At 52.1% G+C, this 44,542-nt stretch carries 29 protein-coding genes and 1 pseudogene; 14 read left to right on the plus strand and 16 right to left on the minus strand.

Annotated features, from left to right (window positions below; all coding sequences use genetic code 11):
- A pseudogene (locus KTQ90_RS05205) lies at positions 1 to 254 on the minus strand (hypothetical protein); the annotation flags it as partial.
- Positions 247 to 540: a nucleotidyltransferase family protein gene (locus KTQ90_RS05210; protein ID WP_217317467.1), complete on the minus strand. Its 294-nt coding sequence runs from the start codon at positions 538 to 540 to the stop codon at positions 247 to 249. The gene KTQ90_RS05210 and the pseudogene KTQ90_RS05205, both read right to left, overlap by 8 nt.
- 121 nt (positions 541 to 661) lie before the next feature.
- Between KTQ90_RS05210 and KTQ90_RS05215 the strand changes: the two genes are divergently transcribed.
- On the plus strand, positions 662 to 2,986 hold the full coding sequence (locus tag KTQ90_RS05215; protein WP_217317468.1) for a TonB-dependent receptor domain-containing protein: 2,325 nt from the start codon (positions 662 to 664) through the stop codon (positions 2,984 to 2,986).
- Between the two features lie 187 nt (positions 2,987 to 3,173).
- Here the strand turns inward: KTQ90_RS05215 and KTQ90_RS05220 are convergent, their stop codons facing one another.
- The 4 genes from KTQ90_RS05220 to ruvA all read right to left on the minus strand — a co-directional run bounded on the left by KTQ90_RS05220 (position 3,174) and on the right by ruvA (position 13,830).
- Complete coding sequence (locus KTQ90_RS05220; RefSeq protein WP_217317469.1) at positions 3,174 to 3,815, minus strand: hypothetical protein; 642 nt, start codon at positions 3,813 to 3,815, stop codon at positions 3,174 to 3,176.
- Between the two features lie 183 nt (positions 3,816 to 3,998).
- A complete protein-coding gene (locus KTQ90_RS05225; protein WP_217317470.1) occupies positions 3,999 to 5,321 on the minus strand; it encodes a nucleotide sugar dehydrogenase in 1,323 nt (440 codons plus the stop codon).
- A gap of 165 nt (positions 5,322 to 5,486) precedes the next feature.
- A complete protein-coding gene (sov, locus tag KTQ90_RS05230; RefSeq protein WP_475583236.1) occupies positions 5,487 to 12,986 on the minus strand; it encodes a T9SS outer membrane translocon Sov/SprA in 7,500 nt (2,499 codons plus the stop codon).
- 229 nt (positions 12,987 to 13,215) lie between these two features.
- Positions 13,216 to 13,830: a Holliday junction branch migration protein RuvA gene (gene ruvA / locus KTQ90_RS05235; RefSeq protein WP_022158194.1), complete on the minus strand. Its 615-nt coding sequence runs from the start codon at positions 13,828 to 13,830 to the stop codon at positions 13,216 to 13,218.
- A gap of 395 nt (positions 13,831 to 14,225) precedes the next feature.
- Here ruvA and KTQ90_RS05240 point away from each other — a divergent pair, with 395 nt between their 5' ends.
- The 3 genes from KTQ90_RS05240 to KTQ90_RS05255 all read left to right on the plus strand — a co-directional run bounded on the left by KTQ90_RS05240 (position 14,226) and on the right by KTQ90_RS05255 (position 17,873).
- Positions 14,226 to 15,914, plus strand: coding sequence for an IS1182 family transposase (locus KTQ90_RS05240; RefSeq protein WP_254359418.1), 1,689 nt, complete (start codon positions 14,226 to 14,228; stop codon positions 15,912 to 15,914).
- Between the two features lie 220 nt (positions 15,915 to 16,134).
- Entirely contained in the window at positions 16,135 to 16,971 is an 837-nt protein-coding gene (locus tag KTQ90_RS05250; RefSeq protein WP_217317472.1) for an alpha/beta hydrolase-fold protein, read from the plus strand.
- A complete protein-coding gene (locus KTQ90_RS05255; RefSeq protein ID WP_217317473.1) occupies positions 16,968 to 17,873 on the plus strand; it encodes an AAA family ATPase in 906 nt (301 codons plus the stop codon). The genes KTQ90_RS05250 and KTQ90_RS05255 overlap by 4 nt, the downstream gene beginning before the upstream one ends.
- A gap of 268 nt (positions 17,874 to 18,141) precedes the next feature.
- Here KTQ90_RS05255 and KTQ90_RS05260 read toward each other — a convergent pair whose 3' ends face one another.
- The 4 genes from KTQ90_RS05260 to KTQ90_RS05275 form a co-directional block, all read right to left on the minus strand.
- Entirely contained in the window at positions 18,142 to 19,563 is a 1,422-nt protein-coding gene (locus tag KTQ90_RS05260) for an Ig-like domain-containing protein (protein WP_217317474.1), read from the minus strand.
- A 114-nt stretch (positions 19,564 to 19,677) separates the two neighbouring features.
- The gene (locus KTQ90_RS05265; RefSeq protein WP_217317475.1) at positions 19,678 to 21,057 is read right to left on the minus strand and encodes a hypothetical protein; all 1,380 of its coding nucleotides are present in this window, start codon (positions 21,055 to 21,057) and stop codon (positions 19,678 to 19,680) included.
- Between the two features lie 87 nt (positions 21,058 to 21,144).
- Positions 21,145 to 23,976, minus strand: a complete 2,832-nt coding sequence (locus KTQ90_RS05270; protein ID WP_217317476.1) for a TonB-dependent receptor — start codon at positions 23,974 to 23,976, stop codon at positions 21,145 to 21,147.
- Position 23,977: 1 nt separating this feature from the next.
- Positions 23,978 to 25,027, minus strand: coding sequence for a metallophosphoesterase (locus tag KTQ90_RS05275; protein WP_217317477.1), 1,050 nt, complete (start codon positions 25,025 to 25,027; stop codon positions 23,978 to 23,980).
- A 232-nt stretch (positions 25,028 to 25,259) separates the two neighbouring features.
- Between KTQ90_RS05275 and KTQ90_RS05280 the strand changes: the two genes are divergently transcribed.
- The 4 genes from KTQ90_RS05280 to KTQ90_RS05295 are packed head-to-tail and all read left to right on the plus strand — an operon-like array spanning position 25,260 to position 32,493.
- Positions 25,260 to 26,318 carry an efflux RND transporter periplasmic adaptor subunit gene (locus KTQ90_RS05280; protein WP_217317478.1) on the plus strand — a complete coding sequence of 353 codons (1,059 nt, stop codon included), beginning with the start codon at positions 25,260 to 25,262 and terminating at the stop codon, positions 26,316 to 26,318.
- An 18-nt stretch (positions 26,319 to 26,336) separates the two neighbouring features.
- Positions 26,337 to 29,489, plus strand: a complete 3,153-nt coding sequence (locus tag KTQ90_RS05285; protein ID WP_217317479.1) for an efflux RND transporter permease subunit — start codon at positions 26,337 to 26,339, stop codon at positions 29,487 to 29,489.
- A 19-nt stretch (positions 29,490 to 29,508) separates the two neighbouring features.
- A complete protein-coding gene (locus KTQ90_RS05290; protein ID WP_217317480.1) occupies positions 29,509 to 29,688 on the plus strand; it encodes a hypothetical protein in 180 nt (59 codons plus the stop codon).
- An 18-nt stretch (positions 29,689 to 29,706) separates the two neighbouring features.
- Positions 29,707 to 32,493, plus strand: a complete 2,787-nt coding sequence (locus KTQ90_RS05295) for an AAA domain-containing protein (RefSeq protein ID WP_217317481.1) — start codon at positions 29,707 to 29,709, stop codon at positions 32,491 to 32,493.
- A gap of 129 nt (positions 32,494 to 32,622) precedes the next feature.
- Here the strand turns inward: KTQ90_RS05295 and KTQ90_RS05300 are convergent, their stop codons facing one another.
- The 3 genes from KTQ90_RS05300 to KTQ90_RS05310 all read right to left on the minus strand — a co-directional run bounded on the left by KTQ90_RS05300 (position 32,623) and on the right by KTQ90_RS05310 (position 36,681).
- A complete protein-coding gene (locus KTQ90_RS05300) occupies positions 32,623 to 34,254 on the minus strand; it encodes a hypothetical protein (RefSeq protein ID WP_217317482.1) in 1,632 nt (543 codons plus the stop codon).
- A 63-nt stretch (positions 34,255 to 34,317) separates the two neighbouring features.
- Positions 34,318 to 35,352 (minus strand): HlyD family secretion protein, encoded by a 1,035-nt coding sequence (locus tag KTQ90_RS05305; RefSeq protein WP_217317483.1) that lies wholly within the window; start codon positions 35,350 to 35,352, stop codon positions 34,318 to 34,320.
- 18 nt (positions 35,353 to 35,370) lie between these two features.
- Entirely contained in the window at positions 35,371 to 36,681 is a 1,311-nt protein-coding gene (locus tag KTQ90_RS05310) for a TolC family protein (protein ID WP_217317484.1), read from the minus strand.
- 106 nt (positions 36,682 to 36,787) lie between these two features.
- On the opposite strand from KTQ90_RS05310, the gene KTQ90_RS05315 reads away from it, so the two are divergent.
- The 4 genes from KTQ90_RS05315 to KTQ90_RS05330 all read left to right on the plus strand — a co-directional run bounded on the left by KTQ90_RS05315 (position 36,788) and on the right by KTQ90_RS05330 (position 40,831).
- Complete coding sequence (locus tag KTQ90_RS05315) at positions 36,788 to 37,594, plus strand: helix-turn-helix domain-containing protein (protein ID WP_217317485.1); 807 nt, start codon at positions 36,788 to 36,790, stop codon at positions 37,592 to 37,594.
- Positions 37,595 to 37,806: 212 nt separating this feature from the next.
- On the plus strand, positions 37,807 to 39,159 hold the full coding sequence (locus tag KTQ90_RS05320; RefSeq protein ID WP_217317486.1) for an MATE family efflux transporter: 1,353 nt from the start codon (positions 37,807 to 37,809) through the stop codon (positions 39,157 to 39,159).
- A 371-nt stretch (positions 39,160 to 39,530) separates the two neighbouring features.
- A complete protein-coding gene (locus KTQ90_RS05325; RefSeq protein ID WP_254359420.1) occupies positions 39,531 to 40,217 on the plus strand; it encodes a hypothetical protein in 687 nt (228 codons plus the stop codon).
- A gap of 86 nt (positions 40,218 to 40,303) precedes the next feature.
- Positions 40,304 to 40,831 (plus strand): hypothetical protein, encoded by a 528-nt coding sequence (locus KTQ90_RS05330; protein WP_217317487.1) that lies wholly within the window; start codon positions 40,304 to 40,306, stop codon positions 40,829 to 40,831.
- A gap of 66 nt (positions 40,832 to 40,897) precedes the next feature.
- Here KTQ90_RS05330 and KTQ90_RS05335 read toward each other — a convergent pair whose 3' ends face one another.
- The 3 genes from KTQ90_RS05335 to KTQ90_RS05345 form a co-directional block, all read right to left on the minus strand.
- Positions 40,898 to 41,653, minus strand: a complete 756-nt coding sequence (locus KTQ90_RS05335; RefSeq protein WP_217317488.1) for a LytR/AlgR family response regulator transcription factor — start codon at positions 41,651 to 41,653, stop codon at positions 40,898 to 40,900.
- A gap of 7 nt (positions 41,654 to 41,660) precedes the next feature.
- On the minus strand, positions 41,661 to 42,686 hold the full coding sequence (locus tag KTQ90_RS05340; RefSeq protein ID WP_217317489.1) for a sensor histidine kinase: 1,026 nt from the start codon (positions 42,684 to 42,686) through the stop codon (positions 41,661 to 41,663).
- Positions 42,687 to 42,760: 74 nt separating this feature from the next.
- Entirely contained in the window at positions 42,761 to 43,525 is a 765-nt protein-coding gene (locus tag KTQ90_RS05345) for an arginase family protein (protein WP_217317490.1), read from the minus strand.
- A gap of 148 nt (positions 43,526 to 43,673) precedes the next feature.
- Between KTQ90_RS05345 and KTQ90_RS05350 the strand changes: the two genes are divergently transcribed.
- Complete coding sequence (locus tag KTQ90_RS05350) at positions 43,674 to 43,970, plus strand: nucleotidyltransferase family protein (RefSeq protein ID WP_217317491.1); 297 nt, start codon at positions 43,674 to 43,676, stop codon at positions 43,968 to 43,970.
- Positions 43,948 to 44,325 (plus strand): HepT-like ribonuclease domain-containing protein, encoded by a 378-nt coding sequence (locus tag KTQ90_RS05355; protein WP_217317492.1) that lies wholly within the window; start codon positions 43,948 to 43,950, stop codon positions 44,323 to 44,325. The genes KTQ90_RS05350 and KTQ90_RS05355 overlap by 23 nt, the downstream gene beginning before the upstream one ends.
- Positions 44,326 to 44,542: the final 217 nt, after the last annotated feature.

Consider the following 44,542-nt stretch of genomic DNA (forward strand, 5'->3'; position numbering starts at 1 on the left):
TGTGCTAGGGGTACTAGGTATACTGGGTGTGCTGGGTAATTGAAAAGAAGTTGCTTTTGTGTCATTTTATCAATCCCTTTAATACTTTCCCCTATTGCAAGAAGCAACATACATGTACTTTCAAGACGTTCCATGCCAGTTGGTGAAAGCAAATAATATTGTGAATCATCAATGGCTTTAGAGTTATCAATGATTCTTTCAATAGTAGAAGCTATTCGTTTGAGCGAATAATATAAGAGTTCTTCGTCATGCATATATTCCATCTCTTTTAATTTGCTTCAAAAGCATAGGATTCATATTATTGCGAAGTCGTACTATATCTACTGGCTTACCAAAGAGTTCTTGCAGTTCTTCTTTGATATGAACCATTGTAAATAAGTCTGGCTTTTTCATTTCAACACAAACATCGACATCGCTATCTTCGGTCTGTTCGTTTCTCGCTACAGATCCAAAGATTCCTATCTTTGTAATTCCATAAGCATCTGCTTTGGTACTTAGGTATTTGCGAAGAATGGTAATATAATCGTTTGTTGTTGTCATAATCTTTTCATTTTATTACAAATATACGATATTGTTTTTTACATTCCAAGTTTTTACAGCATTTTCTTTCGTTTTTATTATTTTTTATTACCTTTGCCCAGCTAAATAGAAAATAGAAACTATGAATAAGAGAACGCTTATAACGTTTCTATGCTTTTCGGCTATCACACCGATGATGGCACAGGATATAAAGGGAAAGATTGTTAATGAGAAGGGCGAACCTTTGGCATTTGCCAATGTAGTGCTTTTGAACAGACAGGATTCTGCTTTCGTGAAAGGTGTTGTAAGCGGTGAGGATGGACATTTTGCCATCGATTCGGCTTGCAACAATGGAATAATAAAGGTTACATCTGTAGGATACAAGACTGCATGGAAGGATTGTACAGGCGAGAATGCCGGTGTGATAAAGATGGTGGCAGACAGCAAGGTGCTTGGAGAAGTGGTGGTGAAGTCGTTGCTGCCTAAGACCATACTTAAGAATGGCGGTATGACAACAACCGTTGCTGGGTCTATACTTGAAAAGGCAGGAACAATGGAGCATCTGCTCGACCGCATACCTAACGTGTCTGCACAAAACGGCAATATCAAGGTGTTTGGTCGTGGCGAGCCTATCATCTATATCAACGGACGACAGATGAGAGACAGAAGTGAACTCGACCGTTTGAGTTCGGACAACATCAAGTCGGTGGAGGTAATCGCTAACCCTGGCGCTCGTTATGCTGCAAGCACGAAAGCTGTTATACGTATCACCACAAAGAAGATACTGGGCGACGGTTTCGGATTTGACGCTACGACGGAAGGATCGTACGACGAGAAAAAGAACGCGGGAGGATATGCCCGTCTGAATTTGTACTATCGCAGAAACGGATTGGAGCTTGGCGCTTACGCCTATGGCTCAAAACAATCGTCGCCAGACGAAAAGGACTTGCAACAAATGACTTATCTCGACAAGACATGGAACCAGCAGGATAGAACTCGTTGGAAGAACAAAACCGAGACTTTTAGTTCTCGCTTGAATGCCAGTTATCAGTTTGACAACAATAATTCGTTGGGAGCAAGCATTAGTTTCTTGCGCAATCCTAAACTGCAAACAGACGGAAAGACGGAAGGCTCTGTGCTGAGAGATGAAGTATTGACGGAGACCAACACTTCTATCAGATCGGAGTTTGGGCAGAATAGCAACTGGTCAAGTAATGTTTATTATGTAGGTAAAGTTGGTAAATTGGGTATTGACTTCAATACCGACTGGTTTTGGTCTAAAGGAAATAATAAAAACAATATAGATGAGCATTATCAGGAGGTAAACTCGGAAATACAAAACCAACTTGTAAACAGTACCACTTCAAAGTACAACCGATTGATTGCTTCCAAAATGGTGCTCTCTTATCCGCTTTTTGGTGGTGATTTGTCGGTAGGAGGCGAGTATTCGTTCACAAACCGCAATACCAACTACGCCATAATCCCGAACACTCTTGCCGACAATGTAATAGACCGCATAAAGGAAGGCATGGCTTCTGCGTTCGTCGCCTATAATCGCGACTTCGGCAAGCTGAATATGGAAGCGGGTTTGAGATACGAGAATGTGGACTTCAAATATTATGACAATGGTAAGTATATGGCGGAGCAAAGCAAGACTTATGGCGAGTGGTTTCCGTCTCTCAGCCTTTCGATGCCAATCGGCAATGTACAGATGCAGCTGAGCTATGCAGCCGACATCAACCGACCTAACTACTGGGTATTAAGAAGCGGCGTGCAGTATAGCAATCACTATACATACGAGACCGGTAACCCGTTTCTTGTCTCAGAGATTTCAAGAAATACAAGTTACGACCTTGCCTACAAATGGCTGACTTTCAACCTGACTTATGAGCATGTATCCGACCCCATTTATCAGACAGTAGAGATGTACAAGGACAATGCCACCATCGGATTGATGAGGATGATAAACGGCAAATCGTACAATAATGTGACTTCAACGCTCAACCTGCAGCCCACCTTCGGCATCTGGCATCCTATGCTGTCAGCAATGGTCGAGAAGCAATGGTTCGAGTTGGAGACAAGAGACGGACGCTATCTGAACAAGCCGGTGGCGATGTTCCGATTCAACAACACCTTCGATACGAAATGGGCGATGTTCTCCGTTATGATGACTTATATTACAAAGGGATATGAGGAGAACCATTATATCTACAAACCGATGTTCAATACCAACCTGTCTATATACAAAGGTTTCATGAAAGACTGCCTGACTCTGCAACTTTATGTCAACGATGTGTTCGGCACAAACGACAGTCATATCATTGGAAAATACGGAAAGCTGAAAGAAACTATCTTCGATGAGTTCTCGACAAGCAAAATATCATTGACAGTCCGCTACAAGTTCAATACTACGAGAAGCAAGTATAAGGGTACGGGTGCAGGAGACAGTCAGAAGAACAGAATGTAAAGAAGGATAAGAATAAGACGAATAAGGATAGAAGAAACCTTATTGCAGCTGGAAGATAGCTAATTGTGGCTGGAAGAAAGGCTGGGAGATTCGCCTCAAAAAGCGAAATCTCCCAGCCTTTATTATGCTTATAATGTGAGAGTTACGGCGAAACTGGAAGATATGGTTGATTTTTTCAACAACACGTTTATCTTCTGCGCAGCATCACCGGCACATCGCTGTCGGAGAGCTGCTTTCTCTCGCCCTTGCCGAAGCGTACTGTCTTTGCAGCTCCGTCTGCAGCCTTGGTCTTAAGCGGAGCGTTGTATCCGCTGACGCGGTTGAGACTGAAGAAGATGAACTCGTCGTTGTTCACACCCTCCATCACGCCGTCGAAGTAGTTGTTGTCGAGCGAGAAGCCAGAGTACTTGCTGTTGCCTTTGGAATCGAGCAGGAAGCGGTAGCCGCTGCTCACGTATTCGATGTTCACATTGCCCGTGCGATAGTCCACATACCACTTGAAGCGCAGCGTCTGCTGGTTGCCCTGACCGTCGTAGTCGGTCTCGTAGCCCGTGCCGTTGATGGCATCGGAGCGGTACTGTACGAAGGTGAAGTCGGCGTCGCACTTGGTCTGCTCGCGCTCGCCGTCCTCGTTGTAGTATTCGTTGATGATTGTTCCCTCCCATGTGCCGCTGAGCGTCTGCGCAAGGTCAAGAGCATAGTCGGAAGCGTCGTAGTAAGGCTTGTCGAACCAGTCGTAACCGTCGTACCAGTCTTCTTCGCAACTGGTGAAGGTGAACGGCAATGCTGCCATAACCAGGAGTGTGAGGTAAGTACTTAATCGTTTCATAATATTCGAGTTTTTATTGTTTCACTTTTTGTTTGTGAAGTAGGACGGCATTACGTCTAACTTTCACTTGCAAAATTATACAAAAAAATCCCTACCTGCAAGTGAAAAACCATATTCGCAGGTAGGGATTTTCCTATTTCGTTTATACATTCGTTCTACGCACGGCGTCGCAGAACAGAAGTGTTAGTCGCGGCGGAAGATGTCGCGTGTGTATACCTTCTCGGCAACGTCGTCGAGGCAAGCGTCGTAGCGGTTGGCGATGATGGCATGGCTCTGTGCCTTGAAGGCTTCGAGGTCGTTCACCACGCGGCTGCCGAAGAACGTTGTGCCGTCTTCGAGTGTCGGCTCGTAGATTATCACCTGTGCGCCCTTCGCCTTGATGCGCTTCATGATGCCCTGGATAGCCGACTGGCGGAAGTTGTCGGAGTTCGACTTCATGGTGAGTCGGTAAACGCCGATGACACATGCGTTCACCTCTGCGCCGTACTGGTTGTTCTCGCTGTAGCTGTACCAGCCAGCCTTACGCAGAACGGCGTCAGCGATGTAGTCCTTGCGTGTGCGGTTGCTCTCTACGATGGCCTCGATGAGGTTTTCGGGCACGTCAGCATAGTTGGCGAGCAGCTGCTTGGTGTCCTTCGGCAGGCAGTAGCCGCCGTAGCCGAACGACGGGTTGTTATAGTGGGTGCCGATGCGCGGGTCGAGACCTACGCCGTCGATGATTGCCTTTGTGTCGAGACCCTTCATCTCGGCGTATGTGTCGAGCTCGTTGAAGTAGCTCACGCGCAGCGCCAGATAAGTGTTGGCGAAGAGCTTCACCGCCTCAGCCTCCTTCATACCCATGAAGAGCGTGTCGATGTTCTCCTTCAGAGCGCCTTCCTGCAGCAATGCGGCGAAGGTCTTTGCAGCCTCCTTCATGCGCTCCACGTCGGTGACGGTACGGATTGCTTCGTTCTCCTCTTCGTAGCTCTCGCCGTCAATCAGCTTCGGGTAGCCCACGATGATGCGGCTCGGGTAGAGATTGTCGTAGAGAGCCTTACTCTCGCGCAGGAACTCGGGCGAGAAGAGCAGGTTGAACTGCTTTACGCCCTTCTTAGCGTATTTAAGGTAGAGGCTGCGTGTGTAGCCCACGGGGATGGTGCTCTTGATGACCATAACGGCGTCGGGGTTCACCTCAAGCACGAGGTCGATAACCTCCTCTACGTGCGTCGTGTCGAAGTAGTTCTTCACGGGGTCGTAGTTGGTAGGAGCGGCTATCACCACGAAGTCGGCATCCTTATACGCTGCCTTGCCGTCGAGAGTGGCTACAATGTTCAGCGGTTTCTCTGCCAGATACTTCTCTATATATTCGTCCTGTATAGGAGATATGCGGTTGTTCAGTTTCTCTACCTTCTCGGGTATCACGTCTACGGCTGTCACATGGTGGTGCTGCGAAAGGAGTGTTGCTATACTCAGTCCGACATAGCCTGTGCCGGCTACAGCAATCTTTATGTCCTTAAAATCTTTCATCGCTATATATTATAATGTAATATTCGTTATGATGTGGGCAAAGATAGTGCAAACCGAAGGCAGAACATCAAGCTTGCTTGAATGTTATGCTGAGGTGCAGCCTATCTTCTGCAAAGATATAAATTAAAATTGAGAGTTGAAAATTTTCAACTCTCAACTTTTACACTATCTTGTCAATGAGAACTTCATGCTCAGTCCGAAGTCCTGCGTTGTTGTCGGATACGAGCTCGACGAGAGCAGCGGAGTGTTGGTCTGTCGGTCGTAGTAGAAGCTCATGGTGAGCAGTCGCGACACGGTGTAGTCGGCAGAGAAGGCGAGCTTGAACGCCGTGTTGCCGCTGTTAGCCGACGAAGTCATCGTGGCTATGTCACGGCTTATCGACGCCTGCTTGCGCAGACTCAGGTCGAGACGTAGCTTCAGGTCGTTGTTTACACCGTTTGAGGAGCGTGTGCGGCTCGGCGACGAGTTGTTGCTTGCGCTGTTGCGCTTCGACTTCACCTTGCGGTGCTTGTTGCTGCCGCCGCCTCCGAAGAGGTTGAAGTTGTTAATGGTGTAGCCGGCGCCAATCACCCAGTCGTTAGACGACGACTCGTTCACCTGCACCGAAGTCATGCTCAGACTCAGCACGCGCGTCTTGCGATACTCCGCCTTAACGGTGAGGTTGTTATTCAGCGTGACGTCGATGCCAAGCAGCGGCGAGAACGACTCGTTGATGCTCACCGTCGACACGTTGTACATAGAGTTCGGCGTAGGCATGCCAGTGGTAGCGTCGGTGATGAAGCCGAGTCCGCCCATATACTCCATGAACGTGCTGTACGACGAGTAGGAGCCTACGGCGTATACGCTCTTGTATGCGTGGTTGATGTTGACGCTCTTGAACACGTCGCGGAACCACGGCAGTTTCGACAGTCCGCTGTACTTGATAGTCCAGTTGGGCAGCAGGTGAGCAAGCGTCGGGAATATCGACATCTGCGTGCCCATGTTGGTGTAGGCTGCAAGGAACGCAGGCACCATCACGTCTGAGCTGTACTTGTTGACGCCGCCGTTAGCCGCGTCGAATTTCTTGCCTGCAAGCTGCGATCCGGCAGGATATACCGCACCGGCATACTGTGCCTCGACGCGCTTGCGGAAGCCTTCGAGCGAGTTGCAGAAGCGCTCGAACGATGCCGACTTGTAGCCGTTCTTCGCGCTGCCCGAACCCTCGAACGCGCTGCGCAGCGAGAGCGTTGTCATGGTGAACGTTCCGCTCTGTGTGGTCGGGTTGCCAGCGTACATGTACTGCACCTGGCGTGCCGTTGTCTTGGCGCGCGACGCCGTAAGGTCTATCTTCAGATTGCGCACGGGCTCGAGCGTAGCCCTCAACTGCAAGTCTTCGGTCAGGTTAGTCGTAGCCGGCGTAGCGAGCGAGTCGGCCACCATCAGCCATCCGTTCTCGCGAGCCTTGTCTACATACGAGTCGCCCACGAAGCCGAACGCAAAGTCCAAGCCCGGCGACAGCGGTCCGTAGCCCGAACCCTGTCCGAACATGTTGCCTACCATCGGCTTGAAGCCCGGTATCGACATGGCGTACTGGTTGCGGTAGCTCAGACTCACGTTGCGCACCATCATCAGCACACGAGCCACGCTCTGCGCCGCACGGTACCACTTCTGGTTCTCAAGCGGTTCCTTTGCTATCACCGAAACCTTTATCTTTGTTGCCGAGTCCACCTTATTTAATATAAGGATGTTGTTGTCATCAACACGCTTGTACTTCAGTTCGAACACTCTGCCTGCCTCCGTACGTCCGCTTACTATGATGCGCTTCGTGCGCTTGCCGTGGTTCACCTTGATAGTGGTGTCGGGCATGAGCGTTATCTCTTTCTCGAAGCCCTTTTTCTTCTTTGCCAGCAAGTCGCGCGGGTTGGAGTCGTTTGCGAACGGCGGCTTCTTCTTCGTCTTCTGATTGCCGTCGGCTGCACCCTTCTCTTTGGCTTCAGCCTCGCGCTTCTTCTTCGCCTCCTCGCGTTTCTTCTTCCTTGCCTCCTCCGCCTTGCGGCGGTTTGCGGCAGAGTTGTCCTTCTTGAAACGGTCGTTGGTCTTCTTCAGGAACGGCACATGGTTGTAGAGTTTCTCCATGTTGAACTGTCCGTTGATGTTTATCTGGCGGTTGTTGGCGATTGTGTTGCCAAGCGAAGTGCCGTCTTCGAGGTCAGAACCGCGCATCCAGTTGTACGTAGCGTTGTACGATCCGTCTGCTGTTATCCAGTCGAACACCGGAATGAGATTAATAGGCAGCTTGTACGACGCCAGGAACGACTGGTTGTACTTCAACGGTCTGCCCAGATGCTTGATGGATGTCCACACAGAGTCCTTCCAAGCCGTGTAACTATCGGGATAGAGGTCCTTGTTTACGGGTGTGTAAGGCTCCTCAATCTCTGCGTTCGTGGCGCTCTGGAAGTTCATGTGCAGGTTCTTCGTGAGGTCCCAGCGCAGGTTGAACTCGCGGTTCCACAAGAACTGTGACGAGAACGTGAGCGGCAGCTTCTGGTTCTCGGTCGACTCCATGTCGCGCTCCTGCAACTCATAGTAGTTGCGCGTGATGTCGGTGTTGAACGCCACGTTCTGCGGCAGCCAGTTCAGTCCGAACTTCTTCGGGAAATCGAGCCACTTCGAACGGCTCTTCACCTTCTTGAACGGCTCCCAAGCCTTGTATATAGGCGACCACGAATAGCTGAACGCACCGCGCCAGTTGTCCTCGCGTTCGTAGATAGTAGTCTCGCCGGTGGTGTAGCTGTGGCTGTGACTGTACGAGAACGAGAAGTTGGCTGGGTCGTACGGCATCGGGTGGCGCTTGTTCTGTATGCCGACACGCACGTTCGACAGCGAGAAGTTGGTCTGCGTAACCTTTGTCACGGCGATGCTTTCTATCGAATCGCGCTCGTGCTTAGAGCCAGCAGCTTCGAGAGCGTCGTCGAGCTCCATATCCGTATCGAGCGGATTGTATTTGGGCGATGTCTTCTCCTTAGTAACCGAGTAGTAGAGCGGCGCCGTAACCTTCGCCTTGTCGTGGAAGAACTTGCCAAGCTCCACATTAGCCGTCACGGTGTAGTTGGAGTAGTTGTCGGTAGAACGCTGAGCCACGCCTTCCTCCAGTCCGCCGAAGCCGGCAGAGGTGTACTTGCCCTGCACGTTGACGGTGCCGAGGTCGGAGAGCTGCAGATTGAGCGTGCCCTGTGCAGCCCAACCGCCCGAGTTGTTGAACTCCTTCAGTCGAAGCTCATTCACCCAGACCTCACCACTCTTCACTTCACCCGAGTTGTTGCGCACACCGATGACCATAGTCTTCACCTCTCCGAGCGTAGGATTACCCATCACCGAGATGCGGTTCTTAGGTTGGTCGGGGTCGTACGCCGAATAGAGTCGGTTGTACGAAGCCTGTCCGTTCGCCTTGGCTTTGTTGCGCTCCTTCTTCAAGCCGGTGAGCTTGGAGAGGGCGATGTCGAGCATGTTCTCCTCGGGCCATACGGCGCGGGCGTCGGCAGCCGAGAAGCGTCCGTACTTGCCGGGCTCGGTGAGCTTCAGCGGAATCTCGTACTCGTAGAAGTTGCTCTTGTAGTCGGAGCCGAGACGTATGAACACCGACAGCTGTCCGTCCTCAAGATTCGTCTGGTTGGGCTGGAAAGCGTTGGCGTGAACGAACATCTGCAGACGCTTGTACTGTCTGAGGTCGAGCGTTGTGTTCTTGTACACCGCCTTCGCCTCGCCGGTGCCGAGCGTGGTGACGCTCATCGAGAGTGCCTGCTCGTTGTTCTCCACGAGCTGTGGCTGCGTGGGGTCTTGTCCGCGCTTGATGCCCGGCGGCAGGATATAGTTGACCGGCTGCTTGTCGTTATTCTCCTCGATGTTCACGGCACTCACCACGAGCTTGCCCGAAGTGGAAGCCGAGTTGTCGAGGTTCTGCTCGTAGACGCGCCACTCACCACGCACGAGGTCGAGCGTTCCGAAGCGCAGCACGATAGGATGCTTGAATCCGGTGAGGAACATACGCATGAAGCGCATGGAGGTGAAGTCGTTGATAGCGCCGAACTTCTTCTCGTAGTCGCGCAACGGGATGCGGAACTGGTACCAGTTGACCGTCTCTGTCTTGTTGTTGCGCAGCTGGTGGGTGTCCTCGCGCTTGTCTACGATGTAGTTCTTGCCTACCTCGAGGTCTTCGGGGCGGATAGACACGCGATACTGGAAGAACTTCTCGTACTCGTTGAGCGTGTAGTCCTGGTTGATGTCCTCCACGTCAGGTGTCGACTTGTACGATGTGTCGTAGCTCTCGGTGCGCGAGTCGTTGTCGGGCGAGTTGCCCTGCGGGTTGTTTATGTACTTGTAGCGGCGCAGGATAGGCGCCTTCATCTTGTCGTAGTCGGAACCGCGGAAGTAGTGGTAGTTGTCGCCTGCGGGGTCAGCCCAGATAGAATCCCACACGGCAGGATTCACCTTGCCCTGCACCTCTCTGAGGAAGTCCTGATAGCTCTCCCACTTCTGCTCCTCCTCGTCGTTGAGTCCGTTGAAGCCAACGTCCTGCAGCGCACGCGAACCCTTCGACGTAGCGAAGGCGTACACTACGGTAGCCTGATTGGGCACCTTACCCCACTGCGTAGTGGTGAAGTTCTGCGAGCCGTCTACGGGCATGCCGCTCTCGTAGAACTTCTTGCCGTCGCGCAGAATATCCTCGCTCATCTCGCCGAGGTTGATGTAGAAGTCGCCGCCGTAGTCGGCTGCCACGCCCTGCTCGCGTGTGTAGATGAATGGGTCGAGCATCCAGAACTCGATGTACTCGATGTTAGCCGCCTCGAAGTCGTTGGTGTCGAGCTTTCGCATCATGCCGCCCCAGCGTTTCTGCGGATTGTTGAGTGTGCCGTCGGGGTTGAGGTCGGGGTCGAAGTTGTACGGACCGCGCTCGTTCGGATAGTAAGCGAGGTTCAGGATGTTGAGCATCGACGAGTTGCCGTTGTATGCGCTCTGGTCGCGGTTGGGGAACAGCTCGCTCACGTAGAACTCGCGAACGTAATGGTTAGACAGCTGGTCGAGATCGCTCTTGATGTGGCTCGGAGTGAGCGACGAAGAGCGGCGTGTGAAGAGCGGGTCGATGGTGTACCACGCCAGGCGCGAGCGGTTGAAGCCCGAGCGCAGCGTAGACTTGTCGCCCGACTCGGGGAACATCGACGGCACCGACGAGATTATCCACGACGTAGGTGTAGACACGTCGATAGTGTTCTTGGTGTTCTCGAAGTCGTCGATGTACGAGGCGTTGTCCTGCGTGCCGCTGCTCTGTCCGGCTATGAGTTGCGCGAACTCGCCCGAGAACGAGATGCTCGACGGTTGTGTGAGATGCAGGAAGGGCAGCTTATCGAGCATGTTCGTGAGCCACTGGCTCTGCTTCTTCCAGTTGATGTTCAAGCCCCAGATAGTGTTGCTGAGCGGCTCCGATCCCATGTTCACCTTGTTGGTGAGCGCCTGTTCGGAGAGGTGCTGGAACGTACCCGAGAGCTGGAAGTCCTTCGAGAAGTCGTACTCCCAGTTCATACCGAACATCGTCTTGCGCTCCTGTCCGTAGTCGGTATTGCTTTCGAGCGACACGTTCACGGCGGTGCCGGCGTCGATGATGCTCTGGTTGAGGATGGTCACCTCGCCACCCGAGTAGTCGACCGAGTAGTCGGTGCCTTCGGCGAGCGTGACGCCGCCTGCCGTAACTACCACCGAGCCTTGCGGAATGTTGTATGCGCCGAGCGAGATTACGTTAGCCGATGTGCCGCGGAACTGTCCCATGAGCACATACTTGTCCTTCTCGGCTATCTGCTTCGCCACGGTCTTCGTAGAGTCGTACAGCTCGGTGAAGGCGTACTTCTCAGCCTTGTCTGCCGCCACGCCGTTCTTCAGAAGCGTCTCGTACATATAGCTGCCGAACGGTTCGGCAACGGGGAAGAACACTCGACCGTTCGTAACGGTGTAGCCCTCCACGTAGTCGAAGTAGCCGTTGGGATGCGCCTTGTTGTTATTGTCGAGTCGGTCGGCTCCGAGGAACTTTATAAGTGTCTGGTTCTTCACCTGCGGCTCGGGTATGTATGTGAGGTAGACACCGGCGGTGTCGCTCTGGAACTTCACATCCAAGCGGAACTTCTCCTTCTCCACCGACGAGGCGAGGTAGTAGACGTTCTTCATCATGAGGCCCCAGTTGCCCTGATGCGGATTGTTGCTGGTGTTCTTCAGCGCCTTCACGTAGAGCGCCTTGTTAGAGTCGGTGATGTCCGACGCAAACTCGCCCACCTGATACGTTACGCCACCGTATGTGTACTCGTAAGCCACGGCGAGCACCTGGTCGGTCTGCAGCGATGTCTTCAGCGAGACGTAGCCCAGCGCCTTGTTCACGGTGTACTCCGACGAGTTGAGCAGGCGCGCACGCTCCAGCTTCTCGTAGTCGGCTCCGCCCACGAAGCCGGGTATTCCGTCGAGCACGGTCGATGTCTGATCGATGTCGCGTGCGGCGGCGTACTGCGATGTCATGGCTGCATACTCCGAGTTGGCGGCGTTGGCAGGCACGGGCTGTCCTGTCACGTTCCAGAGGCTGTTAGACACGCGGTTGTTCTCGCCCAAGTCGGTGAGGGCGATGATGTTACGGGTGTTGGATGTGTTGCCCGACTTGTTCGTCACCCACACCTCCACGCGGTTGATCGTCACGCCCGACGTGAGGTTGGGCAGCGAGCGCATCGACTCGTCGTAGCGGTCGTGGAAGTATTGCGCGAGGAAGAAGTGGCGGTTCTCCTCGTAGTTGGCGGCGTCTATCTCGAACGGCGTGAACTGCTTGCCGCCCTTCGACGACACCGATTTCGACGACGACTTCTTCTGCGAGGCTACGAGCTGCAGCTTGAGCTTGCCGAACTGCAGGTCGGTGCGCAGACCGAAGAGCGAAGATGCTCCGCGTACGAGCGACGAGTTGGAGGGGAACGACACGTTGCCAGCCTCGATGAGCTTCACTATCTCGTCTTCCTTGCCGTCGTACTTCAGCTTGAGGCTCTGCGCGTCGAAGTCGAACGTAGCGTCGGTGTTGTAGTTGAGGTTCATGTTCACCTTGTCGCCCACGCGTCCGTTAAGACTCACGTTTATCTTCTCGTCGAAGTCCATCGTGGTGGTCTTGCGGTTGCGCACGGGCAGCGACGGGTTATCGATGCTCTTCATCGTGGCACCGAACTTCAGCTCGGCTGTTCCCTGCGTCTTGATGCGCACACCGCCAGGGCCGAATATCTTCTCAGCCGGACCGAGGTCGAAGTGCATGTCGGTGAAGTCGAACTTCTCCTTGCCCTTAGCCTGGTATATCTCGTCGTTCTTCTTGCGGAAGAACTGGTTCATCATTCGGCGCTCGCTCCACTTGCGATACTCGTCCTGCGTCATCATGAACGGGGCGTTGATGTACGAGTCGGATATCTTCGAACCGATGATGTATCGGTCGAGCGAGTCGTTGTACACCACGTCCTGCTTCAGGTTGTCGGGACGCTTCAGGTCGGCGGCGTTCTGGTCGAGGTCGTCGAGCGTGATGGGCAGCGTGCGCTGTATCTTCCAGCGCGGATGCAGCAGCGAGTCGGGTATCGAGTCCTCGTTCTCGAGCTTGGGCTGCGCCTTCACGACGAGCGAGTCGATGCGCCCAGCGGAGCCGTTACGTTGCGGAGCCGCGTCGCGCGTCTTGCGCACCGAGAGCTTGCGCTGCGGGTTCTGCGGCGTCTGCGTGATGGCATACGACGCCAGTGCCGCCATAACCATTACGACGACAAACGCGCGGGCAGTGCCGAGCGAACGAATCGCCTGCAGCCTACGCTTTAAAAATCGGTATATGATATTAGTTAAATTCAAAATCAGCTTATTTACTTGTCTACTTAATCTGCTTCAGCGCCAGCTTCACCACCTGCTCAACGGGCAGCGTGGCGTCGTCGGTGAGAATCGCCGTAACCACCTTCGCCGTAGGTGCGGGCGAGAAGCCGAGCATGGTGAGTGCAGCCACCGCCTCGTCGCGCACGTCGACGGGAATAGTGCTGTCCGTAGCGGTTCCTGCCGCCACCTCCTGCGCTATGCCCAGCGAGAGAATCTTGTCCTTCAGGTCGACGATGATGCGCTGTGCGGTCTTCAGTCCGATGCCCTTCACGCTCTTCAGCACGCGCTCGTTGCTCGTGGAGATAGCGTTGCACAGCTCCGAGGGCGATGCCGACGAGAGAATCATGCGCGCCGTGTTGGCTCCCACACCCGAGACGGTGATGAGCAGTCGGTAGAGGTCGCGTTCCTGCTTAGAAGCGAAGCCGTAGAAAGTGTAGCTGTCGTCGCGTCCGCCAGTGACAAGCGCCTCGTGCACAAACAGTTTCACGTTCTCCTTGCCCTGTATCGCCTCGTATGTGTTCAGCGAGATATTCAGAGCGTAACCCACGCCGTAAGCCTCAACAACTGCCTGCGCCGGAGTGAGTTCCGCCAGTTCGCCCTTAATATAATCAATCATTTTTCAGTACGTTTTATTCGTTGTTTTGTTGTCTGCATTAAGCCTCAAAAGTACTTAACGTCTATTAATAACGTACATTTCCACATTTTATTATATACGCAGGCGTAGTTTGTTGCAGATACAGGCGCAGTTTGTTGCTCTTCACCCTATGCTTTTGTCATCGTTGCGCGTCCGCCGTCCGATCAGATTCCGTCCGCCACCCGATCAGATTCCGTCCGCCGCCCGATCAGATTCCGTCCGCTGCCCGATCAGATTCCGTCCGCTGCCCTCATAGGGGAGGGTAAAGTCAAAACTCCCTTATTATTAAAAAAATCACAAAGCCCTGACTTTCACAAGCCAGGGCTTTGCTATGTCTAAAATTTGTTGTAACTTTAGACCATAGAAAAAAATTAACTATGGCAAAGTTACACTTTCGTTCTTATACCACCAACCAAATGGTTCTTTTTCCGCAACGAATCGATGAAAATATTGCGGAAAACGACCCCGTACGCATCGTTTCCAGCATTGTGGACCATCTTGACATGAGTTCAGTAAACAAATTATACAACGGTATGGGCAGGTGTCCGTACCATCCACGCATGATGCTCAAGGTCATCATCTATGCCTATATGAACAATATCTATTCATGTCGCCGCATAGAGCAATTGCTCCTGCGTGACATACATTTCATCTGGCTGGCAGGGTATGAAAAGCCTGACTTCATAACGATCAACCGTTTCCGCAACCGTCTGAAGGACGAGATCAACAACATATTCACGCAGCTTGTGCTCGTTCTTGCGGATAAGGGATTCGTTAGTCTCGACGTGGAGTACGTGGACGGCACGAAGATAGAGTCGAAGGCAAACAAGTATACGTTTGTCTGGCGCAAGACGGTAGAGCGTAACCGTGCCAGACTGATTGAGAAGGTAAAGGCGCTGCTTGCCCAGGTTGACGACTGCATAGCACAAGACAACGCCAGGCAGGACGAAACACTGGAAGTCACTCCGTCACTGCTTGCGGAGATTTCTGACAAAGTCAACGCCTCGCTCTCTGATCCACAACTGGACAAGGAGGAAAAGAAGAAGCGGCGCAAGATAGCCAAGGAACTCAAGGAGCGTAGCGGTAAGCTCGGTGAATACGACCGGCATCTTGAAAATCTCGGCGATCGCAATTCCTATTCGAAGACCGACAAGGACGCCACTTTCATGCACCTTAAAGAGGATGCAATGAACGAAGGCCTGACAAAACCCGGATACAATCTGCAGATCGCTACCGAGAACCAGTTCATCACCAACTTTGCACTGTTCCCCAACCCTACAGACACCCTTACCTACATCCCTTTCATGGAGTCGTTCCGTGAGCGTTACGGACACTTTGCGTCAACGGAAGTGGCAGACTCCGGTTATGGCTCAGAGGAGAATTACGAGTTTATGGAGCTGAACGGCACCGCTGCCTATGTGAAATACAACCGCTTCCATATAGAGCACCGTCCGCAGTATGTACCGGATCCGTTCCGCTCTGAAAACTTCTATTACAACAAGGACGAAGACTATTGCGTCTGTCCGATGGGACAACACATGACACGCACCGGAACCAGCCACAAGAAAAGTGCGAGTGGATACGTCTCCAATAGGGCAACATACACAGCACAGAACTGCAAGGGATGTCCGCTACGCTGTCTGTGTTTCGATGCATCCGGGGATAAAAGTGTGATTGACCGGAACCACAAACTGGAAGCTTACAGACATAAGGCGAGTGAGCTGCTCACCTCTGAGGAAGGTTTAAGGCATAGAGGCCGGAGATGCATCGAGCCGGAAGCGGTTTTCGGACAAATTAAATACAACATGGCGTATCGTCGTTTTCGCCATTTCGGTGTAGACAAGGTCAAAATGGACTTTGCCTTCTTTGCCATTGCCTTTAATATAAAGAAAATGGTGGCAAAAATGACCAAGGGAGGAATTTTCTCTTATTTGAGGGCTTATTTGACCCATATAACGCCATATAAATTGTTTATAAGGCTCTTTTTTGCAGAAAAACAAAAACTCGTTGTACATCCACACAAGAACGTACAACGAGTTTTTTGTTATTTATATTGGGAGTTTTGACACGCCCTCAACCAAGCAATCAACCAACCAATCACCACCCAAACCAACCAATCAACCAACCAATCAACCAACCAATCAACCAACCAATCAACCAATCAACACCCAAACCAACCAACCAATCAACCAACCAACCAACAAGCCATTTAATTTTACCCATCAAAAGCAGCCATATATCCAACAAAAACATTAACTTTGCTAATCCATAAAAACTCCAACCATTATGTCCAGCAAAAGCACCATCCTTACAGAACACCATAACATACAAACGCCCTGCAAGCTCTTTGTCGTGAGCGAACCGCAGGTGCTGCTCATACAGCCGTCGGCGCGCCACGAGGAGAAGAACGACGGTGTGCGGCGCGAAGTAGAATTGATTGCACAGGCGAGCGGCAAGGGCTTCGCCATCGTCTTCTTCGACTGCGTTGAGTGGGCGCGCGCCCTAATGCCGTGGGCTGACGATGCTGTGTCGCGCGACGCCGAGGTGGGCAGCCACGCTCCCGACACACTCCGCTTCATAGAGCACACCCTGCTGCCGTGGCTCCGCGAGCGCTTCGGCGCTTTGCCCTGCATCATCGGCGGCTACTCGCTCGGCGGACAATTCGCTCTTTGGGCTGCGCGCAACACCGATGCCTTCGCCGCCGTGGCAGCCGCATCGCCTTCGCTCTGGATTAAGGGTTGGGGCGAATATGCCGCTGCGCACCCTATACTCTCGCCAAAGGCAACAATTCTTGCTCTGGCAAGCGGCAAAAGCCGAGCGCAAAACTCAACACTCAACACTCAAAACTCAACACCTCAACATATCACCACAACAACACCTGTCCACCTCTCCCTCGGCGACCGCGAGGAGCATTGCCGCAACCAGCGCATGAAGCGCATCGGCGACTGCGTGCGTGCTGAGTACGACCTGCTCTGCCAGCAGCTCTCCCCCACCGCCGTTACCCTGCGTTGGCACGAAGGCGGACACTTCGGCGCCGAAGCCGAGCGCACAGCGGAAGCCTTCGCGTGGTGTATGGAGCGAATAATACCCAGTTTTAACAGACACAATAATAACATAAAATGATATACTTAAATAGCTTTAATTTGCCCCCAAGAGACGAAGAAGAACACTTCTTAAACTCCTTTCGCCGTACATGCTACAACTCATACTATCCATTTAACTTTTTCACATCCGACAAACAATTTGAGCGTATAGACTTCTCTGACATCACAATCTTGTGTGGAAGCAATGGTTCAGGAAAAAGCACACTGCTAAATATCATTGCCGAGAAACTAAAACTGGATAGAAAAACCGCTTATAACAAGACCTATTTCTTCGACCCATATATCGAGAAATGTCATTACGAATTAAGCGTGCATGACCCCCTACAACTAAAAGATCTCAAACGCTTATCAAAGATAATAACAAGCGACGACGTGTTTAACTACATCATTGAGGTTCGTGAGAGGAACGAAAACCTCAATTTTAAACGCGAATTGATTTTCAACGAAAAAAGCGAAATGGATCGGTACGGTTGGCAAGGACCACGTGGGTTTAACGCTGACGACCCACAAAGTATGAAAGCCTATACCGACTATTGCAAGAAGAGAAAACAATCAGGCTCAAGATATGTAAGGGGAAGCATCGGAGTAGACGAAAGAACTTATTCAAATGGCGAAAATGGCTTTAAATACTTTACCGACTCCATTCTACCTGGTGGTCTGTATCTATTAGACGAGCCTGAGAATTCGTTGTCGGCAGAGATGCAACTCGAATTGGTGCAATTCATTATTGGTATGGCACGGTTCTACGATTGTCAGTTCATAATGTCAACCCACAGTCCATTCCTCTTGTCTATTCCTTATGCCAAAATATATAATATGGACAACTCGCCCGTATCTGTGTGCAAATGGACAGACCTGCCCAACGTAAGAATCTATTACGACTTCTTCAAAGATCACGATTGTGAATTCGACGAAATTTAAGCACAAACGTAATAACACCATCATTCTATCGAGTATATTCGATAAAAACACCATCATTTTATCGAGTATATTCGATAAAAACACTACTATTTTATCGAGTATATTCGATAAAAAACAGCTAAATCTTGAACCAGAAAACAATGAATAATGAGTTTTCCGGTTCAAGATTTAGCTGTTTTTTTATGCAATAGAGATCTACAAATCTCAACACCTCAACATCTCAACACCTCACCACATCACCACCTCAACACCTCAACATCTCAACACATCACCACATCGCCGCATCAACGCCGTAGCGTCCCTGCTCAGTCTGGATGACGACTTTGTTGCCGCTGAGCACCTTGCGTGGGCGCTGCATCTTTGTGCCAGACGTTACGCCGTTGACGGCGGTCGGTTCGGTCACGACGAGGCGTATGGTCGCTTCAGCTCCGCCGTCGAAAGCAGCGGCAGTTATGGTTGTTTCGCCCACGCCGAGAAGCGTTACGAAGCCGCCTGCTACGGTTGCAACACTCTCGTTGGAGCTGCTCCAGCGAAGGCGCTTGTCGGTTGTGGTCTTCGGCAGCAACGTTGGGCGCAGACCGATGTGGGCAGCGTCGAGAGAGACGGTCTGCTCCTCCTCAGCGAAGACGAGCGAACGCGACTGCTCGGGCTGCTTCTGCTCGCCCTTAAGATAGAGGAACGGCAGGGGCAGCGACTTAGAGGTGTAGAGATTGAAGCGAGCATAATTATTGTCGGGCGTGCTGTAGCGCAGCGTGCCGTAATCGGTGCCGGCGGGAGCTATTGTCGCACCGTCGTAGCCAAGGTCTACGGTCCACTCGGTTGCGCCCTCGTCCCACGCAAGCTGCTGCTTGCCTGTTGCGCCAAGCTGACGACCGAACTGGTCGGTGAAGGTCCAAGCAGCCCCATCGGCAGACTTGTCAAGCTTGAAGCGCAGCACGTCTGGGCTCGTCACGTCGGCTGTTAACGGCACGGCAACGGCGTCGAGATAGTGCGACTCGTCCATACCGTCGAAGTCGGCAGCCGCCGCACCGTTGCGGTATATCATCACCTCGTCGCCTGCATTGAGCGTACTCTTCTTCGTGAGCTTCTCATACTGCCAGCCGAGCGGCGACTCAAGCTCTATGCCATCCTCATCATAATCTATCGTGATGGCGTCGAGATACACCGATCCTTCGCTTCTGCCTCCTGCCACAACAATTGTTGCGTCGTCGGTGGCAATAGCAGGAGCGTCTGTCTGCTTCGTCACGTCGACATACACACCGAGGTCTTTCGACACCCACGAGCCGAACCACTCGCTGCTGGCGAAGTCTACCGGCGCCGACTCGTAAAGCGTTGTGCCGCCGTCGTTGAGCGCCACGCCCACCTGTCCGCTCTTGTTGTTTGAGCACATCGAGAACGTGATGCTGCGCACCTTGCAGCCTTGCCATCCTTCGAGATAGAGCACCGCCTCGCGGTTGCGCGGTATCTGGTTGTAGCGGTTGCCGGTGGTTGCGCCGAACTCGTTCTCGAAGTAAACCCTCGAGTTACGCGGCACCATTCCGCAAGCCGCTATCTCAAACTCAGCCGTCTGCTTGTTATACTCCACAATTCTGTACACTACTTCCGCCGCGTCAGCCGCAACAGAAAGCGTAAGGAACGCCGCTACCGCCATCGCCTTACGCACCATATTCATCAGATTATTCATATCCATACTTGTTTTTCGTTACTTTGTGTAAAAGGTATGCAAAGGTAGTGGAAACATGAGACATATACAAGAATTGCAAAGAAACAAAAGATTAGTTTTACCGGACAGTAATAATCGGCTTTACAGCCACGCTCCGAAGCGTGGCTGCGGCAGTGGTGCCGAAAAGTAGTAGTTCTGGTCGTTGGCGCTGTCGAGGAAGTTCACCTTCTTCATGCCGAAGAACGGGATGCCGTTCGGGAAGATGCGCGCAAAGTCGGTCACACCGCCCGAGAGAGCGGGGCTGCCCTGCTGCAGGTCGAAGTTCCACGCCTTATCGAAAGCAAGCGGAGCGCCCTTGTCGGGGTCGTCGACCTCGCAGTTGATGTCCATGCCGGCGTTCTGCTTGAAGAGCTTGAAGAGCGGATCGAACTGGCCTGCTGTGGCGCTCTTTATGTCTGTGTCGAACCAGATGCCGAGCGAAGCGCCCTTTGCCATCTGCTCCACGCCGGTAGCGGTAGAAGCGTAGTAGTAGTTGGGCGTGAGACGGCTGTGCTCCATGTCGGCGCCGTCCTGCTTGGGCTGCTTCAGACCGAAACGCGAGTCGTAGCAGAGGTTGTTCACGAACACCGGTCGCGCAGCCTTCTCCACCCATACCGAACCGCCCTTCTTGTTCTTGGAGCGGCGCCAACCGCAGTTGACGATGGTGTTGTTGTAGACGGTCATATCGGTGAGCGGCACCACCTCGCTGTTGCCGGCGTTGGAGAGCTTGAAGGCGTTGGTGCAGGCGTTGTATATTACGTTGTTGGCTACGTCGAGCTGGCAGCCCGCCTTCACGTTTATCGCCTCGCCGCCGTCGGCAGCGTTGCCCGAGTCGGCGAAGATGTTGCCGGTGATTACGCCGTTGCCGCCTGTGAAGTAGGTCTGGTCGTTGTAGTTGTCGTGGAAGAAGCTGTTGGCGATGACAAACTTGCCATTGACGTTACAGAAGTGGAAGGCTGGTACGCCGCCGTCGATGGTGGTCTTGAAGAGCTTGTTCTGGAACGATGCCGATGACTCGGTAGGCGTGGCGCCGGCGTAGGCTATGTCTACATGGTTGAGCACCACTTCCTCCGAGTTGTAGCCGCAGATGATGCCGCCCCAGGCTTCGGGCTTCTTGCGGTCTGAGGTGAAGGTGACGGGCTTCTCGGCTGTTCCGAGACAGTAGAGATTGCCCAAAACCACTACTTCTACCGGCACCTGCACGTCAGCCTTGCACGTCACCGTCACGCCCGGCTCTATATAGAGCGATGTGCCGACGGGTATCTCTACGCTCTCGCTCAGCGTGGTGTCGTTCGACCACACGAGCGAGCCTACAGGATACTCCGCCACAGCGGTCTTTATGACGTTTGTAGAACCTTGGTTGGCGTTGCCGTTGTTGCCTGCATAATCGTACGGATTGATGTTGTCGTTCTCGCAAGACGCTGAGAACATTGCCGTTGCTGCGGCGAGCAGCATACAGCCGATTGTATTTATCTTCTTCATTATATGATGTTGTTATGGTGAGGTGGTGGGGTGTTGAGATATGAGGTGGTGTTATGGTGAGGTGGTGAGATATGAGGTGGTGACAAATTAGAGTTTGTAGCGCACGCCGAGCAGGAAAGTTCTGCCGTAACGGTATGTGCCAACGATGGTCTTGTCGCTCTTCTGTCCTTCATACTCGAGGTTGCTCTGGTTGACGGTCTTGAGGTATCGTTCGCGCTTTGCGTCGAGCAGGTTGTTGGCCTTGAAGAAGAGCGAGATGCCGTTGTGGAACTTCTTCTCTGCGCTGAAGTCGAGTCCGAACATCGCCTTGTCCCACTGGTCGGCGTCCTTGAACGGCGACACAAGTGCGAGTTTCGTGCCGGTGAACGAGGCTGCAAGCTGTGCGTTCCAGCCATGTTCGGTGTCCTTGTAGAGCAGGGAGAGATTGGCTGTGTGCGGCGCCTGGTTCACGAGCGGACGAGTCTGCGTTACGCCCGTCTTATACTCTGCGCTGCCTTCCTTGTACTGGCGCTTCGAAGTGGTAATCTCCGAGTGGGTGTAGGTATAGTTTGCCTTCACACCGAAGTGGCGTATGTACTTTATCACGTCAATCTCGAAGCCCATGTTCTTCGCGTTGCCCAGGTTGGCGGGCATGTAGTAGGCGTCTGTTCCGGCGCCGATTTTGCCGTCCGACGTAACGAACACCTGTTCTATCGGGTTCTTCAGATACTTGTAGAAGACGCCTGCGAGAATCTGCTCTGTGCTCGACGGGAACCACTCCCAGCGTAGGTCGATATTGTCGATGCGGGCGCGTTTCAGCTCAGGGTTTCCCTTCTCCTGATACTCCTCGCCCTGTATCTGGTAGGGCACAATCTCGTAGAATCCAGGTCGGTTGATAGAACGGTAGTAAGAGAGGCGCACGTTCATCTTCTTTGTCGGTGTCCACTTCACTGAAGCCGAAGGCAGATAGTCCCAGTAGCTCTGCTCGCCCACCTGCCCCATGTTGCGGAAGTGCTGCAGCATGGTGTATATCTGGTTGGTATGTTCGGCGCGGAAGCCCACGTTCAGCTCTCCGAGAGCGCTGCTCAGCGTAGCCATAGCGTAGACTCCGCCGATGTGCTCCTTCGAGTCGTAGTTGAGCTGAGACGCCTGCGAGTAAGGCGTCTTGCATACCCAATCGACATTGGCGAACTGCTCGTATCCGTTGCCGTCGAGCTTCTGCGAGATGTCAGCCGGGTTGAAGACGTACGAGTAGTAGCGGTTGCTGCGCTCCTTGCGGCGATACTGCGCGCCAACCTTCCACAAAGCGTCGAGCTTGTCGGCGAGGTGCGTGTCGTAAGCGAGGTTGATGTAGCCCGCCCAGTCGGTATCCTTGTTGTGCTGGAAGCGGCGTTCGGCATTCTTCGGCAGCGTCTTCAGGATGTTCTTCTCCTGGCTCCATATAGAACCCGACACAGCGTCGCCCTCGGCGTCGGCGTTTCTGCCTACGGTGTTGGTAAGCGTCACGTAAGTTCTGTCAGGATCCTCCTCTTTCGCCTGCGAGAACACGCCCGACCAGTCGACCGTGAAGCGTTCGGTCAGGTGATGCTTGCCCTTAAGGTTGGTGGCAAAGATGCTCTGCGTGGCAGACATAGAGCGCAGCTCGTCGTCCTGCGTGTACGAGTCGGCAGCGATATACTCGGTGTTCACGCCGTTGTCGTAGCGCACGCCCTTCGAGTTGGTGCGCACGTACATGTTGTACCATTCTATCTTGTGGTTCGAGAGCGAGAGGTCGAGCTTTGCGTGCAGACCCGCCGTGAAGTCGTGTATGCTGTAGTAGCGGTGGTGGAGGTTGGAGATATACATAGCCTGTTCGCCCGACGCCATCTTCACGGAGTTGTACGTGCGCTCGGTGCCGCGGAACGTGTTCTGCACACTTCCGGCAAGCATCACGCCGATACGGTTGTTCCAGAAACGGTCGCCAACGCTGAGACCGCCGATGAAGTTGGGCGCCGGCGTAGCATGGCTCTTCAGCTGCACCGGTCCGTTCCTGAAGTCGGAAGCCGAAGCCTTATAGTCTGAGCCGAACGCCTCGTAGGGCGAACGGTGAGTATAGTCGGAGCGGTTGGTCGTGAGATAGTCTCTTGCGCCGCTCCAGAAGTAGTCGCTCATGCCCACGGCGGCGTTAGCCTGCAACTGGAAGCGTGCGGGCGCATCCTTCATCACCATGTCGACCACTCCACCTGCGGCGTCGCCCTCCATGTCGGCAGTAAGCGACTTCGAAACCACGAGGCGGTCCATCAGGTCGGACGGGAAGATGTTGAGCGGAACGTAGCGGTTCTTGTCGTCGGGGCTCGGTATCTTCACACCGTTCACGAGCGTATAGTTGTAGCGCTTGTCCATGCCTCGGAGTATGGCGTACGAAGCCTCGCCCGAAGCGTCGTGCTCCATGGTCACGCCCGACACGCGCTGAAGCACGCTCGCCACATTCACGTCGGGCGAGAGCTGTATGCTCTGCTGGCTCATCACGTTGAGCACGCCCGCCGCATTCTTCACCGTCTCGACGGCGCTGCGGTCGGAGCGATACTCGCGGCGTCCGGTTACAACCACCTCGCCCAACTGCTGCAAGTCTTCGTCCAAGGCGATAGTGAGTTGTCCGTCCTTGCCTTTCTCCGAGCCTTTGTCATAGTCTTTCGCCACGTCGACCACCATTTCTCTTGTCTTGTACGCCATGTACGAGACAACAAGCGTGTAGCGGCCGCGGTCGGGCAGCTCGCGCAGCGTGAAGGTGCCGTCGAGACCGGTTGTGGTGCTGACGCTTGGCAGCTCCTTCACTCTGATAACGGTGCCGATAAGCGGCTCGCCGGTCTTGTGGTCCTTGACGATGCCGTCGAGCGTGTGCGCTGTTATGGCAGAGGTTGCAGCCGTGAGGAGTGCCGCTGTGAATAAGAATCTCTTCATGCTATTTCGACTTTGTTATCGTGTGAATAATCTTTCCGTCCTTGTCTATCATCGACATCTTCAACTGCTTCTTGTCAACGGTGAACACAGAGAAGCCGTCGGCAGAGCTGCAGAACACCGTGCCGTCGATAGGCTTCACAGGACGCGCCAACGACGACGACGAGTTGACTACATAGTCGATATTGTCGCCCTTCTTCTGTATGTGCTGGAAGTTGTGGATGTGTCCGCAGGCGTATATAGCCACGTTGTTATATTTGTGAAGCACGGGCAGCAGACGCTTCTGCATGTCGAGACGCTCGCTCTCCTTCTTGTTGGTGTCGGCATATATCGGGTGATGGCCCATCACAACCACCCAGTCTTCCTTGGCGTTGCGCAGCGTCTCGTCGAGCCACGCCAGCTGCGCCTCAGCGTCCTGCTTGCAGGCGTCGGGATAGACGCTCGAATTCTTACGATAAGAGTCGATGAGCGGTGTTGTGTCGAGCATCACAATGCGCACGGAAGTGTTGCCGTGCTTGAACACCTTAGTATAATACCTGGCAGGCATCATCCATCGGCGGCTCACCTTGCCGTAGTCCATGAAAGCCTGCGTATTGCCGCGATACTCGTGGTTGCCGCAAACTGGGAACCAGTCGAGCATAAGGTCGGGATGCGAGTAAACCAGCTCGTAGTTGGTCATCCAAAGCGGGTCCTGTAGCGACGCAACGCCATTGAAATGATGAATGTCGCCCGCAGCAAACACACACTCAGGGTCAACCACTCCCGCCATTTCGCCCATCAGTTCGGCTATCGGCTTCTGGTCGTAATAGCCATTGCGTCCCATGTCGTTGGTCATATAGAGCGTAACGTCGCCCTTCAGCTGCTGCCACTCGGCACGCACGTCGTCAGCAACCGGTTGCGCTACGGCAGCCGTTGCCACCTTCGCCTTGCAGCACGCCGGCACGCCGACTGTGCTCTGCGCCTGCATGCCCATAGAACCTAAAAACATCATCGCAGCCAATGACCACACAGCCATCGTTCTTCCGCCGCCTACTCTCGCTACTTTCTTTTTCATTCTTTTGCTTATTTAGTTAACTATGTGTAAAATTTCGGGTGCAAAAGTAAGGATATGGTGTGTCAAAGAAGTTACAGAAGTTTTATAAAAGGGATAAAAAGCGGGAGAGCAGATAGCTTTTAGTTCTGAATAGATTGATTAAATAAGGTTAACGGCGGTAAGAAAGCGAGCGCTTTTTTTTGTTGTGCATGTTGAAAATTGTAGTTTTACAACAGATTTTCAAACATATATTATGAGACGAACAGATTGTTTAATGGTATGGTTAGTGGCGTTGCTCGTTGGCTGCTCGGTGCTGACGAGCTGCTCCGAACAAAAGAAGCGGACGCGTAAAGCCGCCGTAAAGGTGGAGACCCTCACCGTAGGAGGCTCCAACGCCAGCGGCAAGACAAAAGACTACGTAGGCACTATAGAAGAGAAGACGGGGTCGACGCTTAGTTTCGAACTGGGCGGCAACATCACGAGCATACACGTGGACGAAGGCGACAGAGTGAGCAAGGGACAGGTGCTCGCCACCATCAACCCCACTACGCTCAACGAGACGCATCGCGGAGCGCTGAGCACGCTGAAGCAGGCGCAGGACGCCTACCGTCGTTTCCAGCCGCTGCACAAGGCGGGCACCATATCCGACATCAAATGGGTGGAGATAGAGAGCAAGCTGGAGCAGGCGAAAGCCGCCGAAGCCATAGCTCGCCAACAGCTCACGCACACCAGCATCAGGGCGCCCTTCAACGGGGTGGTAGCCTCGAAACAAGCCGACATGGGCACGTACGTGCTGCCGGGACAGCCGGTTCTGAAGATAGCCGACGTGAAGGCTGTGAACGCTAAGCTGTCGGTGCCGGAAGCAGAGATATCGCATCTGCACATAGGCGACAAGGTGCGTGTGAGCGTAGCCGCATTGGGCGACGCCGTGTTCTGGGGCACGATAAGCGAAAAGGGCATCGACGCCAATCCTATCTCGCACACGTACGACGTGAAGGTGGGCATAGAGAACACGGGCAGACGTCTGCTGCCGGGCATGGTGTGCAATGCGCAGGTGGCAACCCGCAATTCGGAACCGGCACAGATCGTGGTTCCGGCACGATGCATTGAGCTCGATACAGACAACACACGCTTTGTTTGGACTGTTATAAAAGGCAAAGCCCACCAGCAACACGTTGAGGTCGGTGGCTTCTACAACAACGACATAATCGTTCTTTCGGGACTCGCCGCTGGCGACGAAGTGATTGTAGGCGGACAGCAGAAGGTGTCGGAAGGCATGAGGGTATGCGCCGGCAAGAACGTTGAAAGATAAAGCGAAGGGAGGAGACACATGGAAACAAGCAAACAGGAGTCGGCCCTACGCTTTCATATAAAGCGACGCTTGACAAGGAAACCTAACCGCGTGATAAAGCGCTCGTTCATCGAGTCGGCTATGTGCAACCACAACATCGTGCTGCTGCTTGTCGGCATGCTCGTCGTGTTGGGCATGACCGGACTCGCCGTAATGCCGAAGGAGGAGATGCCGCAGTTCACGGTGCGCCAGGGCGCATGTGTGGCAGTCTACCCCGGAGCCACGTCGTCGGAAGTGGAAGAGCGGGTGGCTAAACCGCTCGAGAACTTCATCTTCGGCTACAAGGAGGTGAACAAGAAGAAGACGTACACGCAGAGCAAGGACGGCATGCTGATAGTGTTCATCGAGCTGAACGACAACGTGGAAGACCGCGACGCCTTCTGGAGCAAGTTCAAGCACGGCCTGCAGGCGTTCAAGGCGCAGCTGCCGGCAGGCGTGCTGGCGCTGCAAGCCGTAGACGACATAGCCGACACCTCTGCCCTGCTCATCACGATGGAGAGCAAGCAGAAGACATACCGCGAACTGAACACGTACATAGACGACCTGAAGGACCGCCTGCGGCGCATAGACGCGATATCGAACCTGCGCACGTACGGCTTGCAGAACGAGCAGATAAGCATATATCTCGACCAGAACAAGCTTGCCAAGTACGGCACCGGTCCGTTCAAGATTCTGAACGACCTGGCGCTGCAGGGCTTCACCGCCGTGAGCGGAAGTATAGATACGGGCAGCCTGAACATGCCTATACACGTAGACGACTCGTACAACAACGAGCGCGATGTGGCTGAACAGATTGTATACTCGGACGCCAAAGGCAACATCGTGCGACTGAAAGACATAGCACGCATCACGCGAGAATATCCGAAGCAGGACAAATACATAGAAAGCAACGGCAACAAATGTGTGCTGCTGTCGATAGAGATGCGACCGGGCAACGACATCGTGAAGATGGGCAACGACGTTCGCAAGACACTTGCCGAGTTCGAGCAGACGCTGCCCGACGATGTGCGCCTCAATACCATCACCGACCAAAGCCGGGTGGTGAGCGAGTCGGTGCTCAACTTCCTGCGCGAGCTGCTCATCTCGGTTGTCTCGGTGATTGTGGTGGTAGTGTTGCTCATGCCGCGCCGCGTTGCTGAGGTGTCGGCGCTGAGCATTCCTATCACTATCTTCTCTTCCGTAGGCGTGTTCTATCTCTTCGGCATGGAACTGAACACGGTGACGCTCGCCGCACTCATCGTGACGCTCGGCATGGTGGTGGACGACTCGGTAGTCATCATCGACAACTACATGGAGAAACTGGGGCACGGCATGTCGCGCTGGCATGCAGCCATCGCTGCCCCCCGCGAATTCTTCATGTCGGTGCTTTCTGCCACGCTGAGCATATCGCTCACCTTCTTCCCCTTCCTCATAACCATGCACGGCGATATGGGCGACTTCGTGAAGTCGTTCCCCTGGGCTATGTTCATCATCCTCAGCATCTCGCTCTCGGTGTCGATCATGCTCACGCCTTACCTGCAGTATACATTGATACATAAGGGCATCGACACCAATCCCAAGCCCGACGCGCGCAAGAAGCCTCTCGACTATCTGCAGACGGGCTACACATGGCTGCTCAATCGCTGCTTCGCACATCCGTGCGCCACGCTTGCTACGGGTGGGGCGCTGGTAGCCGCAGGCGCTGTGCTCTTCGTAAAGCAGCCGCAGCGAATGATGCCGGTAGCCGAGCGCAACCAGTTTGCCGTGGAGTTCTATCTGCCTAACGGCACGACGGCGAAGCGCACGGCGGAAGTGGCCGACTCTATGGCGCAGATACTGCAGCGCGACCCGCTCGTAACGTCTGTGACTACGTTCATCGGGCAGGGATCGCCACGCTTCCACACCACTTACGCGCCGCAGATAGGCGGACCGAACTTCGCACAGTTCATCGTGAACACCGCAAACAACGACGCAACGGAGAAAGTGCTCGACAAGTATGCCGACAGATACTCCGACTATTTCCCCGACTGCTACGTACGCTTCAAGCAGATGGACTACAACTCTGCCACCTACCCCATCGAGATAAGGGTGAGCGGCGACAGTATAGGACGTCTGAAGCAGGAGGCAAAGAAGGTGGAGGCGTGCATGCGCAGCATCGAGGGCATACATCTTGTGCGCACCAACTACGAGGCTCCGCTGCCTTGCGTAAGGATAACGCCCGACGAGACCGAGGCAAACCGACTGGGCGTGAACAAGACTATCCTTTCAGCCAATCTTGCCATACACTTCGGCGACGGTCTGCCGATGTCTACACTTTGGGAGGGCGACTATCCGGTGAAGATGGTGCTGAAGTCGGAGAACGACAGCGACCTTAACAACGAGTACATACCCGTAATGGGCGGCACAGCGAGCGTTCCGCTTCGCCAACTGGCAAAGATTGCGCCCGACTGGCAGGACGGAAGCATAGTGCGTCGCAACGGCGTGCGCACTATCTCTATCATCGGCGAGCCGATGCGCGGATACAATGCCGACAAATTGTCGGCTGAGCTTGAGGACGAGCTGCAGAAGCGCTGCCCCACTCTCACTTGGGAGATGGGCGGAATGGTGGAGAAGGACGCCGAGACATTGCCGCAGGTGATGTCGGGCGTGATGATAGCCGTGCTTGTCATCTTCTTCATCCTGCTCTTCCACTTCAAGCGCATCAGCCTGGCGCTGGTGAACCTTTCCTCAATGTCGCTCTGCATATTCGGTGCAGCCGTCGGCCTGTGCATAACGGGCTATGACGTGAGCCTTACGTGCGTGCTCGGCGTAGTGAGTCTGATGGGCATCCTTGTGCGCAACGGCATCATCATGCTCGACTATGCCGAAGAACTGCGACGCGAGAAAGGACTCTCCGTGCGCGATGCTGCTTTCCAGGCAGGCGAACGCCGCATGCGCCCAATCTTCCTCACTTCGGCTGCGGCTTCTGTAGGAGTGCTGCCGATGATGCTCGAGAACAACACGCTATGGTCGCCGATGGGCGCTGTCATCTTCTTCGGCACGCTCATCTCAATGGTGCTCATCGCCACCGTTCTGCCTATACTCTACTGGCTCGTGTTCGACAAGCACGGCAAGTACAGCTTACGCAGAAAGGCAAGCGCCGAGCATAATTAAAAAATATTGGTTAGCGTGTTTGCGTTATCTGTTTGAGAAATGCGACATAGAAGACTCTTCTGTTGTCGAATGGTCTCTGCGTGGCATCACGACTCCGTTAGGTGTGGCAAGTTACCAGTTGCAGGAGGTTTATGAACGCACATTGCTTGAAATAAAGCAGGAAGCCTCAGAAGAGAACGCTTCAGAAGATGAAAAATAAATAATAGAATGTAACAAAATGGACTTATCAAAACACTTTGTTTTACTCAATGGGGAGCCTAAGACCTTACAAATAGACACCATACAAAAAAATGGGAATACAGGTTATAGTGTGCGTTTCAAAAACAACGGACGTACATATAACTATGCCTATAGCAAAGTAACTTGGCTCAGTACTCCTGAGTGGAAAGACCCCACACAATGTAAGGTATATATAAATGGAATATTGACACAAAATATAAGAGAAATATGGCGCTTCGACAATAACGAACATAGCTATTGGAGAATTATCTTTAACAATAATTTTGTATTGGATGATGCTTCTGGAAAAATCACAGTAGCACAATCCTGCCTACAAGAAACAGCCGCAAAGGATGTCCTTACCTACATGAAAAACGTGGCAACTATCAATCCTTTAGGCAGAGATGAACAGAATCATGAGGGAACACTATCGCAGATTTATAACAGTGTAGATTTTATTGATAAAGAGACAGCAGCTGCTTGCTACCTCAACCCTGCTAACAACAAGCCTAAGAAACGTTGTCATGCCGACTTGGTTTTTCCTTTTGGATGTAATACCAGCCAAAAGATTGCTGTAGCCAATGCCTTTGAACATCAAATAAGTGTCATCCAAGGTCCTCCGGGTACGGGTAAGACACAAACCATTTTGAACATTATCGCAAACATCATTAGACAAGGTAAAACGGTGATTGTTGTCTCTAACAACAATTCTGCTACAGCAAATGTGTTTGAGAAACTGGAAAAATATGGTATTGGCTTTATAGCAGCCTCACTTGGTAACAAAGACAATAAAACTGCATTCATTGCTAATCAACCCATAATACCCACAGATCTTAATACGTGGGGGTTAGAACTCACAACCTATTTTAAAGTGATACAGCACTTACATACTACCTCGCAACACTTAGACAAGGTTTATGAATTACAGAATGAACGTGCATTACTATTGCAAGAGCAACAAACGATAGGATTGGAGTGGAAACACTTCTGTAAGAACAATGGTATTGATGAAAATATAGAATTAGAAAACCATATCAATTCAAAGCGTATCTTATCCATTTGGCTAAGTTGCCAAACATGGACAGATGATAAGTATGTAAAATATACTCACGGAATTGGCAAATTAAAAGAACAAATCAAATGGTGGTGGATGAAATGGACATGTACCAACAGACTTCATATACAAAACAAAATTGACAAGAACAATTTGGCACCACTTATCTTAGAACTTCAAACTTTATACTACAAAAATAAGATTCTGGAAATCGAGCAACGTATAGAAACAATCAATCAAGAAATGGCTTTATATGATGCAAAAGCATTGACTAATAATTTAGTCAAAGATTCCATGACACTCTTAAAATCGTCATTATACGACCATTATAAAGACCGAGAGAGAGTAGTTTTCACCGATACCAAGGATATGAAAAGACAAGGTGTGATGATGAAGAATGAATATCCTGTAATACTCAGCACCACTATGTCTGCACGTTCATGTGTATTTGCAGATGAACCATACGATTATATCATTATGGATGAAGCATCGCAAGTTTCATCAGAAACAGGAACTTTAGCTCTTACCTGCGCAAAGAATGCCGTTATTGTAGGAGATACGAAGCAATTGCCTAATGTGGAAACAGAAGAGGATAGAAAAAAGTTGCAAATCATTGCTAAACCTTATAACATATCAGATGGCTACGACTGTTCAAAGTATAGTTTTTTAGAATCAATACTAAAAGTTATACCCGATATAACAGAAACAATGCTTCGAGAACACTATCGTTGTCATCCGCGTATAATCAACTTTTGCAATCAAAAGTTTTATGGTGGCAACCTGCTTATCATGACAGAGGATAAAGGTGAAGAAAATGTATTAACAGCCATAAGAACCGTTAAGGGTAATCATGCAATTAATCATCTTAACCAGCGAGAGATAGATGTGGTGAAGAACGAACTATTACCGACCTTGAAAGATTGCAGCAGTATCGGTATTGTAACTCCATACAATAATCAAATGGACGCTTTCCGCCAACAGCTGAATGATATAAAGATCGGAACAATACACAAATACCAAGGTCGTGAAGAAGACACTATTATCATGAGCGTTGTAGACAATCAGATTTCTGAGTTTGCCGATGACGCAAAGATGTTAAATGTAGCAGTATCAAGAGCACGAAAGCATTTCTGCCTCGTTATGACCGGAAATGAGCAAGCAAAGCACCGCAACATCATGGATTTGTTGGACTATATTGCCTACAACAACTGTACTGTGACAGAAAGCAAACTGGCATCTATTTTCGACTATCTATATGACCAATATACAGAACAAAGAATAAACTTCCTCAAAAATCATCCACAAATTTCTGATTATGCGTCGGAAAATCTTACATATTCGCTGATATGCGAGGTGTTGGCATCTAATCCTGATTATAGTTGTATGAAGGTGTTGTGCCATATTCCTTTACGACAAGTTATAAAAAATACATCACTGATGTCGGCAGAAGAATTAAAATATGCTGCAAACTATAACACACATCTTGATTTTCTTATAATCAACCGTATAGGGAAGCAACCCGTACTTGCCATAGAAACAGATGGATATTCGTACCACAATGAAAAAACAATACAGCATCATCGTGATATAATGAAAGACCATATTCTATCAAAGTATGGTCTACATCTACTACGTCTCTCAACAAAAGGCAGCGGTGAACGAGAAAAGATCGTAACAGCACTGAATAAAATTGATAATATACAATCATCTAAAAATCGCCCATTGCCCTGACTTTTAGATTATGCGCTTGAAGGCGCAACGCTTCGTGAGGGAGTTATCTGTGGAAGAACAGCAATTCCACAGAACGCACGAACACACAAAACGTTGCTGCGGAGTATATTCTCCCACAGAACACGCGGTTTAGCTTTTTACCCTTTTACTTTTAAAAGTTAGTCGGCTAAGCAGTTCGATGCCATAGACCGGCCAGAGCGGCACCTTACGCACGTTTGTCCTCACGGCAGGTATGTCGAGCAGCATGAAGAGCACGGCTACACCGCCGCTTATCCACACCACGATGCCGTACACCTGCTTTATAGCTACACCCATCATGCTATGAGCATAGCCGTTCATTAAGCCGGCGAAGTCGGTTGTGGCGGGGTTGACGCTCAGCAGCGTTATGTGCTGGGCGTAGCGCGCCATGTCGTCGTTCATAAAGTGGGAGAACCACGTGGTGTATATGCCGTAGCCAGCCGCGCCGGCAAGGTACATGTGGAAGATGTTGAACACGAACAGGCCCATGAAGAACTGCTCGAGATTGGGCGACGACTCGTCGAGCGCCCACATCAGCGTGGCGGCGATAATCGAGTAGGCTGCTCCGCGGCACACTATCGGCAGACGCAGCTGCTCGATGTTCACCTGCGGGTCGATCGTGGTGTACATCAGCACGGCGTAGACGAAGATGAAGCCGAAGCCGATGGCGAAGAGTTTCCACACCTTCCACTTCAGCACCTTCAGCCACAGCAGGTCGATAGCGATGCCAATGTAGAAGCCGGGAAGCGCCCAAAGGAACAGCTCCTCCTTGGTATGCTCTTCGAGCTTCAGTACCTCAGCACAGAGTATCTCCTCCATCGTGTGTTCGCAGCCGAGCAGAAACTCGCCGATGATAACCACAACGATGATAGGCAACACGTTGCGCAGCTTTAAGATGCGTAGGTCAACATACGGATTGCTCACACGCAGCAGACGGTGTATCACGACGCCCGCAAGTATCAGGGCGCAACCTGCCACGATGCGCAGTTCGCGGCTCGCAAACCACATCTTATAGTCGCCGTAGACGAAGATGTACGACACAAGAAGCATGAGCAGACTGATGAGAAGTCCGCTACCGAAGTCGATGCCTCGCAGACTGAGTCGCTCGGGCATCGGGCAGAACGGACGGCACATCACTATCTGCACCGCCATAACGACGCACATCGTACCGACGATGAACACGTTCATCATCTGCCACGTGAAGTGATAGCCGAACCATGCCGCGAGGAAGCCACTGCCCTCGATAGAGGTGAGCAGCACGATGTGCAGCACGGGGAAGAACACGGCGAAGTCGCGCCGCGGCGTAATCCACAACTGTATGTTGCTCATGTGTTCGAAAGTGCCCTGCAGCTTAGCCATGCCCTCTATGAAGCACACCACAAGCAGCAGCGGCATATACGTAGAGCGTATGGTGATGAGGTTGCAGACGGCGATGACGATAGCCGAACCGAAGATGAGTTGCTGGTTGGTGAAGCGGAACTTCATGCGGAACAGCATGGGGAAGTAGATCGCCATGCCTGCAAGATTGGCGTAGAGCAACAGCAGCAGGTCTTCGAGCATGAAGTTGGTGGAGCCTTGTATGGCTTCCAATGCGCCGAGATACATGCCGCCAGAGAACTGGTACGCAAACACGCATATCACATATATCCACGGGCGAATGGCTTTAGGCACCCAACTGCGGAACATCGGCATCGAAAAGCACTGGCCCGCAGAAGGTGGTGGTGGAGGTGGTAATGGAAACATGTCTTTACATTATATTATAAGCTGAACTAAGCCTTTTTAAGCCTTAGCTAACTTTTTATTTTTTTACCTTTTTACTTTTACACGGCATTCCACATTATATCCTGCATGCAGCTTCGCCAGGTCTTCGGGCTTGTTGCCGTCGAGCTTTATGCGCACCGTTACGCGCTGCTCCACCTTCACGAAGTTGCCCGTAGCGTTGTCGATCGGCACGAGCGAGAACGCGCTGCCCGTAGCCTTGCTGATGCGCTCGACACATCCCTTATATACGATGCCAGGCACAGCGTCGGCAGTAATCTCCACCTCAGAACCCTCGTATATGTCGGGCAGCTGACTCTCCTTGTAGTTGGCCTCAACCCACTTGCTGTTGCTGCTCACGATGTTCACCATAGTCTGACCCGGCTGCACGAGCATTCCTTCCTCAATATCCTTTGTGCCCACCACGCCGTCGCAGGTGGCGATGATGTAGCAGTAAGAAAGATTGAGGCGAGCCAGCTCGACGGCAGCCCGTGCCAGGCGTAGCGAGCAGATAGACGCCGAGAGATGGTGGCCCTGCTCGGTCTTCACGCTGGTCTGCGTAGCGCGCGAGTGAGCCACCTGCTCGTATCTTGCCTTTGCGCTGAGATATGCCGTGTGCACGTTGTCGTACTGCTGCTGCGTAACGGCGTCGTTCTTCAGCAGAGCTTCGAAACGCTTGTCCTCGCGCTTGGCGTTCTCAAGATTCACGCGCGCCTCCTCTATGCCGGCGTTCGTCACGCGTATGCCGGCGTCGGTTGTGGCAATGGCTGATCCTGTGGCTTTCGAGCTTTCCTCCATACGAGCAAGGTCGGCCTCAGCCTGCGCCAGACGCAAGCGGAACTCGGCGTCTTCGATGACGACAAGCGTGTCGCCCTTCTTCACCTTCTGAAACTCCTCGAAACGCACCTCCTTGATGAATCCCTGCACACGCGTGTTCTGCGGCGTTATGTGCTGGCGTACGCGAGCGTTGTCGGTGAACTCGACGTTGCCGAAATGAGAGAAGTTGAGTATCACTACGATTGCTCCTACGGCAATCAGCACTATCACTACTGTGTTGTAAACGTATTTCTTTATATTTTCCATTGTTTCTGTTCAAAATTCTTAAAGCTGTCCTGCGATGTATTTCATTTTATAATAGGCGTAGGCGATGTTGATATACGCATCCGCCTCGTTGAGTTCGGCGTCGAGCTTCATGTTGCTTGCGTCGATCATATCGGTGATGAGCGCCAGCTGGTTAAGATAGCGGTTGTTCACCACCTCGTAGTTCTGCTGCGCCAGCAGCACGCTCTTCTGCTGCGTCTCAAGCTCTACGTAGCTCTGCAGATAACCCACATAAGCCGCCTGAACGCTGTTGTTGAGCTGCTCTGCCGCCACCGCCTTACGCTCCTTGGCAGCCTGCGTCTCGAGGCGCGCCTTAGCCACGCTCTTGTTGCTCTTGAAGAGCGACGAGAGGTCGTAGCGCACGCCTATGCCCACGAACCACACGTTGAGGTTCTTGTCGATGGGAGGCAGCTCGAACGTTATCGGACCGTTGAAGTTGTTCTGCGCCACAATTGCTATTTTGGGAAGCATGCAGCTACGTGCTATCTTTTCCTGCTGCTTCGCCATAAGCTCGCCCACGCCCGCCATCTGCAGCTGCGGACTGGCTGCGGCGGCTACGTCCTGCCATCTGTCTTCGCCGTCCTTGCCGAAGACGGCTGTCGCAGCGTCGTCGGTGGGCACAATGGTCTGCGTGGTGGGCAGCGAGAGCGTGTTGCAAAGCTGGTGGTTGAGGATGCGGCGTGTGTTCTGTAGCTTGGTAAGACTGAGCTTCTGCGTCTCCAGCTGCAGCTCGTAGCGCGTGATGTCGTTCTTCAGCGCCACGCCATGTTGCTGCTTTTCGCGTATGTTGGCTATAAGGCGCTCGGTGAGCACGATGTTCTTGCTGAGCACCTCCTCGCGATGCGCCACCTTCTCGAGGTCGAGATACTGCGCCAAGGCTATGAAACGCTGGTTCTGCTCGCTGAGCGCCAGCTGCAGCTGGGCCTGCTCTGCGCCCAGCTCGGCAAGTCGTACACCGGCGTCAATCGCTCCGCCGGCATAGATGGTCTGCTGCACGTCGAGCAAAAACTGGTTGCCGAAATGGGGCGTCTTGCAACCCACACCATTACCGAAGTCGCGGTCGGTGAGCAACGCATTGCCAATGTAGCTGAAGTTGAGTTGTGTGCTGATGTCGGGCAGGCGCTGGCTCTTTGCCGCCTTTACGCCCTCGCCGGCTGCCTCAACGGCTGTGCGGTCTGCCTTGATACTGCTGTTGCGTTGGTCTATCATGCGGAACATCTCGTCGATGCTCAGCCTTTGCTCGGTCTGTGCCTGAGCAGTCATAGCGAAAGCGATACTAATGAGCATCGCTGTATAAAATCTTTTTCTCATACTTGTTTTGAAATCCGCTGCAAAGTTACTCACTATTTCACAGGCTGAGGGTAATAAAATTACGCCAGAATTTGACAATTTGAGAAACAATTGCTAATTTTGCCGTATGGAACAGACATCGCTCATAAGCATCAACCGCAGCTCGTTCAGCCCCGAAGCTCACGCCATAGACCACGGCGCGATAATCTACAGCCACACGGGCTCGGCATCCGTACGCATCAACTTCGACAAATGGGAACTGAACGGCGAGAGTGTGCTCTGCTTCTTCCCCGGCGACATCATAAAATGGGAAACGATGAGCGACGACTTCGCAGCAGACGCCATACTATACAGCAGCGACACGCTGCGCTCGGCGAGTCTGAACGTGGAGCACGCCGTCTACAACACGCTGAAGGCCGACCGCCGCTGCGGCTACCCGACGCTGATAAGCGAGGTGATAAGCAGCATGTTCAGAATCTTCAGGTTCTACTTCACCGTGGAGCACTACACGCTCACCGACCGCATCGTGGCGCTGCAGCTGCAGGCGTTCTTCCTCGGGTTCTACGACTATCTGCTTGCCAATCCGCCCGCCGACCAGCGCGACAAGGGCACGCAGCGCACCGACGAGCTGTTCAATCGCTTCATGGAGCTGCTTGAGGAGGAGTTTCACGAGGGTCACGAGGTGAACTACTATGCCGAGCGCATGAACATCTCGCGCAAGTATCTGGGCATCATCGTGAGCGGCAAGACCGGATTTCCACCGAAGCACATCATCGACGAGTATATCGTGCTGCGACTGAAGCTCGCCATGCGCACCTCGAAGCGCAGTCTGAAACAGATTGCCGCCGATTTCCACTTCTCCGACCAGAGTGCCCTCACGCGCTACTTCCGCACGCATGTCGGAATATCGCCGCAGCAGTATCGATTGAAATAGAGTTTTGAGTTTTGAGTTTTGAGTTTTGAATTGTCGGCTGCGCCGATGAGGAATTATTTAATTAGGAATTTGGAATTTGCACCCCATAATTCTTAACTCAAAATTCATAAATTCAAAACTCAAAACTCAAAAACTCTCAATTCAAAATTCATAAATTCACAATGCGCGCAGCGCACAACTCAAAACTCAACATTCAAAATTCAACACTCTTTATGTCAGAAAACCTTACCAAAGACGCCATCGACCTCAGTACGCTGAGCATACCTCGCCTGTTCGGTCGCTATTTCCTGCCAACATTGTTCGGAATGATCAGCATCTCCGCTATGTGCGCCATCGACGGCATCTTCGTCGGACACGCCGTGGGAGCTAACGGCATTGGCGCCATCAATATCTGCGTGCCCATAATGATGCTGGCTACGGGTCTCGGACTGATGATGGGCGCCGGCTGCTCGGTGGTGGCATCGATACACATGGCTGAGAAGAAGCTGAAGGCGGCACGCATCAACGTGATGCAGGCGTGGATATTCACCTCTATCGTCATCCTGGCGATGATCATTCCGGTGATGCTCTTCCCTTCAGCCACGGGCAGACTGCTCGGCTCGTCGGAGGCGCTGCTGCCTCTGGTGCGCGAGTATATGCTGGGCTTCATGCCGGGCGAGCTGTTCGGCGTGTGGTGCGCCCTGCTGCTGTTCGTGATACGATTGGACGGCAATCCGCGTCTCGCCATGTGGTGCAACGTGATTGCGGCTGTAGCCAATATCGTGCTCGACTGGCTGATGATAGTACACCTCGGCTGGGGACTTGCTGGTGCTGCCGTAGCCTCAACGCTGAGCATGATGATTGGCGGACTGATTGCAGCGTGGTACATACTGTTCGCCGCGCGACAGCTGCGCCCGATACGCCTGAAGTGGAGCCGCCGATCGCTGCTCTACTCCATGCGCAACATCGGCTATCAATGCACCATCGGCATATCGGCTCTCATGGGCGAGGGCACAATGGCGGTGCTCACGCTCGTGGGCAACTACGTATTCATAACCTATATGGGCGACCCGGGCGTGGGCGCGTTCGGCATAGCGTGCTACTATACACCGTTCGTCTACATGATAGGCAACGCCGTAGCGCAGTCGGCGCAGCCCATCATCAGCTACAACTACGGCATCGGCAACGGTCACCGCGTGCGCTCCACGCTGAAGGTGGCGCTGCTCACTGCCGTGCTGTGCGGCGGAGCCGTGAGCGCAGCCTTCGTGCTGTTCCCATACCAGCTCACGGAGCTATTCGTGAGCACCGGCGAGGCTGCCTTCCCGCTCGCCGTCAAGGGCCTCCCGCTGATGGCTGTCGCCTTCGTGTTCTTCATCGTCAACCTCATGTGCATCGGCTACTTTCAGAGCGTTGAGCGCGTGCGCCCGGCAATGATGTTCGCGCTGCTGCGCGGTGCTGTCTTCCTCGTGCCCAGCTTCATACTGCTGCCGAAGATGCTCGGCGACAGCGGCATCTGGCTTGCGCTCGCCCTCTCCGAACTGCTCACCACGGCGTGCATCGTGGCGTATGCGGCGCTGCGGAGATAGTCCGCATTTCCACGCAACACACAGATATCGCCGCTTCGCACCGCATTTTTGCCGTTTCGCATAAGGAGGTGTTGTGTATAAAAACAAACGATTGTACTTTTGCAGCTTAATAATAAGTTCTCAGGCAACTTTCCTTTGAACGAACCCATAAATTGAAGCATAAAATGAAAAAGTTTGGATTTAGACATTTGATGTACGGATGGCTTGCTGTCGTAGTCTTTGCGCTGACTTCATGCGACTCTGAAAATGTGACACCGATCAATGACAAAACTCTGCCGGAGGCCATTGCCAAAGATTTCCACGAACGCTGCGATGACTACACTATCAAACGCGTTTACACAGGTCCAGAGCCTTACTTCGACAGTGGAGCAATGGAAACGTATGTCATCTCTGAGGACAACGCAGGGAATGAGTGCGTGGTTGTATACGTTGACAATGTGTGGAACCGCACCGTGCGGATGCTCTCTGACATTGACCAGTTGCCCAGCTCGGTGCGATACCAGCTGCTCACGATAAACCAGGAGGCCAGAAACGATGAATTCTGGGAGATCAAGGAAGTGACACAGGCCAGCATAAACGGGACATACTATATTCTCTGCTATCTGCAGGACACCCCCAAGCTCAAGAATCTCGTCCATACACTTGTCATCGACAGCAAAGGAACGGTGGCCAAGGCATGCACATACAGACTGAACAACGCTGAATATGTAGGTACGATTCCTGGCGATATGGAATGGATTACAGCGCACTACAAAGGCTCCGAAGTGCTTGGTTTTGTCAACGACAACGGTGATGACAACTATCTCATCATGCACGACGGCGTGTTGAAGTCCGTATACTTCAAAACGTCCCACAAGGGTACGACATGGAAAGAAACCTGTTACCCCTTGCCGAAAGGTACAACGGTACCAAGCAACGTATTGGAATCCTTACACGCTGACTACCCTGATTTCACCTATACTGAGATCTCTATTGTTGAAAACCCTAACGGAATAGTCTACCTCTTTACCGATGGAAACAGACCCGACCGTTTAGGGCATTATGTTGAAGCAAACTAATATCCACCGACAATAAACATATGATAAAATATATAATGAGAAAGATTGTATTATCACTATTTGCATTATGCTGTTTTTCGGCAGTAATGGCACAGCAGAAGACACGCAATCTGTCTGTAGAATTACTTGGTGCCCAAAATATTGTGGGCATCAACTATGACAGCCGTTTCAAGGGCAACTCGGGCTTAGGCTACCGTGTGGGCATTGGCTATGGCTATGGCAACACTTCAGGTTTGTTCGACCAGAAAATCAATGGCGTTGGTGTTCCGTTGGAGCTAAACTATCTGCTCGGAAAGAAGAACAGCAAACTGGAGCTGGGCTTCGGTGCGAGTCTTGGTGTATATCAAGTAAAGGAAACAATAGGATACGTCGAAGATACATGGTGGTATCCAGGTGGGGAGAATACAGACGAAACTTCTCCTAAAACTTATTTTTACACTTCATCAAGAACTCAATTCGGTTATTTCTTCTTCGGCGACATAGGCTACCGCTATCAGCGCCCCAACGGATTCATGTTCCGTGTAGGCGTTTCGCCGTCGTTCAACTTTGGCGACAAGTACGGACTCAGCAAGACTGCTTTCTACCCGTACATAGGCTTCGGTTGGTCATTCTAAACGAGATTAATAAAAAAGCGTGTATTCACGATGCGGAAATATGCATCATGAATACACGCTTTTTCATTATTTCTCCAACCATTTTTTAAACAATGTCGCTTTCTCCTTGCTTATTACGATATTGTCATCCTCGCAGCCTTTAAGCTTCACCATCAGTTTAGAACCGAAGTAAAAGCTGATTTTCCTGATGCCCTTAATGTTGGCGATATACTGTCGATTGAGACGGAAGAAACGAGCAGGGTCTAAAGCCTGCTCCAGGTCGTTCATGCTCATGGGCAGCGGATAGGATGTGCCGTCGACAGTAAACGCCGTGATTCGGTTGTCGCGCATATTGATGTAGCTTATGTCGTCGACACAGAGCATGCAAAGCTCGTCGCCTTTCGTGATTAGGAAACGCTCGCGGTATTGGCGTGTGTCGTTAAGCACGTCGTGCAGAGGACTCACTACGGCAGACTGTTGTGCATTGCGATTAAGCCGCAGTTTGCCGATTGCGGCACGCAGCTCGTCAGCGTCAATCGGCTTCATCAGATAGTCGAGTCCGTTGTTCTTTATCGCCTCCATTGCGTATTCGTCATAAGCCGTGGTGAAGACCACGAACGACTGTGGCATCACCTTGCGGAACGCTTCAAACACGTCACCGTCGGCAAGTCGGATGTCGGAAAAGATAAGGTCATAGTCGTTGTTGGCGGCAAGCTCCTCTGCGACCTCCGCCACACTTTTCAGCGGTCCATGCACGTCTATCGTGTCGTCAATATCCATAATGAGCCTTTTCAGACGTCTTGCGCTGAAATGGTCGTCTTCTATAATCAAAACCTTTTGCATCGTTCTTCTATTGTTTTCGTTTTATGATTGGCAGTCGCACCTCAAAGGCATCCTGGCTGGCCACGAACTCAGGCTCTGCCTCGCCCTCCAGGCGGTAGCGTTGCTTCAAGTTGCTGATGCCTATGCCGTAAGACTCTACACTTTGGTCGTTGTTGTGGTTGGCGTATATGCGATTGTTCTTTATGACGAGCATGTCGCCCTGGCGACCAAGAGACACATGAAGCTCGATGCCGCTCTGCGGGCAGTTATGCTTCACGGCATTCTCGATGATAAGCTGCAGACTCAGCGAGAGGATGCATTCGTCGCGATCGCCGTGCAAATCGTCGGCGTGCAAGACGATGGCGTTGTCGTAGCGCATGTTGAGCAGGCCGATGTACGACTTGATGAAGTCGGTGCCGTCGGCAAGGGTTATATACTCCTTGTCGATATGCTGAAGTATGTAGCGGTAGATATGTGAGAGTTTCACGACATAGTCCTCAGCCATCTTCGGGTCCTCCCCTATCATTCCGGCAAGCGAGCTAAGACTGTTGAACACGAAATGTGGGTCTAATTGCATCATTAAGTATCGCTTCTGTAAGGCGAGGTTCTCCTTGCCTTTCAGAACAATCATGTTGGAGAAGTGCATCGAAAGGTGGATGAGTGCTACAAGACTCGCTATCAGTCCGAATAGAAAAGACGTTCCCCATATATCCTGCATCATAAGCTTAGGTGCTACAAGGCTCAGCAGCAGTTCGCAGCCACCAGCAATAAGCAGATTGAAGCCCAACACCACCAGTCCGTTCTGCACGAACACACGGTGGGTCTGCCCTTCGCGCCAAAAGCGCCGCTGTCTGAACAGCCATCGGTTGAGATACAAACTCGAAAGCGAGAACAAACCGCAGAGTGCAAAGTCGACAAGCAACTCAGGATACAGTCCGTTTACCGACTGTAGGAAGTCGGGCAGGTCTACCAATATCCAGATGATATCGTACAGGAAGAAGAAGATAAGCGAGTAGACAAGCCACTCAAGAAGAGAGTTCTTGAATCTATGCATAACGAGAAGACTCTGAATTATAGTGTTTTTATTGATACCGGTATCACTTTCCGCCCCCCAAACGCAGCATTTTTCTATCCGCAGTCGTGCTGGCAAATCATCCGCATCAGCTCCTCGTTGGCGCGGTTGTCTACAGCTGCGCTCTTCAGTTCGGAGAGATAGTCGAGAGAGGCGGAGCACTCGCCCGTGATGTCTACACCGATCACTTGCTCGTGAGCGTAGATGATGCGCAGCACCGCCTGCAGCTGCAAGAGAGTCATATCGCCGTTGCTCCAGTCGGTAACGGCATCCTGCTTTCTGAGCACGTCCTTGTCGATGGAGATATACACCGGCTCGTGAATCAGACAGCCAGCCTTGGAAGGCCACGCACGATGGTGGTCGATCTCCGACTGACTGTAGAACACGACCTTCTCTCTAAGCGCATCGGGAATCTGCGCTATCAGTTCGTCGGACGCACCGACGACGATGATGTTGCGCACGAACGGGTTGTTGCGAAGCACGTCCGCCACCCATCCGCCGCAAGACACGACACCCTCCCACTGCGGCTGCTGCATATCGGGATGGTGGTCGAACACTATCAACGAGAACGGCTCGCAGAGACGCGACACCCAATACTCCGTGAGATAATGGAAATCGCCCGAATCGATGAAGTGCAGCGCCTTGGCAGGATAAGGCGCCAGTCGGCGGCGCAGCTCCGCCCTCGCCTCCTCGTCGCAATAGCAGTCGACACCGCAGATGTCGCGGCAGTCGACGTGCGTGATGTAGGGGCTCGAAGCAAACGCCTCGTAGTCGTACACGCCCGTAAAGTTGAGAAGTATAATCGGTTGTTTTGTTATCATAGTTGCAAAGGTAGGTATTTTTTGAGAAGAAGAGCGAACAGGCTCAAGAATTAAACAACTTTATATATGTCTTAGCCATCGGATTTTTTCAGTTTCCTTTGCCATTTCGCAGAAAATACCTATTTTTGTAACATCTAAACGTTTTAATATGAAAACAACTCAAGAGTACATATCGTTAATCGGTTCGCATGCCGAAGAACTGAAAACAATGTTCGGCATAAGATCGTTGCGCATCTTCGGTTCTGTATCTCGGAATGAACACAAGGAAGGTAGCGATGTGGACGTGTGTGTAGACATGGAACCCAAAGCCTTCTTGGTAGTTCGACTGAAGCGTTTTCTGGAGAATCTGCTGCAATGCTCTGTAGACGTTATCAGAATGCACAAGCATATAAATCCGTATTTACTTGAAGAAATAAACAAAGATGGAATTTACGTTATCCAGTAGAACGCGCGGTTTATTAATACAAATACGAGAGGCTATATTTCAGCTAAAAGACTGGAATAAAGGCATTCATTGTTCTGACGATTATTATTGTTCACCTGACGGCATGAAGAATCTTGCTGCCAGCTGTATGCTGATTGAGGCTATCGGAGAGGGCATAAAACAGGTTGACAAAGCTACAGAGGGCAAATTGCTGATTAAACGCCCAGAAATTCCGTGGAAAGATGTCATTGGCATCCGCAACCATATCGCTCACGGCTATTTCGATATTGATGGCGAAATGGTGCTTGATGTCGTGAAAAACGATTTGGACACTTTGCTTGCAGCTATAGAGTTTTTTATAAACAAATCGGCATAACGACAAATCAGCTGGAAGATAAGCGGCTTCGGCTGGGAGATAGGCTGGGAGATTCGCCCCGTTTGCGGAGAATCTACCAGCCTATCCTATTACTCTGTATCAACAAGTTAGGGGCGCAAAAGCCCCAAAACTGGCAGATGGGAGATAAAAACACGAACTTTTAACCCAAATCGGTCATTAGAAAATGACAAGAAGCTTTTTCTAATGACCGCCATTA

This window comes from Leyella stercorea (assembly GCF_019052365.1).
Taxonomy (GTDB): domain Bacteria; phylum Bacteroidota; class Bacteroidia; order Bacteroidales; family Bacteroidaceae; genus Prevotella.

Bases quoted from the DNA above. Each gene is read 5' to 3' on its own strand.
- KTQ90_RS05210 (WP_217317467.1), bottom strand. From the start codon at position 540: ATGACAACAACAAACGATTATATTACCATTCTTCGCAAATACCTAAGT.
- KTQ90_RS05215 (WP_217317468.1), top strand. From the start codon at position 662: ATGAATAAGAGAACGCTTATAACGTTTCTATGCTTTTCGGCTATCACA.
- KTQ90_RS05220 (WP_217317469.1), bottom strand. From the start codon at position 3,815: ATGAAACGATTAAGTACTTACCTCACACTCCTGGTTATGGCAGCATTG.
- KTQ90_RS05225 (WP_217317470.1), bottom strand. From the start codon at position 5,321: ATGAAAGATTTTAAGGACATAAAGATTGCTGTAGCCGGCACAGGCTAT.
- ruvA (WP_022158194.1), bottom strand. From the start codon at position 13,830: ATGATTGATTATATTAAGGGCGAACTGGCGGAACTCACTCCGGCGCAG.
- KTQ90_RS05240 (WP_254359418.1), top strand. From the start codon at position 14,226: ATGGCAAAGTTACACTTTCGTTCTTATACCACCAACCAAATGGTTCTT.
- KTQ90_RS05250 (WP_217317472.1), top strand. From the start codon at position 16,135: ATGTCCAGCAAAAGCACCATCCTTACAGAACACCATAACATACAAACG.
- KTQ90_RS05255 (WP_217317473.1), top strand. From the start codon at position 16,968: ATGATATACTTAAATAGCTTTAATTTGCCCCCAAGAGACGAAGAAGAA.
- KTQ90_RS05260 (WP_217317474.1), bottom strand. From the start codon at position 19,563: ATGGATATGAATAATCTGATGAATATGGTGCGTAAGGCGATGGCGGTA.
- KTQ90_RS05265 (WP_217317475.1), bottom strand. From the start codon at position 21,057: ATGAAGAAGATAAATACAATCGGCTGTATGCTGCTCGCCGCAGCAACG.
- KTQ90_RS05270 (WP_217317476.1), bottom strand. From the start codon at position 23,976: ATGAAGAGATTCTTATTCACAGCGGCACTCCTCACGGCTGCAACCTCT.
- KTQ90_RS05275 (WP_217317477.1), bottom strand. From the start codon at position 25,027: ATGAAAAAGAAAGTAGCGAGAGTAGGCGGCGGAAGAACGATGGCTGTG.
- KTQ90_RS05280 (WP_217317478.1), top strand. From the start codon at position 25,260: ATGAGACGAACAGATTGTTTAATGGTATGGTTAGTGGCGTTGCTCGTT.
- KTQ90_RS05285 (WP_217317479.1), top strand. From the start codon at position 26,337: ATGGAAACAAGCAAACAGGAGTCGGCCCTACGCTTTCATATAAAGCGA.
- KTQ90_RS05295 (WP_217317481.1), top strand. From the start codon at position 29,707: ATGGACTTATCAAAACACTTTGTTTTACTCAATGGGGAGCCTAAGACC.
- KTQ90_RS05300 (WP_217317482.1), bottom strand. From the start codon at position 34,254: ATGTTTCCATTACCACCTCCACCACCACCTTCTGCGGGCCAGTGCTTT.
- KTQ90_RS05305 (WP_217317483.1), bottom strand. From the start codon at position 35,352: ATGGAAAATATAAAGAAATACGTTTACAACACAGTAGTGATAGTGCTG.
- KTQ90_RS05310 (WP_217317484.1), bottom strand. From the start codon at position 36,681: ATGAGAAAAAGATTTTATACAGCGATGCTCATTAGTATCGCTTTCGCT.
- KTQ90_RS05315 (WP_217317485.1), top strand. From the start codon at position 36,788: ATGGAACAGACATCGCTCATAAGCATCAACCGCAGCTCGTTCAGCCCC.
- KTQ90_RS05320 (WP_217317486.1), top strand. From the start codon at position 37,807: ATGTCAGAAAACCTTACCAAAGACGCCATCGACCTCAGTACGCTGAGC.
- KTQ90_RS05325 (WP_254359420.1), top strand. From the start codon at position 39,531: ATGGAAACGTATGTCATCTCTGAGGACAACGCAGGGAATGAGTGCGTG.
- KTQ90_RS05330 (WP_217317487.1), top strand. From the start codon at position 40,304: ATGGCACAGCAGAAGACACGCAATCTGTCTGTAGAATTACTTGGTGCC.
- KTQ90_RS05335 (WP_217317488.1), bottom strand. From the start codon at position 41,653: ATGCAAAAGGTTTTGATTATAGAAGACGACCATTTCAGCGCAAGACGT.
- KTQ90_RS05340 (WP_217317489.1), bottom strand. From the start codon at position 42,686: ATGCATAGATTCAAGAACTCTCTTCTTGAGTGGCTTGTCTACTCGCTT.
- KTQ90_RS05345 (WP_217317490.1), bottom strand. From the start codon at position 43,525: ATGATAACAAAACAACCGATTATACTTCTCAACTTTACGGGCGTGTAC.
- KTQ90_RS05350 (WP_217317491.1), top strand. From the start codon at position 43,674: ATGAAAACAACTCAAGAGTACATATCGTTAATCGGTTCGCATGCCGAA.
- KTQ90_RS05355 (WP_217317492.1), top strand. From the start codon at position 43,948: ATGGAATTTACGTTATCCAGTAGAACGCGCGGTTTATTAATACAAATA.